This is a genomic window from Sphingomonas sp., from assembly GCF_964263785.1.
Lineage (GTDB): Bacteria > Pseudomonadota > Alphaproteobacteria > Sphingomonadales > Sphingomonadaceae > Sphingomonas.
The window spans coordinates 1-50,858 of sequence record NZ_CAXVWL010000020.1; the positions used below are offsets into that span (position 1 = coordinate 1).

General features: G+C 67.7%; 50 protein-coding genes and 1 tRNA gene. 18 read left to right on the plus strand and 33 right to left on the minus strand.

The genetic code is table 11. The features are described 5' to 3' along the window. Positions 1-34: 34 nt before the first annotated feature. From ACE5C1_RS02850 to ACE5C1_RS02925, 16 genes are all read right to left on the minus strand, one after another. Positions 35-403, minus strand: coding sequence for an HK97 family phage prohead protease (locus tag ACE5C1_RS02850; RefSeq protein ID WP_374942551.1), 369 nt, complete (start codon positions 401-403; stop codon positions 35-37). Then, on the minus strand, positions 400-705 hold the full coding sequence (locus ACE5C1_RS02855) for a DUF6127 family protein (protein ID WP_374942552.1): 306 nt from the start codon (positions 703-705) through the stop codon (positions 400-402). The genes ACE5C1_RS02850 and ACE5C1_RS02855 overlap by 4 nt, the downstream gene beginning before the upstream one ends. Next, positions 702-1,808, minus strand: a complete 1,107-nt coding sequence (locus ACE5C1_RS02860) for a phage portal protein (RefSeq protein WP_374942553.1) — start codon at positions 1,806-1,808, stop codon at positions 702-704. The genes ACE5C1_RS02855 and ACE5C1_RS02860 overlap by 4 nt, the downstream gene beginning before the upstream one ends. A gap of 42 nt (positions 1,809-1,850) precedes the next feature. Further along, a complete protein-coding gene (locus tag ACE5C1_RS02865; RefSeq protein WP_374942554.1) occupies positions 1,851-2,249 on the minus strand; it encodes a DUF2335 domain-containing protein in 399 nt (132 codons plus the stop codon). A gap of 162 nt (positions 2,250-2,411) precedes the next feature. Then, positions 2,412-2,630 carry a hypothetical protein gene (locus ACE5C1_RS02870; RefSeq protein WP_374942555.1) on the minus strand — a complete coding sequence of 73 codons (219 nt, stop codon included), beginning with the start codon at positions 2,628-2,630 and terminating at the stop codon, positions 2,412-2,414. A gap of 95 nt (positions 2,631-2,725) precedes the next feature. Further along, the gene (locus ACE5C1_RS02875) at positions 2,726-4,051 is read right to left on the minus strand and encodes a DNA-packaging protein (protein WP_374942556.1); all 1,326 of its coding nucleotides are present in this window, start codon (positions 4,049-4,051) and stop codon (positions 2,726-2,728) included. Then, complete coding sequence (locus ACE5C1_RS02880; RefSeq protein WP_374942557.1) at positions 4,048-4,584, minus strand: hypothetical protein; 537 nt, start codon at positions 4,582-4,584, stop codon at positions 4,048-4,050. Before ACE5C1_RS02880 ends, ACE5C1_RS02875 begins: the two co-directional genes overlap by 4 nt. A gap of 544 nt (positions 4,585-5,128) precedes the next feature. Then, complete coding sequence (locus ACE5C1_RS02885) at positions 5,129-6,001, minus strand: hypothetical protein (protein ID WP_374942558.1); 873 nt, start codon at positions 5,999-6,001, stop codon at positions 5,129-5,131. Between the two features lie 177 nt (positions 6,002-6,178). After that, complete coding sequence (gene atzF / locus ACE5C1_RS02890; RefSeq protein ID WP_374942559.1) at positions 6,179-7,930, minus strand: allophanate hydrolase; 1,752 nt, start codon at positions 7,928-7,930, stop codon at positions 6,179-6,181. After that, positions 7,927-11,523, minus strand: coding sequence for an urea carboxylase (gene uca / locus ACE5C1_RS02895; RefSeq protein ID WP_374942560.1), 3,597 nt, complete (start codon positions 11,521-11,523; stop codon positions 7,927-7,929). The genes atzF and uca overlap by 4 nt, the downstream gene beginning before the upstream one ends. Then, entirely contained in the window at positions 11,520-12,146 is a 627-nt protein-coding gene (locus ACE5C1_RS02900) for an urea amidolyase associated protein UAAP2 (protein WP_374942561.1), read from the minus strand. Before ACE5C1_RS02900 ends, uca begins: the two co-directional genes overlap by 4 nt. Before the next feature lie 10 nt (positions 12,147-12,156). Beyond that, positions 12,157-12,975, minus strand: coding sequence for an urea amidolyase associated protein UAAP1 (locus ACE5C1_RS02905; protein ID WP_374942562.1), 819 nt, complete (start codon positions 12,973-12,975; stop codon positions 12,157-12,159). Then, positions 12,972-13,415, minus strand: a complete 444-nt coding sequence (locus ACE5C1_RS02910; protein ID WP_374942563.1) for a CopG family ribbon-helix-helix protein — start codon at positions 13,413-13,415, stop codon at positions 12,972-12,974. The genes ACE5C1_RS02905 and ACE5C1_RS02910 overlap by 4 nt, the downstream gene beginning before the upstream one ends. Before the next feature lie 35 nt (positions 13,416-13,450). After that, a complete protein-coding gene (locus ACE5C1_RS02915; protein ID WP_374942564.1) occupies positions 13,451-14,257 on the minus strand; it encodes an ATP-binding cassette domain-containing protein in 807 nt (268 codons plus the stop codon). Beyond that, positions 14,254-15,069 carry an ABC transporter permease gene (locus ACE5C1_RS02920; protein WP_374942565.1) on the minus strand — a complete coding sequence of 272 codons (816 nt, stop codon included), beginning with the start codon at positions 15,067-15,069 and terminating at the stop codon, positions 14,254-14,256. The genes ACE5C1_RS02915 and ACE5C1_RS02920 overlap by 4 nt, the downstream gene beginning before the upstream one ends. A 10-nt stretch (positions 15,070-15,079) precedes the next feature. Beyond that, positions 15,080-16,162 (minus strand): putative urea ABC transporter substrate-binding protein, encoded by a 1,083-nt coding sequence (locus ACE5C1_RS02925; protein ID WP_374942566.1) that lies wholly within the window; start codon positions 16,160-16,162, stop codon positions 15,080-15,082. 209 nt (positions 16,163-16,371) lie between these two features. Between ACE5C1_RS02925 and ACE5C1_RS02930 the strand changes: the two genes are divergently transcribed. The 10 genes from ACE5C1_RS02930 (at position 16,372) to ACE5C1_RS02975 (ending at position 26,237) form a co-directional block, all read left to right on the plus strand. Then, positions 16,372-17,964, plus strand: a complete 1,593-nt coding sequence (locus ACE5C1_RS02930) for an ATP-binding protein (RefSeq protein WP_374942567.1) — start codon at positions 16,372-16,374, stop codon at positions 17,962-17,964. Next, on the plus strand, positions 17,954-18,871 hold the full coding sequence (locus tag ACE5C1_RS02935; RefSeq protein ID WP_374942568.1) for a response regulator: 918 nt from the start codon (positions 17,954-17,956) through the stop codon (positions 18,869-18,871). The genes ACE5C1_RS02930 and ACE5C1_RS02935 overlap by 11 nt, the downstream gene beginning before the upstream one ends. After that, a complete protein-coding gene (locus ACE5C1_RS02940; protein WP_374942569.1) occupies positions 18,868-20,445 on the plus strand; it encodes a sulfotransferase in 1,578 nt (525 codons plus the stop codon). The genes ACE5C1_RS02935 and ACE5C1_RS02940 overlap by 4 nt, the downstream gene beginning before the upstream one ends. Before the next feature lie 75 nt (positions 20,446-20,520). Next, positions 20,521-20,901, plus strand: a complete 381-nt coding sequence (locus ACE5C1_RS02945) for a hypothetical protein (RefSeq protein WP_374942570.1) — start codon at positions 20,521-20,523, stop codon at positions 20,899-20,901. Positions 20,902-21,120: 219 nt separating this feature from the next. Next, on the plus strand, positions 21,121-21,465 hold the full coding sequence (locus ACE5C1_RS02950; RefSeq protein ID WP_374942571.1) for a UrcA family protein: 345 nt from the start codon (positions 21,121-21,123) through the stop codon (positions 21,463-21,465). 318 nt (positions 21,466-21,783) lie between these two features. Then, positions 21,784-22,821 carry a class I SAM-dependent methyltransferase gene (locus tag ACE5C1_RS02955; protein WP_374942572.1) on the plus strand — a complete coding sequence of 346 codons (1,038 nt, stop codon included), beginning with the start codon at positions 21,784-21,786 and terminating at the stop codon, positions 22,819-22,821. Positions 22,822-22,946: 125 nt separating this feature from the next. Then, positions 22,947-23,471 carry a GNAT family N-acetyltransferase gene (locus ACE5C1_RS02960; RefSeq protein WP_374942573.1) on the plus strand — a complete coding sequence of 175 codons (525 nt, stop codon included), beginning with the start codon at positions 22,947-22,949 and terminating at the stop codon, positions 23,469-23,471. Further along, entirely contained in the window at positions 23,468-24,220 is a 753-nt protein-coding gene (gene pgeF, locus ACE5C1_RS02965) for a peptidoglycan editing factor PgeF (RefSeq protein ID WP_374942574.1), read from the plus strand. Before ACE5C1_RS02960 ends, pgeF begins: the two co-directional genes overlap by 4 nt. Before the next feature lie 176 nt (positions 24,221-24,396). Continuing rightward, positions 24,397-25,719, plus strand: a complete 1,323-nt coding sequence (locus ACE5C1_RS02970) for a cystathionine gamma-synthase family protein (RefSeq protein WP_374942575.1) — start codon at positions 24,397-24,399, stop codon at positions 25,717-25,719. Further along, positions 25,719-26,237 (plus strand): phosphoribosyltransferase, encoded by a 519-nt coding sequence (locus tag ACE5C1_RS02975; RefSeq protein WP_374942576.1) that lies wholly within the window; start codon positions 25,719-25,721, stop codon positions 26,235-26,237. Before ACE5C1_RS02970 ends, ACE5C1_RS02975 begins: the two co-directional genes overlap by 1 nt. 1 nt (position 26,238) lies before the next feature. Here ACE5C1_RS02975 and ACE5C1_RS02980 read toward each other — a convergent pair whose 3' ends face one another. The 5 genes from ACE5C1_RS02980 to ACE5C1_RS03000 all read right to left on the minus strand — a co-directional run bounded on the left by ACE5C1_RS02980 (position 26,239) and on the right by ACE5C1_RS03000 (position 31,387). Continuing rightward, entirely contained in the window at positions 26,239-26,904 is a 666-nt protein-coding gene (locus ACE5C1_RS02980; RefSeq protein WP_374942577.1) for a DUF4893 domain-containing protein, read from the minus strand. Between the two features lie 88 nt (positions 26,905-26,992). Continuing rightward, positions 26,993-28,276 (minus strand): UDP-N-acetylglucosamine 1-carboxyvinyltransferase, encoded by a 1,284-nt coding sequence (gene murA, locus ACE5C1_RS02985; protein ID WP_374942578.1) that lies wholly within the window; start codon positions 28,274-28,276, stop codon positions 26,993-26,995. Positions 28,277-28,377: 101 nt separating this feature from the next. Next, a complete protein-coding gene (gene clpS / locus ACE5C1_RS02990; RefSeq protein ID WP_374942599.1) occupies positions 28,378-28,722 on the minus strand; it encodes an ATP-dependent Clp protease adapter ClpS in 345 nt (114 codons plus the stop codon). Positions 28,723-28,882: 160 nt separating this feature from the next. Continuing rightward, positions 28,883-29,677 carry a phasin family protein gene (locus tag ACE5C1_RS02995; RefSeq protein ID WP_374942579.1) on the minus strand — a complete coding sequence of 265 codons (795 nt, stop codon included), beginning with the start codon at positions 29,675-29,677 and terminating at the stop codon, positions 28,883-28,885. Positions 29,678-29,761: 84 nt separating this feature from the next. Further along, complete coding sequence (locus ACE5C1_RS03000; protein WP_374942580.1) at positions 29,762-31,387, minus strand: PHA/PHB synthase family protein; 1,626 nt, start codon at positions 31,385-31,387, stop codon at positions 29,762-29,764. A 245-nt stretch (positions 31,388-31,632) separates the two neighbouring features. Between ACE5C1_RS03000 and ACE5C1_RS03005 the strand changes: the two genes are divergently transcribed. Together ACE5C1_RS03005 and ACE5C1_RS03010 are read left to right on the plus strand one after the other, a co-directional pair. Further along, positions 31,633-32,856 carry an LL-diaminopimelate aminotransferase gene (locus ACE5C1_RS03005; RefSeq protein ID WP_374942581.1) on the plus strand — a complete coding sequence of 408 codons (1,224 nt, stop codon included), beginning with the start codon at positions 31,633-31,635 and terminating at the stop codon, positions 32,854-32,856. Between the two features lie 26 nt (positions 32,857-32,882). Continuing rightward, on the plus strand, positions 32,883-33,146 hold the full coding sequence (locus ACE5C1_RS03010; protein WP_374942582.1) for a DUF2061 domain-containing protein: 264 nt from the start codon (positions 32,883-32,885) through the stop codon (positions 33,144-33,146). A 3-nt stretch (positions 33,147-33,149) separates the two neighbouring features. Here ACE5C1_RS03010 and ACE5C1_RS03015 read toward each other — a convergent pair whose 3' ends face one another. Continuing rightward, positions 33,150-33,626 carry a winged helix-turn-helix transcriptional regulator gene (locus ACE5C1_RS03015; RefSeq protein ID WP_374942583.1) on the minus strand — a complete coding sequence of 159 codons (477 nt, stop codon included), beginning with the start codon at positions 33,624-33,626 and terminating at the stop codon, positions 33,150-33,152. A 138-nt stretch (positions 33,627-33,764) separates the two neighbouring features. Between ACE5C1_RS03015 and ACE5C1_RS03020 the strand changes: the two genes are divergently transcribed. From ACE5C1_RS03020 to ACE5C1_RS03030, 3 genes are all read left to right on the plus strand, one after another. Then, positions 33,765-34,130, plus strand: a complete 366-nt coding sequence (locus tag ACE5C1_RS03020) for a hypothetical protein (RefSeq protein WP_374942584.1) — start codon at positions 33,765-33,767, stop codon at positions 34,128-34,130. 50 nt (positions 34,131-34,180) lie between these two features. After that, positions 34,181-36,283 carry a RelA/SpoT family protein gene (locus ACE5C1_RS03025; protein WP_374942585.1) on the plus strand — a complete coding sequence of 701 codons (2,103 nt, stop codon included), beginning with the start codon at positions 34,181-34,183 and terminating at the stop codon, positions 36,281-36,283. A gap of 402 nt (positions 36,284-36,685) precedes the next feature. Next, positions 36,686-37,303 (plus strand): hypothetical protein, encoded by a 618-nt coding sequence (locus tag ACE5C1_RS03030; protein ID WP_374942586.1) that lies wholly within the window; start codon positions 36,686-36,688, stop codon positions 37,301-37,303. Positions 37,304-37,596: 293 nt separating this feature from the next. Here the strand turns inward: ACE5C1_RS03030 and ACE5C1_RS03035 are convergent, their stop codons facing one another. The 4 genes from ACE5C1_RS03035 to ACE5C1_RS03050 all read right to left on the minus strand — a co-directional run bounded on the left by ACE5C1_RS03035 (position 37,597) and on the right by ACE5C1_RS03050 (position 40,717). Beyond that, a complete protein-coding gene (locus tag ACE5C1_RS03035; protein WP_374942587.1) occupies positions 37,597-38,256 on the minus strand; it encodes an HAD family hydrolase in 660 nt (219 codons plus the stop codon). Beyond that, positions 38,253-39,179: a diaminopimelate epimerase gene (gene dapF, locus ACE5C1_RS03040; protein WP_374942600.1), complete on the minus strand. Its 927-nt coding sequence runs from the start codon at positions 39,177-39,179 to the stop codon at positions 38,253-38,255. The genes ACE5C1_RS03035 and dapF overlap by 4 nt, the downstream gene beginning before the upstream one ends. After that, positions 39,179-39,901 (minus strand): glutathione S-transferase family protein, encoded by a 723-nt coding sequence (locus tag ACE5C1_RS03045; protein ID WP_374942588.1) that lies wholly within the window; start codon positions 39,899-39,901, stop codon positions 39,179-39,181. The genes dapF and ACE5C1_RS03045 overlap by 1 nt, the downstream gene beginning before the upstream one ends. 318 nt (positions 39,902-40,219) lie before the next feature. Next, positions 40,220-40,717: a DUF6456 domain-containing protein gene (locus ACE5C1_RS03050; protein ID WP_374942589.1), complete on the minus strand. Its 498-nt coding sequence runs from the start codon at positions 40,715-40,717 to the stop codon at positions 40,220-40,222. Between the two features lie 85 nt (positions 40,718-40,802). Between ACE5C1_RS03050 and ACE5C1_RS03055 the strand changes: the two genes are divergently transcribed. Beyond that, positions 40,803-41,366, plus strand: coding sequence for a helix-turn-helix domain-containing protein (locus ACE5C1_RS03055; RefSeq protein WP_374942590.1), 564 nt, complete (start codon positions 40,803-40,805; stop codon positions 41,364-41,366). A gap of 318 nt (positions 41,367-41,684) precedes the next feature. On the opposite strand, the gene ACE5C1_RS03060 is transcribed toward ACE5C1_RS03055, so the two are convergent. The 6 genes from ACE5C1_RS03060 to ACE5C1_RS03085 all read right to left on the minus strand — a co-directional run bounded on the left by ACE5C1_RS03060 (position 41,685) and on the right by ACE5C1_RS03085 (position 45,982). Then, a tRNA-Val gene (locus ACE5C1_RS03060) sits at positions 41,685-41,760 on the minus strand. Positions 41,761-41,862: 102 nt separating this feature from the next. Next, positions 41,863-42,843, minus strand: coding sequence for a hypothetical protein (locus ACE5C1_RS03065; RefSeq protein WP_374942591.1), 981 nt, complete (start codon positions 42,841-42,843; stop codon positions 41,863-41,865). Between the two features lie 2 nt (positions 42,844-42,845). Next, on the minus strand, positions 42,846-44,279 hold the full coding sequence (locus ACE5C1_RS03070) for an NAD(P)(+) transhydrogenase (Re/Si-specific) subunit beta (RefSeq protein WP_374942592.1): 1,434 nt from the start codon (positions 44,277-44,279) through the stop codon (positions 42,846-42,848). 22 nt (positions 44,280-44,301) lie between these two features. Beyond that, positions 44,302-44,595 carry an NAD(P) transhydrogenase subunit alpha gene (locus ACE5C1_RS03075; RefSeq protein ID WP_374942593.1) on the minus strand — a complete coding sequence of 98 codons (294 nt, stop codon included), beginning with the start codon at positions 44,593-44,595 and terminating at the stop codon, positions 44,302-44,304. A gap of 120 nt (positions 44,596-44,715) precedes the next feature. Beyond that, a complete protein-coding gene (locus tag ACE5C1_RS03080) occupies positions 44,716-45,840 on the minus strand; it encodes an NAD(P) transhydrogenase subunit alpha (RefSeq protein WP_374942594.1) in 1,125 nt (374 codons plus the stop codon). 4 nt (positions 45,841-45,844) lie between these two features. After that, positions 45,845-45,982, minus strand: coding sequence for an aa3-type cytochrome c oxidase subunit IV (locus ACE5C1_RS03085; RefSeq protein WP_374942595.1), 138 nt, complete (start codon positions 45,980-45,982; stop codon positions 45,845-45,847). Between the two features lie 137 nt (positions 45,983-46,119). On the opposite strand from ACE5C1_RS03085, the gene ACE5C1_RS03090 reads away from it, so the two are divergent. Together ACE5C1_RS03090 and ACE5C1_RS03095 are read left to right on the plus strand one after the other, a co-directional pair. Further along, positions 46,120-47,532 (plus strand): sigma-54-dependent transcriptional regulator, encoded by a 1,413-nt coding sequence (locus ACE5C1_RS03090; RefSeq protein WP_374942596.1) that lies wholly within the window; start codon positions 46,120-46,122, stop codon positions 47,530-47,532. A 246-nt stretch (positions 47,533-47,778) separates the two neighbouring features. Then, entirely contained in the window at positions 47,779-49,047 is a 1,269-nt protein-coding gene (locus ACE5C1_RS03095) for a tyrosine-type recombinase/integrase (protein WP_374942597.1), read from the plus strand. Between the two features lie 355 nt (positions 49,048-49,402). Here the strand turns inward: ACE5C1_RS03095 and ACE5C1_RS03100 are convergent, their stop codons facing one another. Next, entirely contained in the window at positions 49,403-50,515 is a 1,113-nt protein-coding gene (locus ACE5C1_RS03100; protein ID WP_374942598.1) for a DUF4062 domain-containing protein, read from the minus strand. Positions 50,516-50,858 lie beyond the last annotated feature (343 nt).

Genomic DNA, 50,858 nt, shown 5'->3' on the forward strand with positions numbered 1-50,858 from the left:
GGTGGCGGGCCAGCCCCAGGCGAACCGCCCGAGACTACCCCTCCACCACCTCCACGCGCGCCAATCGTTGCATCGGCTGCGCCACCAGACTCACCTCGACCAACCCCACCCGCGTCAGCTCCCGGTGCACCCCCTGCCGCACCGCCTCGGGCCGATACCCCACCGACAACCCGGTCAGCGCGCCCGACCGCACCAGCGCCGCGACCCCCGCGTCCGCGATCTCCCCCGAAACCCGAAGCCCCCGCGCATCCTCGGCGACCGAGATCGCCCCCACCGCCGCCCCCCGGTGCTGCACCAGCAACGGCACGTCCCCCACCCCCGCAAAGGCTCCGGCCCGGAACACGTCCCCCGCCCGGTCCACCGCCCCGAACACCGCCGCATAGCCGGCGAACCGCAGCGTCACCGCACCAGCTCCGCAAACCCCAGCTTCACCGCCAGCGCCGCCAGCACCGCCGCGGACACCCACCCGAACACCGCCTTCCACGCGCCCTTCCACACCTGGCTCTTGGCATCGCGCCACGCCGCCAGCAGGTCGCGCAGCTCGCGCATGTCGCTCCCGGCGCGCGCGTCGGTCAGCCCCAGCCGCTCGAGCGCGCGCGTCGCCCCCACCTCCCCCGCCTCCTCCACGATCGCGCGCAAGGTGACGAGCGAGGCGCCCTCCTCCACCCCGCGCGCGATCAGCTGCGCCAGCACCGCGCCGCTCACGATCCGATCCCAACCATCGCCCGCTTCTCCTCTGCCGAAAGAAAGTCCGCACCCGTCACCGAAGCCCACAGCAGCGCGCGATCCTCGGCCAGCGCGGTCACCTGGTTCAGGTCGACCGCCAGCGCCGCCCCCTCGAACCACCCGTTCAGCCCTTGCGCGATGCCGGTCAGGATCGTCGACGCCAGCGGCAGGATCGCGAGCCGCCACAGCGCCCGGTTCGCCTCCTTGTAATTGGCGTAGGTCGCGTCGCCGGGCATGCCGAGCAGCATCGGCGGCACTCCGAACGCCAGCGCGATCTCGCGCGCCGCCGCGCCCCGCGTGCCCGCAAAGTCCATGTCGGCCGGGCTCAGCCCCAGCGCCTGCCACTTCAGCCCACCCTCCAGCAGCATCGGCCGCCCCGCGTTCGCCGCCCCCGAAAAGCTCGCATCCATCTCCGCGCGCAACCGCCCGAACTGCTCCGGGCTCAGCGTCGACCCATCGCCGGCATCGTAGACCAGCGCCCCCGAAGGCCGCGCCGCATTGTCGAGCAGCGCCTTGTTCCATTCGCCCGACGCAGTGTGGATCGCCACCGCGCCGGCCGCCGCGGCGAGGCACCCCAGCCCATAATGGTCGTCGACCGGGTTGAAGGAGCGCAGGTGCACCACCTCGGGCCGTGCCGCATCGCCGGCGAGCCGCGTCACCCGCTCGCCCACCTTGTAGCGGTACGCCGCGGGCCACCCGCCCGCATCGAGCTCGACGCTCACCCGCTCGGGGCGCAGCGCATACAGCTCGGCCACACCGCCTTCTGCGTCGCGCAGCACCTGGACGTAGGCATTGCCGTGCAGCAGCAGCTGCGCCGCCGCCACCTCGATCAGCATCTGCCCGCCCGATCGCGCCGTCGCCAGCGCGATCAGCCGGGGATGCGACGCCACCAGCGGCGCGCTCCCCAGCCCCTCCACCACCAGCCGCACCGCGCGCTGCACCACCGGATTGCGGCAATAGCCCTCGCGCACCTGCGTCTCGTAGCTCGGCGGCCACACGCTCCCCGAGCCGTACGTCGCCACCCCACGCGACAAAGCCGGCCGCGATTCCTCGCGCCCGGATTTCCACCCGAACAATTTCATGACGATGTCTCCTGATCGGACGGGCTACACCGGCCGGCTCGTCTATTCGGCCGCACCCTCGTCGGCGTCCGGCCTGTCTCGCTCACCGGCGAACGCGTCGATCGCACGCCCGCTCACGAATATTCCCACGATCCCGATCAATGTGCCGATCGCAACCTTGCCCGCCATCTCGCTGTTACCGAGATACGCGAGATAGGCTGCAAACATCAGGATCAGCATCGCCAGCAGCAGTGCATAATGCTGCCCACGCGATTTCAGTTTGTACTCGCGGTCCAGAAACTCGTCGGGAAGCGTATGGCGGCGCTCTTGCTCACGCTCCGCCATGCGGACGATGCGTTCGGCAAAACTTGGATCGACCGCGTTATACGCCGCCAGATCGCTCGCCTGCGGCAACGGTCCATGATGCATCGTAACCTGACTGATCGTCTCGCCGACGATCAAGCCGACCTGCGACACGTCTTCGGCGCCACCAGCGGCGTCAACCGCTCCACGATATCCTTGGCCACGTCCGTAATCGTGTCGTCGACATGCTCGACGGGGCGGTCGGCACGAGACTGTGACGGATCAGCCGAAGGCGAGACCGCACCAGGGCTCCGCGAGCCGTCAGGCAGCTTCGAAATCCCCGCGCTCATGCCGAAGAGCGCAGCGCAGGTCATCGCCCACCGCCTTCCAGTCTCCGGCCAGCGCATCCGCGGTGGACACCGCCTTTGGACGGCCCATATGATGGTCGAACGTCATGCTTCCCGCACCCGCGATGATCAACGTGGCGGCGCTCCGGTTACGGCGGCGACTGGAAAGGGTCATGGCGATCCTGGTCCTCATCTCGCAACGATAAATCGCGCGTCGTGTCGTGAGTGTCAACTCTCGGCCCGCCCGTCCTATCCACTTCGTACGTAAACGAAGGCTGAACGCCCCCCTCAAACCTTGCGCACCGACGCCTCCCCCTTGCGCCCGAACACCAGCTCGCTCACCGCCCACACCAAGGCATCCGCCCGGTCGGGCGATCGCCCCGGCCCCTCGTAGCCGCCGCCCGAGATCAGCCCGCACAGCTCGTCCTCCAGCGCGGGAAAGCGCCCGAGGTGCCGCACCAGGCCGCGTGGATAGAGCGCCGCCACCGGCTCGGCGCGCGCGCTCTTGCCGCGGCTGGCATGGACCTTGGCGACCGGCAACCTCCGGTCGATCGCCCACAGCACGCTGCGCACCATGTCGCCGCCCTGGTTGCTCTCGGCCACCACCTTGTCCGCCCGGTGCCGGTCGGCGCACGCCGCCACCGCGCGCGCCCATTGCTCAGGCGACGCCGCGGCGACGCTCGCATCCTCCAGCACGTACACGATTCCGTCGCCGTCGATCGCCGCCGCGACGATCCCGCACGCGTCCCCGCCCGCACTTGCCGGCGGATCGACGCCGACCACCACGCGCACGGCGTCGCAAACCGTATCGGTTCGGCACGCCTCGATGCCGTCGCGCGTCCACATCGCGCCGGCGACATCGTCGATCATCTCGCCGTCGAGCTCCTGCCGCCCCAGCCGCGTGCCCCCGTACTGCGCGTCCATGTCCCGAACGAAGGTCTGCGGCAGGTACGGATTGTCGCGCGTCGATCCCCTCGACTCCTTCAGCCCTTCCATCTTCAACACCCGCTGCATCAGCGCATTGGGCCTGGGCGTCGTCGTCACCACCACCCGCGCGCAATCGCCCGCGCGCAGGCCCAGCATCAAATTGTCCCACGCCGCCGCTCCGCCTTTGGCGCCGCGCTTCCACTTGGCCAGCTCGTCGCACCACGCCGCATGATGCTCGGGGCCGCGCAAGCTCTCGGGCGCATTGGCCGAATAGACCTGCGCGGTCGTGCCGTTCGCCCAGCGCACCTCGCCGCGCACCCGCGACAATGTCACCTCCTCGCCGGTCCGCGCCACCGCGATCAATCCGCTCGCCCCCTCCACCATCACCTTGACGGCATCGGCCGCGGTGTCGCCGACCAGCGCGATCCGCGCCTCGGCGTGGTCGCGCGCAAATTGCCACACCCATTCCGCGCCTGCGCGCGTCTTGCCGAAACCGCGGCCGGCGCGGATCAGCCACACTCGCCAGTCGCCGCCGGGATCGTATTGTCCGTCATGCGCCCAGGGCGTCCAGCGCGCCTCGAACTCGCGCCGCTGTTCGATGGGCAGGCTGTTGATGACGACGTGCCGCTTGTCCTCGGGCAGCGCGAGCAGTCGCGCCATCAGCGCGACGTCCTCCTCCCGGTTCATGCGGGCGTCTCGCCGGACGGCGCGGGCAGCAGCGCGACGGCGGTTCCTTCCGCGATCGCCCCATCCTGCACCCGCCCATCGTCCTGCCCCCGCTCCTTTTCCCCGATCGTCTCGCCCGCACGCTCCGCCGCCCGGCGCATTCCCGCCTCGACCACGCGCAGCTTCTTGAGGATCGACGCGTTGGTTTCTTCGCGGGTGGCGACCAGCGGCTTGCGCCCGCTCTTGAACGGCTTGCCCAGCATCGCGTTGCGATGGGTGGTCAGCAGGGTCAGTGCCAGGTCGATGTCGATCCCGCCGGTCCGGCCCACGTCGCCATCCGTGATCGTTCGCCTGCCGCCGCCCGACAGCGCGTGGCCGACCACCTGCGTTTCCAGCATCTCGTAACCGAGCGCCAGCGCCTCGCTCCACGCCGAGGCGAAGCCCCGGTCGCGGCGTAGCAGCCCATAGACGGTCGTCAGCTCGACCCCGATCGCCTCCGCGGCGCGCGACACGTGGCAGGTCGCCGCCAGGCAATCGAGGAACGCGTCCTTCATTTTCCTGGTCCAGCGGATGCCCCGCCGCCGGCCGCTGCGCATGACGCCGGCCCCAGCCCCGGTTTCAGCTCCAGCTCCAGCCGCAGCTTGCCTGTCAGCCTCAGCCGCCGCACCGTTCTCCAATATGGCCATGCCGCTCCCCCGTCCCCCAAAAGCAAAAGGGCCGGAAAAGCGCCCCCGCGCCCCGGCCCCGACTCACACTTTCTCAACGTTCCTGTTATGTACTCAAACAGCGTCGCGCTGTCAAGCAAAAAGAACCGGAACGGTTCGCTCTGTTAATTATTGCTGGGGGCGGCGGGAGCAGTGGACGGGATCACGAACACGCGCGGCAACGCGACGCGGAACGGGCCGATCTCCTGCTAGGCGGCGTGATCGGTCGGCGACTCACCTATGAAACGGCTAATCGCGGGGCCTAAGCGCCATGCCAAAGAAGAAGCACACGGATACACAGGCAGAGCAGAGCGCGCGTTTTCGCGCCGGGATCGAGCGCATGATCAACGCTGGCGAACTAAGCCCCACCGAGGCCGATAAAGCATTTGATAACCTAACTAATCGTCTGCTCGGCAAGGCGAGTAGCAAGATGACGCATGAACGAGCGAACGCTATCGAAAATTGCGGTCGCGCGTTCCTGGTCGTAGTGATCCTTGCCATGCTGGGCATGGTTCCGCCAAGCATTCTTCAATACACGGAAATGGGTTGAGGCTTCGGCGTACCATTGTTCATCCGCAGCCCCATATTCAGCTTTGGTCCTACGCTTGATCGCAGCATCAATCTGATCAAGTTTGCCGTTCCAACTTCCTTTGATCACGTCAACTCCGACCGCCTGTTCAAGCACGTCAAGGCCGACTTCAAGTGCGCGCATCATGTGCATTACGCAAGCCGTCCAGCGGGCGACTGCACGGCACTTGCCCGCTTCTTCAATGTCATAGATTGCAGACGGGAACGCTGCCTCTACTTCTTCACCGAATAAGGAGATTTGTTGCTCGTAAAAAACCTGATCAGCGCGAGACAAAGAGAGTAAAAACTTACCTCGTAACTCTGATCCGACGCGGCTTCTTAGTTGAAGGGTCCAAGTTGCCAGCTTGGAGGTGTTTAGAGCAGACCACTCCTTTATGATCATCCCCTTAAACACTCGGCCGTTGTCTTGTACCTCATCACGTAAGATGCCGGCGATTATCTCGGCACATTCAAGAGACATAGTACAGTCAAGCGCCCTGAGTTCACGTCCTGCCGCCTCCGCGTGGCGCAGAAGCTCACGATGATTATCGGTAGGAACACCTAAGCAGTTACCCAATTTGGTTTGGTCGTCGCATGCCATTTCAAAAACGCTGAAAGCGCCCAACGCACGGAATAGCTCACTGGCGTTGAAATGGTGCATGAGGTCCCACAGGCTGAGGGTTCGCAGTTGAGCCAACATGATACTATCTCCCTTTTGGGTACGTCAAATATAATGACGTCCTTGCGGGGGAGGATCGCTACACTTGATCAAGACAGACACCAGCTTCGGACCGCCGACGTTTACCTGCCGTCGGCCAGGAAGACGAGGCCAGGCTCGTCCCTGCCACGTCCCGTCCCGTTGCTTTGGACGGCACCCCTATCGCGCTACATACGCGCGCCAGCCGCCCAGAGCCGTGATGTCCTCCGCCCCGGCCAGCGCACGGGGTTCGGCAACGAAGCCCTTGACTTGACTGCCGTCTGCCAAGGTCACGGTGCCGATGGCGAGCGGCGGCGGGACATCGGCCACGAAACTTCCGAACGCCGCCATATCGAGTTCGTAGATTTCCAGGGCGATGGCGGCACCGTCGGGGCTATGCACCAGTGCCGGTTTGGGCGGCACGCTATCCGCCATGGCGTAGAGGCGATAGGTCGGCGCCGTCGTCGTCGCGCCGACGAAGCGCGCATCGCGCGATGTCAGCTGCCAGTGCAGCGGCATGTCCTTCAGGTGCGCACCCACCACCGCCAGCTTCACGCTCTCCATCCGTCCCTCCAGGTCAAGCGGCGGCGGCAGCGCCGGCGCGGGAAACAATGCGGTCGCGGCATCGATCAGCGCGCGATCGGTGCCGGCCGGTCCCATCAGGGTGACACCGAAGCCGACCCCGCTCGCATAGATACCGGTCGGCACCGCGATCGCCGCCATGTCGAGAAGATTCACGAAATTGGTATAGGCACCCAGTGTCGCGTTGAGCGCGATCGGCGCGGCCAGCATCTCGCGCACGCGGTAGCTGGTCGGCGCCGTCGGCAGGACGATCAGATCGACGTCTGCCCACATCCGTTCTGCGGCGCGTGCGAGTTCGGCGAGGTGGTAATTGCCCCGGAACGCGTCGACCGCGGTATAGCAACGGCCCTGTTCGACGATCTCCCGGACGACGGGATGCACCGCATCGGCATCGCGTTCGAGCAACGGCTGTAGCGCGGCGGTCCGCTCGGCGATCCACGGCCCGTCGTAGAGAAGCCGTGCCGCCGCATTGAGCGGCGCCAGGTCGATTTCGACGAGCTCGGCGTCGATGCCGGCGAGAGCCTGCCGGTACAGGAATGCGGATTCGGTATCGCCGAACCAGCGGCATTGGTCGGCGGGGGGCACGCCGATCCTGCGCCGTCCGCGGGGCGCGTCGGCGAGCGCGCGTGACAGGGCGTCCTCCGAATCGAAACCGGCGGCGACGGCATCGACCAGCGCCGCCTCGTCCGCGGTGCTCGCGAACACGGTGATGCAGTCGAGCGTCCGGCAGGCGGGCACCAGGCCGCGGCTGCTCCAGCGGCCGCGCGTGGGCTTGAATCCGACAAGGTGGTTGAATGCGGCCGGCACGCGGCCCGATCCGGCGGTGTCGGTGCCGAGCGCGAAGGCGACCAGGCCGGCCGCCACCGCGATCGCCGATCCGGAGCTCGAACCACCGCTGATCCAGTCGCGATTATGGGCGTTGCGCGGGATGCCGTACGGGCTGCGCGTCCCGTTGAGGCCGGTCGCGAACTGGTCGAGGTTGGTCTTTCCGACCGGGATCGCGCCTGCGGCGACAAGCCGTTCGACAATTGTCGCCGACCGGTGCGGCCGATAGGCGAAGGCGGGGCAGCCTGCCGTGGTATCCAGCCCTGCGACGTCGATGTTGTCCTTCACCGCGAACGGCACGCCGGCAAGCGCCAGCGCCTCGCCTGCGGCGACTCGCGCGTCGACCTGCGCAGCGGCGGCGCGCAGCGCATCGGCATCGTGGCGTGATATCCATACCGCGGACTGCACCGGATCGTACGCCGCCAGCCGCTCGATCACGTCCGCGATCACCGCGGCGGCGGTGCGGCGTCCCGACCGGACGTCGCGCGCGATGCCGTCGATCGAGAGCCGGTCGAGCGCGATCATGCGGGCATCAGTGCCAGCACCGGTGCGCCCGGCGTGACGGTCTGCTGCTCGGCGACATACAGCGCCGCGACCGTGCCGGCGGCCGGGCTGAGCACCGGGAATTCCATCTTCATCGCTTCCAGCACCGCGATCGTCTCGCCGGCCTCGATCGGGTCGCCGACGCCCTTCAGCAATTTCCACACATTGCCGCCGAACGGTGCCTCGACCAGTTCCGCGCCGTCGGGAACCGTCACCGCGTCGCTCGACACGTCGCCATCGGCGCCCGCCAGGTCGGCCACACGGTCGAACTCTCCGCGCCGTTCCCACTCGGCGCGCTCGTCGGCGAAGGCGGCGTTGCGGCGCGCTTCGAAGGCGGCGATCGACGCCTCGTTCTCGGCGAGGAAGGCGCGATAATCGGCGAGCCGGAACTCCGCGTCCTCGATCCGGATATCGCGCCGCCCCAGCGGGAAGTCGCGGCGCCATTCGGTCAGCTCCTCATGGCTGACCGGGAAGAAGCGGATCTGGTCGAAGAAGCGCAGCAGCCACGGCTTGCCGTCCGCAAAGGCGCCGGTCTGGCGGTACGTGTTCCAGACCTGGATGGTGCGGCCGAACAATTGGTAACCGCCGGGCCCCTCCATGCCATAGATGCACATATAGGCGCCGCCGATGCCGACGACGTTGGGCGGCGTCCACGTCCGCGCCGGGTTGTACTTGGTCGTGACGAGGCGATGCCGCGGGTCGATCGGCGTCGCCACCGGCGCCCCGAGATAGACGTCGCCCAATCCGTAGACGAGGTAACTGGCATCGAAGACGATCCGGTGAACGTCGTCGGCGCTCTCGAGACCGTTGGCGCGGCGGATGAATTCGATATTGTCCGGGCACCACGGCGCATCGTCGCGCACGACGCGCATGTAGCGGTCGATCGTCTCGCGGATCGCCGGATCGTTCCAGCTCAGCGGCAGGTGGACGATGCGCGAGGGGATGACGAAATCGTTGAGGTCGCCGAGGGTCTCCTCGATCGCGCTCAGCCGCGCGATCAGCGCCGCCTCCTTCAGGCGCACGCCGTCGATATGCACCTGGAACGACCGGATGCCGGGAACGATGTCGAGGATGCCGGGCAGCGCCAGCGCCGCCAGCGCGGTGGTCGCGGCATGGACGCGCAGGCGCAGCTCGAGATCGAGCGTGATCGGCCCGTATTCGACCAGCAGGTTGCGGTCGCCTTGCCGCCGGAACAGCACGCGCGGGCGAAGCCCGTCGGCGGGCATGTCGGCGAGGATGGCGTCGTGCCCGCCCGACGCCGTGCCGACGGGTGCGGCGGGGCGATGCTCGATCCAGGCTTCCTCCGCCTGGCTCGCCGCATCCGCCTGGGCAAGGCCGACCTGTTCGAAGCGGACCCGGTCGCCCGGCGCCAGTTGCCCGACCTTCCACAGATCCGCCGCGATGACGACGAACGGGCAGACGAACCCGCCGAGCGACGGGCCGTCGGGGCCCAGGATGATCGGCATGTCGCCGGTGAAATCGAGCGCCCCGATCGCATAGGGATTGTCGTGGATGTTGGATGGGTGCAGCCCCGCCTCGCCGCCGTCCTTGCGTGCCCAGCGCGGCTTGGGACCGACGAGCCGCACGCCGGTGCGGTTGCTGTTATAATGGATGCGCCATTCCGCCGACAGGATCGCGTCGACGTCCTCGGGCGCAAAGAAGTCGGGTGCGCCGTGCGGGCCGTACAGCACGCGGATCGTCCAGTCGGGACCGAGTGGTGGCTGTTCGATCACGCGCGGGCCGGGGATCGCCGCGGGCGCGTGCGACGTCAGGTGCAGCGTGTCGCCGACCCGCAGGCGCCGCCCGCCATGGCCGCCGAACTCGCCGAGATCGAACGTGCTCGCGCTGCCCAGATAGGTCGGCACGTCCAGTCCGCCCGCGAACAGGATATACCCGCGCATGCCCCCGCCACCGACCCGGCCTAGCGCCAGCACCTGGCCCTCGGCGACCGCGACGGGCTTGTCGCGCGGCACCGGCTTGCCGTCGAGCGTTGCCGAGAAGTCGGCGCCGGTCAGGCACAGGCGGGCGGCTGCGTTGAACTGCAAGGTCGGGCCGGTCGCGGTCACCTCCAGCCCCGGCGCATCCGAATCGTTGCCGAGCAGCACGTTGCCCAGCCGGAACGCGCGCGCGTCCATCGGCCCCGACGGCGGCACGCCGATATCCCACAGGCCGACGCGACCGGGATAATCCTGCACCGTCGTCGCCGTGCCCGCCGCCCGGACGACGATGCTGCGCGGGCGATGGACCACCGTGTCGAGCGAGCGCGTCGAGACGTTGCCGCTGGTGAAGTCGTCGCTGCGCGTCACGTCGCGCAGCCAGCGCACGTTGGTTTCGATGCCCGCGAACCGCGTGCGGTCCAGCGCGGCCTGCATCGCCGCCACCGCCGCCGCGCGGTCCTCGGCATGGACGATCAGCTTGGCCAGCATCGGATCGTAGAAGGACGACACCGCCGATCCCGATTCCACCCAAGTCTCGACGCGGACGTCGTCGGGAAAGGCGACCTGGGTCAGCGTGCCCGCCGCCGGGCGGAAATCGACCGCCGGATCCTCGGCATACAGGCGTGCCTGGATCGACCAGCCGCGCGGCGCGGGGACGGGCCGGTCGAGGAAGGCGAAATCGCCGCCCGCGCCGCGCACCATCCATTCGACCAGATCGACGCCCGTCACCGCTTCGGTGACGCCATGCTCGACCTGCAACCGCGTGTTGACCTCGAGGAAGAACCAGTCCTGCCGCGCTGGATCGTACAGGAACTCGACCGTTCCCGCCGAGCGGTAGCGCGCCGCCTCGCCCAGCCGCACCGCAGCCGCGATCAGCGCCGCACGGATCGGTGCCGGCAGGTGCGGCGCGGGGGCCTCCTCGATCACCTTCTGGTTGCGCCGCTGGAGCGAGCAATCGCGTTCGCCGAGCGCGACGACGCGGCCCTGTCCATCGCCGAAGATCTGCACCTCGACATGGCGCGCGCGCGGCACGAAGCGTTCCAGGAACAGCCCGGCGTCGCCGAAATTGCCCGCGCCCAGCCGCGCGACCGCGGCATAGCCGTCGCGCACCGCCTGTTCGTCGGCGCAGACGCGCATGCCGATGCCGCCGCCGCCCGCGGTCGCCTTTAGCATCACCGGATAACCGATCCGCCCCGCCGCCTCGATCGCGGCGCCGACGTCGGCCAGCAACCCCGTGCCCGGCGCGAGCGGCACGTCCTGCGCCGCCGCCAGGGCGCGCGCGCTGTGCTTCAGGCCGAACGCGCGGATGCTGTCCGCGGTCGGCCCGATGAAGGCGACGCCCGCCGCCTCGCAGCGGTCCGCGAACCCCGCGTTTTCCGACAGGAAGCCATAGCCGGGATGGATGGCATCCGCGCCCGTCTCGCGCGCCGCCGCAAGGATGCGCGCGATGTCGAGATAGCTGTCCGCTGCCGGCCCGGCGCCGATCCGCACCGCCACGTCCGCCTCGGCGACGTGGCGCGACGCCTCGTCCGCGTCGGAAAAGACCGCGACCGAACGAACCCCCATCCGCCGCAGCGTCCGGATGATCCGGCAGGCGATCGCACCGCGATTGGCGATCAGGACGGTCTGTATGCTCACGCCGTCACGATCATGCGGACGGGCGTGGGGGTGAAGCCGTTGCAGGGATTGTTGATCTGCGGGCAGTTCGACACGACCACGGTCACGTCCATCTCGGCGCGGACGTCCACCGTCAATCCGGGTGCCGAGATGCCGTCGACGATCCCCAGGGCACCGTCCGGCTCGACCGGAACGTTCATGAAGAAATTGATGTTCGACACGATGTCGCGCTTGCCGCGCCCGTCGCTCAGATTGGCCTGGAGGAAATTGTCGACGCAGGCATGCTGCGCCTTGGTGTGCATGCCGTAACGCAGCGTATTGGATTCGCACGAACAGGCGCCGCCGATCGTGTCGTGATACTCGACCGAGGTCGCGACGATCGTCATCATCGCGCGCCCTTCGTTCGATCGCAGCACGCTGCCGGCGCGCAGGAAGATGTTCCGCTGCGCCGCGATCGTATCCTGCGCGCTGTAGCGTTCGGCATCGTCGTCCGTCGCATAGAGCAGGAAATCGACCGCCTGATTGCCTTCCAGATCGACGATCCGCAGCGTCTGTCCGGCCTTCAGCCGATGCAGCCACGGCGCGCGTGCGGGCACGATCGCATCGTGGACGACCGCTCCGTTCGGGTCCTGCATAGGGGACATGATCTCCATTTCAGCGGCGGTACAGATCGTCGGTGTTGAGGAAGGCGCGCTGGCGCTCGGGCGTCGCGTTGCGGATCGGATCGTCGGTTCGGGTGACCGGCCCACGCCACGCGGTCGCGCGCAGCGGCGTGACGCTCCACGGCCGCGGGTCCAGGACGTGCGGGCAGTTGGCGAGGACGACGATCGCATCCATCTCCGCGCGCAGCACCACCGCGCGCGCCGGCGCGAACGGGCCGATCTGCGCCGCGACGCCGCCGTCGGCACCGATCCGCACGCCCTTGAACAGGTTGATGCACGGATGGACGTCGCGCCGCCCCAGGCCATGTTTCGCGGCGCCGAGCAACAGCCGGTCGCGCGCGTTGGGGGAATCGCCCGCGTTGCCGCCATCGCCGTACCGCAGCGCATTCGACGCCGCGTTGGAGGCGCCGCAGAACGCGTCGTGCGTGCCCGCCTCGTCGGCCTCGATGCTCATCATCGCGCGGCCCATGTCGGACAGCAGCAGGCTGCCGACGCCCAAATAGGCGTTCCACTGCACCTTCACCGTGTCGGCGACGTTGAGACGCTCGGTCGGCATCGCCGCGTTGAACAGCAACAACGACGCGCAGGCATCGCCCTTCAGGTCGATCAACCGCAACCGCGCGCCGCGACGCAGGACGCGGGTCGCATAGCCGCCCGCGGCGATCGTCTCTTCCCACACCAGGTCGTCCGGCGCGATGCCGTCCGGCAGATCGTCGGCGCGCGGCGGCAGGATCGGCATGGCCTCGACGACGGTGCCGCCCATGGCGCGGGCATGCGCGCGCGCGGCGTCGGGATCTGCAAGCGTGCTCATGCCGCTTTCCCTGCGGTTTGCGGCCATGCCTCGTCCTGCTCGTGGAGCGGCGGAAGCAGTGCGGTGGTGGTGAACAGGCGCAGCTGCTGGACGCCGCGCACCTTGCGCAACGCGTCGCACAGGTCGCGCAGCCGCCGGGCCGGTCCCTGCACCAGCAGCACCTCCAGCGATTGGTCGTCCTCCAGGAACACGTGCTGCGAGGAAATGACTTCCTTCAGATACTCGCCCTGCGTCTGGGCAAGCTGGTGGCGCACACGGCCCAGCTCGGCGCGGTAGACCAGCGTGATCGTCCCGGCGAGCATGTCCTCGGGTCGCAATGCGGCGCCATGCTCCGCCAGTTCGTCGCGGATCAGTTCGGAAATCAGCTGCGAGCGGGAGGGCAGGCCGCGGTCGTCCACCATGGCATCGAGCTGGCGAAAGAGTTCGGCGGGCAGGCTCATGCTGAGCCGGGCGAGGCTAGAGGGAGCGGTTTCCTTCACGATGCAGCCCGTGTTCCAGTTATTACCGGTTTTGTCAAACGTAATACTTCTGGCGATGCCTCGCTGGCCACCGCGCGGGTTTTGCGGGTCAGGGGCAGGTCGTAGGTGGCGGTCGCGCCGAACCGGTGCGGTGCGTGCGGATCGACCCGGCGCTTGTCGAATGCCAGCACGCGGGTGCCCAGGCCAAAGGCCTCGCCGATGTCGTGCGTGACCATCAGGACGGTCAGCGCATGTTCGTCCCACAGGCGCAGGATCAGGCGGTGCATGTCCTGCCGGATGCCCGGATCGAGCGCGCCGAACGGCTCGTCGAGCAGCAGCACGCGCGGCCGCGCCATCAGCGCCTGCGCGATGGCCAGGCGTTGCTGCATGCCGCCCGACAATTGCGCGGGGTACAGGTCCAGCGCATCGCTCAGCCCGACCTCGCTCAGCATCGCGGCGGCGGCATCGGCGGCGTCGCGACGGGCACGGCCGAACAGGCGCGCGCTGAACGGTGCCTTTGCGCATTCCGCCCCGAACATCACGTTGCGCAGCGCGGTCAGGTGCGGGAACACCGAATAGCGCTGGAACACCACGCCCCGGTCGGGGCCGCATTCCGCAGGGAGCACCTTGCCGTCCAGCATGATGCGGCCGCGGGTCGGTGCCTCCTGGCCCAGGGCAAGGCGCAGGAAGCTGCTCTTGCCCGCGCCCGACGGGCCGACGATCGATACGAAGCTGCGCTCGGCGATGTCGATGTCGACGCGCTCCAGCACGATCTTGTCGCCATATTCGAGCCAGACGTTGCGAAAGGACAGGATGTCGCTCATCGGCCGGCCTGGTGCGCCCAGGCGAACGCGCGTCGGCTGAGCTGGGCCAGCGCGATGTCCGCCACGATCGCGAGGAAGGATATCCAGGCGACATAGGGGATGATGATGTCCATCGACAGGTAGCGGCGGACCAGGAATATCCGGTATCCCAGCCCGACGTCGGATGCGATCGCTTCTGCGGAGATCAGATAGACCCATGCCGGCCCCAGCGACAGCCGCAGCCCGGCAAGCAATCGGGGCAAGGCCTGGGGCAGTGCGACGCGCAGCGCGAGTTGCCAGCTGCTGGCGCCCAGCGTCTGCGCCTTGATCAGCTGTTCCTGCGGAATGGCGGCGACGTGATCGGCGAGATCGCGGATCAGGAAGGGGGCGACGCCGACGACGATCAGCGCGATCTTCGCGGTGTCGCCGAGCCCGAACACGATGAACAGCACCGGCAGCAGAGCGATCGGCGGGATCACCGCGATCGTCGTCACCAGCCCGCCGAAGGTCGCGCGTGCGGCGGGCAGCACGCCGAGCACCAGCCCGATCAGCAGCGCCGACAGCGCGCAGATGCCGAGCGCGATGCCGAGGCGCTGCAGGCTGGCGAGCGTGTCCGCCCAGAAGAGCAGGCGCCCGGTCAGCGGATCGGCCTCGGCGAGCAGACCATGCATCGCGGCGATCATCGCGCCGAAGGTCGGCAGCACCTTGTCCGACGGGTTGGCCGCATGATGCGCCGCCGACACCGACACGTACACCAGGAGCACCAGCCCCAGCGGCAGCGCGCCGAGCAGGAACGCGGTGCCCCGGCGCGGCCGGGCGTTTACCCAGCGCATGGCAGCCCCCTCAAAGCTTGCCTGCCGCGGCCAGCTCCATGAACGTCGGGTCGAAGCGCAGCTTGACGTTGTTGGTGTCGCCCAGCGTCTTGCCGGGCAAGCCGATGCCGATCGCGTCGGCCGACTTCGCACCCTGCCCGAACAGCCCCTTGGAGAAGCTGAAATCGCGGACCTTGGTCATCGTGCTGCCGAGCGCGGGGGACTTCATCGCGGCCACGGCATCCTGCGGCGTGCCGTAGAGGCGCGTGGTCGATAGCTGCGCGTCGAACGACCGGGGCGTGGAGCCCGCCATCTTCGCCATCGCCGCGCGTGCCGCCACGCCGCCGGCGTCCCGACGCTGCATCAGCGCGATCGTCTCGTACCAGATGCCCGCCAGCGCCTTGCCGAGGTTGGGGTTCGCCTTCAGCGTCGCGGTGTCGACCGCGAGAAGGTCGAGGATCTCCGCGGGGATCTGGCGCGAATCGAACGCCACCGTCGCGCCCGGCAGTTTTGCCACTTCGCCCAGCTGCGGGTTCCAGGTGACGACCGCGGTCGCGGCGGGGCTCGCAAAGGCGCCGACGATGTCCGCATCCGACGTGTTCACCGTCTTCACATCGGACAGTTTGAGCCCGACCGACGACAGCCCGCGCGCCAGCAGGTAGTGCGACACCGACAGCTCGACCAAATAGACGGTGCGGCCCTTGATGTCGGACAGGCTCTTGGCGTTCTTCAGGACGACGCCATCGTTGCCGTTCGAATAATCGCCCAGGATGATCGCGCTGGTGTCCTTGCCGCCGGCGGCTGGGATGGTGAGCGCGTCCATGTTGGTCAGGGTGACGCCGTCGAGCTTGCCGGCGTTGAACTGGTTGACCGATTCGACATAGTCGTTGACCTGCACGAGGTTGATCTTGACCCCGTATTTATCGGCCCACTTCTTCACGATGCCGGCCTGCTGCGCATAGGGCCACGGCATCCACCCGGCATAGATCGACCAGCCGATATTGAATTCGGTTCGCTTGGCCTGCCCGGCACCGCCGCCATCGCTGCACGAACTGGTCACCATCATCGCGACCGCCGCGATCGCCAGTCGCGTTTTCGACACCCAGCTCGCCATGTTCGACCCCCTGTTGCGCAGCGCGGAAAGCGCGAGTTCTATAGCCGCCGGACCTGCTTACGATATTACGTTTGCTCAATCCAGTAATACGACATATAAACTGAGGCCATGGCATCTGTCACCTCGCTTCATGATGCTGCAATGCGTCATTCGACCACTGTCGCGGGCCAATCGATGGTGTCTCGGCGCCGGTCTCGCGGGCCCCGTTCATGCGCGCGCCGCCGATCGCCGGGGCGCGAGCAACGATGACGCACGGGGCGGCGGACATCCTCGGGGCGATCTGCGCGGGACTGGCGCTGGTCGCCGCCTTCGCCTTCGCCCGACTGTTCCGCAACGCCCGCCACGCCCGCGATGACGCTCGTCGCCAGGCGGGCCGCCTGCAGCAGGAGATCGACGCCCATCGCCGCACCGAAGCCGAGCTCACCCGCGCAAAGGATGCAGCGGAGGCGGCCAATCTGGCCAAGACCCGCTACCTCGTCGCGGTGAGCCACGAGATCCGGTCCCCGCTCAATGCGATCTTCGGCTATGCGCAGTTGCTCGAGCGTGGCGACGCGATCCCGCCGGCCGAAGCGGGTGGCGTGATCCGGCGCTCGGCCGAACACCTCACCAACCTGGTCGAGGGATTGCTGGACATCTCGCGCGTCGAAAGCGGCGTGTTGCAGGTGCGGCAGGACATCGTTCGCCTGCCCGCGCTGTTCGATCATGTCGTCGCGATGTTCCGCATGCAGGCGGAAGCGAAAGGGCTGTCGCTCGACTATGTCGTCGAGGGGCGGCTTCCCGCCTTTGTCCGCACCGACGAGAAGCGGTTGCGCCAGATCCTGATCAACCTGCTGTCCAACGCGATCAAATACACGCACACCGGCGGTGCGACGCTGAGCGTCCGCTACCGCAGCCAGACCGCGACGGTCGAGGTGCGCGACACCGGCATCGGCATCGCGCGCGAAGACCTGGAGCGCATCTTCGAGCCGTTCGAGCGCGGCAGCGCGCCCGATGCGGCGATGCAGCCGGGGATCGGCCTGGGTCTCGCGATCACCCGCATGCTGACCCGCATCCTCGGCGGCGAGGTCACCGTCACCAGCGAGACGGGACAGGGCAGCCGCTTCGTGTTGCGCATGATGCTGCCCGAGCCGATCGCCGCGCCGGCCGGCGCGCCGACCGATGCGCGCGTCACCGGCTATCGCGGGTCGCGCAGGACCGTCCTGGTGATCGACGACGATCCGGCGCAGGTCACGATCGTGAACCACCTGCTCCGCCCGCTCGACTTCGCCATGTTCGAGGCCAGCGGCGGCCCGGAGGGGCTGGCGCTTGCCGAAGGTTGCGCGCCCGATCTCGTCCTGCTCGACATCCAGATGCCGGGCTGCAACGGCTGGGCGGTCGCGGCGCAGCTGCGCGAGCGGTTCGGCCGCGCCATCCGGATCGTCATGGTGTCCGCCGACGCGCATGAATTCCGCGCCGGACAGGACGGGCACAGCCTGCACGACGCGTTCCTGACCAAGCCCTTCGATCTCACCGCGCTGCTCGACGCGGTCGCCCGTCAGCTCGGCCTCGACTGGATCCTGGCCGAGGACACGCCGCGCGGGGCCCCCGCATCGCGGCCCGCGGTTTTGCCGGCCGCGGCGATGCCCTATGTCGACAACATCCGCCGATTCACCGAATTGGGCCATGTCCGTGCCATCGAATCCGTCTTGAGCGAACTGGAGGCCGACGTTCCCGACAGCGCCGCCCTGGTCGCCGCGCTGCGGCCGCTCCTCGACGCCTTCGATCTGCGCGCGTTGGCACGGACGCTCGACGATGCGGCCTAGCGGCGCCGGCGCCACGATCCTGGCGGTCGACGACACGCCCGAATCGCTGCGCTTCCTCACCGCGACCCTCGAACAGGCGGGAATAACCGTGCTCATCGCGGGCGACGGGCTCGCCGCGCTCGACCTGCTCGAACATGTCACGCCCGATCTCATCCTGATGGACGCGGTCATGCCCGGGCTCGACGGCTTCGCCACGACCCGGCGGATCAAGCAGGACGGCCGCTTCCGCCACGTCCCCGTCATCTTCATGACCGGGCTTACGGAGACCGAGCATGTCGTGCGCGGGCTGGAGGCCGGCGCGGTCGATTACGTGCACAAGCCGATCGTCGTCGACGAGCTGCTCGCCCGCGTCTCGGTCCACCTTGCCAACGCGCGCATCTCGCAAAGCAGCAAGCTGGCGCTCGACACCGCCGGCCGGCCGTCCTTCGCGGTTGACGATGCGGGCCGGACGAGCTGGCTGACGCCGCTGGCCGCCGTCACGATCGAGCGGCTGTTTCCCGGCTGGACCCCGCGCGATGTCGGCCTGCCCGATGAACTCGCCGCGACGATCCGCCGCTTGCAGGACCCGCACGTTCCCGCCGGCGCACTGGCCTCGCTCCAGATCGGCGACACCGTTGTCCAGTGCACGATGCTTCGCCAGACCAGCCCAAGCGAATGGCTCCTCCGCCTGACGGAGAAGCGCGAAGGCGACGCCGAACGCCTCCTCGCCGAACGCCATGGCCTCACCCCGCGCGAAGCGGAGGTGCTGGTGTGGATCAGCCGCGGCAAGCAGAATCGCGAGATCAGCGAAATTCTGCACATCAGCCCGCGCACCGTGAACAAGCATCTGGAGCAGGTTTTCCAGAAGATGGGTGTTGAAAATCGCGCCTCGGCAACCGCGATCGCGGTGGCGACGCTGGCGCAATGACGACGGACCGCCCCTCCGCCGCTGCGGCTGCACGCGCCGCCCTCGCGCGCGGCGATCTCGCCGGCGCGGCGCGGCTGGCGGCGATCCGCATGTCCGAACCCTCCGGCGCGGCCGAGGGGCGTTTCCTGCTCGGCATCGTCGAGGCGGAACACGGCCGCGTCCGGCCCGCGATTGAGCGGATCGAACAGGCGGTCGCCATCGCCCCCGTCGGCGAACATCGCGCACAGCTCGCCCGGCTCTACATGCTCGTCCGGCGAGAAGGCGATGCCGCCGCGATGCTGCACGCCGCCGAGGACGATCCGCCGCAGGACGCGCTGTCGCGCGATACGATGGGATGCGTCTACGCCCGGCTGGGCCATCACGATGCTGCGCTGCCGCATTTCGCCGTCGCGGTCGATCTCGCGCCCGGCAACGACCAGTTCCTCTACAACAAGGCAGCAACGCTCAGCTTCCTCGGCCGGGCCGACGATGCGGAGGCGGTGCTGGAGACGGTCATCGCGCGCGCCCCCGACGATGCCCGCGCGCATCATCTGCTTGCCGGGCTCCGCAAGCAGACCGCCACCCGCAACCACGTCGCTCGCCTGCAAGCCGCGCACGACCGTGCCGGCGCCGACGGTGACCGGCTGTTGACCGGCTATGCCCTCGCCAAGGAACTGGAGGACCTCGGGCGCGGTGAGGAGGCCCTCGCTCGCCTGACGATCGTCAACACCGCGCACCGCGACGTGCTGGAATACGATTTCGCCCGCGATGCGGCGATCTTTGCCGCCGTTCGGGAGGCTTGGCCGGCGATGGCGCAGGCGCCGATCGGCGATCGGTCGCCAGAGGCGCCGATCCTGGTCATCGGCATGCCGCGGACCGGCACCACGCTGGTCGATCGCATTCTCGCATCGCATCCGGACATCGAGAGCGTCGGAGAGCTTCAGGCGCTGCCGCTCGCGGTCAAGGCGGCGTCCGGCACCCGCAGCCGCAATGTGCTCGATCCGGAGACGATCCGCGCCGTCGCCGGTGCCGATTTCGCCGCGATCGGCCAGGACTATCTGTCCCGCGCCGGGCATTATCGGCGGATGCCGGACCGGCGCCTGGTCGAGAAATTTCCGGGCAACTTCCTTTACGCCGGCATCGCGGCGCGCGCGCTGCCGAATGCGGTGCTGGTCTGCCTGCGCCGCAACCCGATGGACACGGTGCTCGCCAATTTCCGCAACCTCTTCGCGATCGGCTCGCGCTATTACGACTATAGCTACGACCTGCTCGACATCGCAGCCTATTATGCCGAATTCGATCGGCTCATGGCGTTCTGGCATCGCGCGCTGCCCGGCCGCATCCTCGAAGTGCGCTACGAGGCGCTGGTGGCGGATCAGGCGGGGGAGACGCGGCGCTTGCTGGCGCATTGCGGCCTCGACTGGTACGACGGCTGCCTCGATTTCCACACCAACACCAACGCGGTGTCCACGCCGAGCGCCGCGCAGGTGCGTCGCCCGATCTATACCGATTCGGTGGCGCGCTGGCGGCAGCATGCGCCGGCGCTCGAACCCGTCGCCGCCTTCTTCGCCGAACGCGATATCACCATCGACTGACGCTCGGGTTACCCCGGAGCGGCTACGTCGAATGCCTCATGGTCCGCAATGTCGTTGCCCGTCATCCAGACTGGCATGATGGCATCCTTCACCCGGCTCGCACTCGTCGCCTGGCTCGCCGTTGGGGCGACCACCGCCTCGGCAAAACCGCTGGCCACCGCCCGGCTCGTATCGTGCGACGCGGGGGATTGCCTGCTGATCCGTGGCCACCGTGCCTCGCCAGCTTCGCGCATTCGGATCAACGACCGGACCGTCGCGACCTTCGGCGGTCGCGCCTGGTCGGTGCGCGTGCCGGTCTCGACGCTCCGCGGTTGGTCCGCCCCCTTCGCTCGCAGCATCGCTGTGGCCGTGGTCGGCGTGGCGGACAGGGTCGAGGACAGCGGAGCCGTCCGCCTGCCCGTCGGCCTGCTCGGCCACGACGTCGAACTGGCTTTGCTGGTAGTACGCGCGCGATGATCCGTAATAAAGTTCGTAGTTCAACCGGAGAAAAGACGATCTAAGTGAAGTAGAAACTCAAGCAGAGGATTCTGCTGCACCGCAAAAAGACTGCGCAGGATCTATGTCGCGTGCGGTTTTGCTGCTTGTTGCGGTCCGAGTGGTTGCGCGTCGACCATCCTGCGACTATATCACCGGAGCGCCGCACGAAGAGGCGGACCTTGGCTGCAGGAGAGTGTGATGAAGATGGTTTTTGCGGCGGTTGCCGCGCTTTCGCTTGGCTCCGCGGCGCTTGCCAATGACGGTGTCGGTTCGGCCGCCGTCGACAGCCCGTTCGGCAAGCCGTCGACCGCCCTGACGTTGCAGGGCGTCGATCTCGCCACCGCAGACGGGCAGCAGCGCCTTGCCATCCGCGTCGATCAGGCCGCCCGCACGGTTTGCGGCGACAACCTTGCCACGATCCACGCCGATCTGGAAAGCCGCGCCCGCGATTGTCGCGCGGACGTCGCCGAACAAGTCCGCACCCAGATCGAAACGCGGACCGCACAAACGAACGGACCGGTCCTGGTCGCTTCGCTCCGCTAGGGCGGAGCGACATTTAATACCTCCTCCCCTGAAGGAGGAGGAGGTATTTGCGGCTGATGCGCTGAATGTCGACTCAACCTAGACCAACCGCAAAGTCGCACCTCGGCCTCGTGGCGCTCGCCTCAGTCAAGCTGGGGTGTTGATGATTGTCCACGCGACCCGATCCGCCCCGAGCTTGTCTCGGGCAGGAAGGACCGCTCCGCGATCGCCGTGTGGTGGAGGGGACGCGCCCGCACTTCAGTCGCCTGGATCCGGCCCCTCCACCAGCTTCGCCGGTCCCCCTCCCCGAGCAAGCTCGGAGAGGTTAAGAGGGTAAGGATGACCCTTCCCCCCCTCGCCGACCGCCTCGCCCGCGCAATCACCATGGCCGGACCGATGCCTGTGTCGCAGTTCATGGCCGCCGCGAACGCGCACTATTACGCCACCCGCGACCCGCTGGGGACGGCAGGCGATTTCATCACGTCCCCCGAGATCAGCCAGATGTTCGGCGAGCTCATCGGCCTGTGGTGCGCCGACCTTTGGGACCGCGCAGGCCGTCCCGACACGGCCTGGGTCGAGCTAGGCCCCGGCCGTGGCACGCTCGCCGCCGACGCGCGCCGCGCGATGGCAAAGGCGGGGTTCACGCCCGCGGTCCATTTGGTCGAGACCAGTCCCATCCTGCGCCAGGCGCAAGGCGAGCGCGTGGCGGACGCGACCTGGCACGATTCGGTCCACACCCTCCCGCAAGACAGCGCATTGATCGTCGTCGCCAACGAATTCTTCGACGCGCTGCCAATCCGCCAGCTGGTCCGCGGCGCGCAATGGCGCGAGCGGCTGGTCGCTTGCCAGGACACCCTCTTCCTGCCGATCGCCGGCCCCCCGATCCCCGACGACGTGATCCCCACCCCGCTCCGCGACGCCCCGGCGGGCGCGGTGCTCGAAGTGTCGCCCGCCTCGGTCGCGGCGATGCGGACGCTCGCTGATCGCGTGGCGAAGCAAGGCGGTGCCTGCCTCGTCGTCGACTATGGCCACGAAGGCCCGCGCCTCGGCGAAACCCTGCAGGCGGTACGCGGCCACGCCTTTGCCAATCCGTTCGAGACGCCGGGCGAGGTCGACCTGTCCGCCCACGTCGACTTCACCACGCTCGCCGCCGCCGCCCAGGCCTCGGGCGCGGTCGCCTGGGGGCCGGTCGAGCAAGGCGCGCTGCTCACCGCGCTCGGCATCGACGCGCGCGTCGCCGCGCTGTTCAAGGCCGCACCCGAGCGCGGCGAGCAACTCGCGCAGGACCGCGAGCGGCTGGTCGCCGGCATGGGAACCCTCTTCAAGGCGCTGGCTGTCACCGCACCCGCCTGGCCGCACCCCGCGGGTTTTGCCTGAAAGCGGGCGGCGCTGACCCCCTTCTCGTCATCCCGGACTTGACCCGGGGTCCCGCTTCTTCTTCTGCCCCGGGGCAACACGCGGTACTTCGGTTCGAGGCCGGGCAACGAAAGAGGACGGCCAATTTGCAGAACCCGATCACCTACCGCGACGCCCGCCCCGCCGACGGCCCCCTCCTGGACGCCATGGCCCGCCGGATCTGGGTCGAGACCTTCCAGCACAGCTGCTCCGCCGGGGACATGGCGCTCTACCTCGACGGTGCCTACGGCTCTCGCGGAACGCTGCTGCGCGACCTGGCCGACCACGCGCACCGCTTTCACCTCGCGCTCGCAGGCGAGGCCATCGCCGCCTACGCCAAGCTCTCGCCGCTCTGGCTCGACGAAGCGATCGTCGGCGCGCACGCGGTCCAGCTGAGCCAACTCTACGTCGCCACCCCCTGGCACGGCGCGGGCATTGCGCAGGCGCTGATGGCCTGGGTGATCGACACCGCGCGTCGGGCGGACGCGGCCTCGCTCGTCCTGACCGTCTGGGAGGAGAACGCCCGCGCCAGGCGCTTTTACGAACGCTACGGCTTCGTCCAGGTCGGCGATTACGCATTCCAGACGGGCAGGCAGGTCGACCGCGACCTCATCATGCGTCTCGCCCTGTGAACGTGGCGACGATCCGCTCACCCGCGCTCGAAGGCGTGGCGCACGCCTTCCTCGGCCGCCGCGGCGGCGTGTCGACGGGCGCGATGGCGGGGCTCAACGTCGGCCTCGGGTCGGACGACGATCCCGCCGCCGTCGCGGAGAACCGCGCCCGTGCGCTTGCCGCGGTGCTGCCGGGCGGGTGCCTCGTCACCGGCTACCAGGTCCATTCGGCCGACGTCGTCACGATCGCGACCGCGCCCGACGCGCGCCCCCGTGGCGACGCGCTCGTCACCGCCCGCCCGGGGCTCGCGCTCGGCATCCTCACCGCCGATTGCGCGCCCGTCCTCTTCGCCGATCGCGCTGCGGGGGTAGTCGGCGCAGCCCACGCCGGTTGGAAGGGCGCACTGGCAGGGGTCACCGACGCGACCGTCGCCGCGATGGAGGCGCTCGGCGCGGATCGCACCCGCATCGTCGCCGCGATCGGCCCGTGCATCGCACGCGCCAGCTACGAGGTCGACGACGCCTTCCTGCGCCGCTTTGCGGACGCCGACCCGGAAAACGAGCGCTTTTTCGCCCCCGCTCGCGATGGCCATCACCGCTTCGACCTCGAAGCCTACGTCACGCAGCGCCTCGCCGCCGCAGGAGTCCGCCGCGTCGATGCGCTCGGACTCGACACCTATGCCGACGACACCCGCTTCTACAGCTATCGCCGCGCCACCCACCGCGGCGAGCCCCAGTACGGCCGCCAGATCGCGATCATCGGCCTTTGACGACGGGGCTGTCCTACACGCTCGGGTGAGCGTAGCTTTACGCTCGCATAGTGTGTGCCAACGCCTTCTCGCGTCGTCACGACCGTTGCCGAACGGTGTAATAAAGTTTCAGGTACGAGTAACGGAATTGCCGAACGGGCGTGCAATGTGTGAAGCGTCGCCGATTGGAGACTGACATGAACGACACCCCTGACCAGACCGAATCGGACTTGAGCGGCGGCGCGCCGCAGCCCCGGGCGACCACGCCCAAGACGATCGCCGGGCGCACGCTGAAACCCTCGACGATGATGATGGGCCACGGCTACGACCCGGCGCTGTCCGAGGGATCGCTGAAGCCACCCATCTTCCTGACCTCGACCTTCGTGTTTCCCAACGCCGCCGCGGGCAAGCGGCATTTCGAGGGCGTCACCGGCAAGCGCCCCGGCGGTTCGGAGGGCCTCGTCTATTCGCGCTTCAACGGACCGAACCAGGAAATCCTCGAGGACCGGCTCGGCGTCTGGGAAGGCGCTGAGGATGCGCTCGCTTTCTCCAGCGGCATGTCGGCGATCGCCACCCTGTTCCTGGCGATGGTCAAGCCCGGCGACACGATCGTCCATTCCGGCCCGCTCTACGCCGCGACCGAGACGCTGATCGCGCGCGTGCTCGGCAAGTTCGGGGTCAAGTGGCTCGACTTTCCGGCAGGCGCCACCCGCCAGGAGATCGACGCGGTGATGACCGAAGCGGCGACCGGCACCGTCGCGCTGATCTACCTCGAATCGCCCGCCAACCCGACCAACGCGCTGGTCGACGTAGAGGCCGTCGCCGCCAGCCGCGATGCGATCTTTACCGGTCAGAAGCCGCCGATCGCGATCGACAACACCTTCCTGGGGCCGATCTGGCACCGCCCGCTCGATCACGGCGCAGACATCGTGGTCTATTCGCTGACCAAATACGCGGGCGGCCATTCCGACCTCGTCGCGGGCGGCGTGCTCGGGTCGAAGGCGCACATCGACACCATCCGCTCGATGCGCAACACGATCGGCACGATCACCGATCCCAACACCGCGTGGATGCTGCTGCGGTCGCTGGAGACGCTGGAGCTTCGCATGAGCCGGGCGGGCGAGAACGCGGTCAAGGTGTGCGAGTATCTGCGCGATCATCCCAAGGTCGAGCGCGTCGGCTATCTCGGCTTCCTCGCCGACGAGCCCGGCATGGAGCGGCAGGCCGATATCTACCGCCGCCATTGCCTCGGCGCGGGATCGACCTTCTCGCTGTTCCTCAACGGAGGCGAGAAGGAGTCGTTCGCCTTTCTCGACGCGCTGGTCATCGCCAAGCTCGCGGTCAGCCTCGGCGGCACCGAGACGCTGGCGAGCCACCCGGCGTCGATGACGCACCTCTCGGTCGCCGACGCGCGCAAGCAGGCGCTCGGCATCACCGACAATCTGGTCCGAATTTCGATCGGGGTCGAGGACGCCGACGACCTGATCGCGGACTTCGAACAGGCGCTGGCGGCGATCTGATGCCGGTCTTCGCCATCGTCCCCCACGACGACTTCGTCGCCGACATCCGCACGCTGGCGGCGGCGCTTGCGAGCGACGGCGACTGGCAGCCGGCGTTCCTGATCGGCATCGGTCGCGGCGGGCTGGTGCCGGCGGTGTTCCTCAGCCACGCGACCGGCCTGCCGACGCTCAGCTGCGACTTGTCTGCACAGGTCAAGGACTTCGCCGACGACGTCCTCGTCCGGCTGGCGGCGCGGACGCAGGCGGGCGAGCGGCTGCTGTTCGTCGACGACATCAACGATTCGGGCCGGACAATCGGCATGCTCCGCGACACGCTGGCCGAAGCGGGCGCGGTCGATGGCGCGATCCGCTTCGCGACACTGATCGACAACGTCAGCTCGGCGCAGCGCGTCGATTACGCAGCGCGGGCGATCGACCGTCGCGAGACAAAGGACTGGTTCGTCTTCCCCTGGGAAGCGGTCGCCCCCGCCGACGCCATCGCCGAGGATGCCGCAGAGATGCCCGAACGGATCGCCTGAGCTACTTTTCGCCAGGCACCGCCGGTGTCGCCCCCGGAACCTCGGGCGGCACCGGCACCAGCTCGTACACGTCGAGCAGCGCGCCCTTGCCCGCCCGCGTCAGCACCAACCGCCAGCGAAAGGGCGATACCCGCTCAACGACCCCGGCGACATCCTGCGCGGCGTCGTCGCCATAAGCCGCTGCACCGCTCGCCCCGGCGGGCCGCAAGCTGCCGAGAAACACTTGCCGCGTCGCGGTATCGAGGTGGAGCCAGCCGCCGGGCAAGTTGCTGCCGGTCTGCTTGGTGAACGACACCCCCTTCTCGCCGCCGTCGACGTAGCAGAAGTCTGGGGCGAAGGTCGCGATGCCCGCCCGACCGCCGAAGCGCACCAGTCGGCAGCGATACGGGCCGGGCGGCGGCGCGGGCAGCTCCAGCGCGGCGGCGGGTTCGACCAGCTTCGTCTCGGCGCGCAGCTTCGCCTGCGCGCGGCGCGGAACCGCGGCGAGCGCGCGCGCCCAGGTTGCAGGCAAGGCGTCGATCTGCTGCTGGTCGCTCGCCGAGGCGATCGCGCGCCAGCCGGTCGGCTGCGCCACGGTTTCGACGGTGACAACCGGACGCGGCGTCCGCGCTGCGCAACCGGTGAGGGCGCAGGACGTCATGGCGAGCGCGAGCGCAGCGCGAAACATGGATTTCTCCCGAACCTGGATGGTCGCGTCAGGTCACCCCCGCCGCATTAACAATTCCTAAACGGAAAAGGTTAACGAACCGTAAACGTCACCCGTCGCTGACCCGCTCGATGTCCGCGCCGACCGCCGACAATTTCTCCTCGAGCCGCTCGTAGCCGCGATCGAGGTGATAGACGCGGGCGACGGAGGTCTCGCCTTCCGCCGCAAGCCCGGCGAGGATCAGGCTCATCGACGCGCGCAGGTCGGTGGCCATGACGGGCGCGCCGACGAGGGTGGAAACGCCCTTGACCACCGCGGTGCGCCCATGGACCTGGATGTCCGCCCCCATCCGCGCCAGCTCGGGAACGTGCATGTAGCGGTTCTCGAAGATCGTCTCGGTCAGCACGCTTGCACCCTCGGCCCTGCACAGCATCGCCATGAACTGCGCCTGCATATCGGTCGCGAAGCCCGGAAAGGGCGCGGTGGACAGCGTCAGCGGGCCGAGCGGTGCCGACGCCGCGACGCGGATACCGTCCTTGTGCGGGGTCACAGAAACGCCCGCATCGATCAGCGCGTCCAGCGTGGCGCGCATGTCGTCCTCTGCAACCCCGATCAGGTCCAGGTCGCCGCCGGTGATCGCCGCGGCACAGGCATAGCTGCCCGCCTCGATCCGGTCGGGCATCACCGCATAGGTCGCGCCGTGGAGCCGGTCGACGCCCTCGATCTCCAGCGTCTCGGTGCCGACGCCCTCGATCCGCGCGCCCATCGCGATCAGGCAGCGGCACAGGTCGACGATCTCGGGCTCGCGCGCGGCGTTCTCGATCACCGACGAGCCCTTGGCCGTTGCGGCCGCCATGACGACGTTCTCGGTCGCCCCCACCGACACCACCGGAAAGCGGTAGCGCCCGCCGCTCAATCGTCCTCCGGGTGCCGAAGCCTTCACATAACCCGCCGCCAGCTCGATCGTCGCGCCGATCGCCTCCAGCGCTTTCAAGTGCAGGTCGATCGGTCGGTTGCCGATCGCGCAACCGCCGGGCAGCCACACCCGCGCCTCCCCCGCCCGCGCCAGGATCGGCCCGAGCACCAGGATCGAGGCGCGCATCTTGCGGACGATGTCATAGGGCGCCTCGGTCGAGGTCAGCGCACCGGCGCGGATCGTCATCACCCGGCCGAAGTCCTCGGGCCGCGTACCCTGGATCGCGGTCGACGCGCCAAGCTGGTTGAGCAGATGCCCGAAGCCGTCGACATCGGCGAGCCGCGGCAGGTTGCGCAGCGTCACCGGCTCGTCGGTGAGCAGCGCGCACGGCATCAGGGTGAGCGCGGCGTTCTTCGCGCCCGAGATCGGTAGGCGGCCGGACAGGCGATTGCCGCCACGGATGAGGATACGGTCCATGACGCGCCGTCTACCGCGTGCGCCCGATCGACGCAAAGGTTAGGCTAAGGTGAGGCCAACGACACCTGTCCGCTGCGCGCGGTTCAGGGGATTTCAAAGACTTACGCCTTCTCCAACGTGCATTGCAGCGGATGCTGGTTGGCGCGCGCAAAGTCCATTACCTGGCCGACCTTGGTCTCGGCGACCTCGTAGCTGAACGTACCGCAGACGCCGACGCCCTTCTGGTGGACGTGGAGCATAACCCGCGTTGCCGCCTCCATATCCATCCGGAAGAAGCGCTGCAGGCAAAGGACGACGAACTCCATCGGCGTGTAATCGTCGTTGAGCATCAGCACGCGATACGGCGTCGGCTGCTTGGTCTTGGTACGCGTGCGGGTGGCGAGCCCGGTGCCGGTCCCCTCGTCCTCGCGGTCGTCGCTCCGGCCGCCGCCGCGGCGTTCGGCCATGCCGATCGGCCTCTCGGCAATATTCTGAGTTCGCAGATTCATGGTGGTCCGCAAAATAGGACATCGTGCGGGTGTAGGAAAGGGCTCGGGCGCACGCACATACGAAAAGAGCGGCCGCCCCGTCGGGCGACCGCTCCTTCCATTCGGACCGAAGCGTGGCTTACGCCGCGATCTTCATCGTGTCGGCGGCAACCGCGACGCGGTTCGAGATCGGCTGAACGACCTCACCCACGAGCTTCAACATCGTCTCGGTCGAGCGCGAGGTCTCCGCAACCATCGCGTCGAACGCCGAGCGCATGTAGTCGCCCTGGAGCTTCATGAACTCGGTCGGCGACTTGACGGTGGCGAGCGTCTTCATCGCGGCGGTCGCGTCCTCGATCGACTTGCGCGCGAATTCGGCGGCGTCCTGGCCGAGCGTCTCGATGCCCTTGGCGGCGATCTTCGACGATTCGACCAGCGCTTCGACGTTGCCCTTGCCGAACGCGTTCATGTCCTCGAACGCCTTTGCGCTCTTGGCCATCGCGCCCTTGGCGCGGTCATTGACGTCGGCGAACATCGCCTGCGCCTTGGCATTGGTGTCGGTCGTGACGTTCTCGATGGTCGTGGCCATGACGGTTTCCTTCTGGCTGTCCGCCGGAACCGCGGCGGGCGGCGCGGACGCTGGCGCGGCCGCGGGGATTGCTGGGGTAACTTCGGGGGTGATCTCGGGTTCGGGCACAGACGTCGCCGCGATGTCGGCCAGTGCCGTCTCGCTTGAGAGGGCCGCCTCGCTTGCGAGCGCTGCCTCGATCTCGGCTTCTGCCTCGATCAGCGTGGCGAGCGGCGATTCGGCGATGGGCGCGTCGGCCATCGGCTTCGCCTTGATGCGTGGCTTCTTGGCCGAGGGCGTCGCAGCGAGCATCGCCGGAATCGACTGACCGTCGTCCGCGCCCGCGCTGATGAATTCGTCGGCCATGATCCGCTCCTGCTTGCTGCACTGCAACATAATGGAGCTTACGCGAACGTCAAGGTGAATCTTGTGCAGCGCAGCATCTGACGGTCAGCGGGCGCGGACATAGTCTCCCGGTGCGTCGCCCAAGGTCGCGCGCCCATTGCTGCCCGGTATCCGCACCCCGGTTGCCGGAACCTTCGCGCCATCGATGCCCGCCAGCCACGCGATCCAGTCGGGCCACCAGCTGCCCTTGGTCTCGGTTGCCCCCGCGACGAACGACTCCAGCGATGTCACCTTCGTGTCGTTTGTCCAATATTGGTATTTGCCGGCCGCTGGCGGGTTGACGACGCCCGCGATGTGCCCCGATCCAGCCAGCACGAAGCGCACCGGGCCCGACAGCCGGTGGGTCAGGTGCCACACGCTCTCGGCAGGCGCGATATGGTCCTCACGGCCCGCCTGGACATAGGCGGGGGTCTCGACCTTCGACAGATCGAGCGGGGTGCCATCGACCGTCAACCGCCCGGGCTCGACCAGCAGATTGTCGCGGTACAGGTCGCGCAGATAGCTCCCATGCCATTTCGCGGGCAGGTTGGTCGTGTCGCCGTTCCAGTGAAGCAGATCGAACGGCTTGTAGTCCTGACCCAGCAGGTAGTTGTTGGTGACGTAGTTCCAGATCAGGTCGCGCCCGCGCAGCAGGTTGAAGGTGAGCGCCAGGTAGCGCCCATCGAGAAAGCCGTCGGGCGACAGCTTCTCGATCGCGGCGAGTTGATCGTCGTCGACGAAATGCGCCAGCTCGCCCGGCGCGGCGAAATCGACCTGCGCGGTGAAGAAGGTCGCGCTCGCCACCCGGTGCCCCTCCCCTCGTGCCGCCATCAGCGCGAGCGTCGCGGCGAGCGTGGTGCCCGCGACGCAATAACCGATGGTGTGGACCGCGGGCACGTCGAGCAGGTCGCGCACCGCGTCGATCGCGTCACGCTGCGCGGCGACGTAATCGTCCCAGATCACGTCCTTCATCGTCGCATCCGCGGATTTCCACGACACCATGAACACCGACAGCCCCTGCCCCACCGCCCAGCGGATGAAGCTCTTCTCGGGCGTCAGGTCGAGGATGTAGAAGCGGTTGATCCACGGCGGGAAGATGACGAGCGGCACCGCGCCGACCTGTTCTGTGGTCGGCGTGTAGTGGATCAGTTCGTAGAGCGGCGTGCGCTTCACCACCTTGCCCGGCGTCGTCGCCAGGTTGCGCCCGACCTCGAACGCGTCCGCGGCGGTGTGGGTCAGCTGGCCCTTTTCGATGTCCGCGAGCAGATGCTTCAAACCCGCCATCAGGCTCTCGCCCTTGGTCTCGACCGCGCGGGCCAGGACCTGCGGGTTGGTGAGCGGGAAGTTGGCCGGGCTCATCGCGTCGACGAACCTGCGCGCGGCAAAGCGCATCTGTTCCTTCTGCTTGTCGCCGACGCCTTCGACTGCGTCGACGCCGCGAAGCAGGTGATCGGACAGGGTCAGATAACTGCGGCGGACGAAATCGAACCACGGATTGTCGTGCCACTCGGGCGCCTTGAACCGCTTGTCCGTCGCCTGCGCCTCGGGCTCCTCGCCTTTGGGGCTGAGCATCTGCTGCCACAGATTGAGGCCGTCGAGCCAGAATTGGCCCGTGCGCTCGATGGTCGCGGGATCCACGAAGGTGGGCATCTGCGGCGCTGCATCGCTTTCGCGCTCGGACGAGTCGGACATCGGGCACCCTCTTCCTGTTGATTGCGCTGTAACGCTGTCGCAGCAGCGGCGGAAGCGAAGACGTTGCGGTTTGGGCGGAGCGATTCCGGTAAGCCCGCCACCCGGCCATCGAGCATACACGCAATTTCGTCACTCCGGACTTGTTCCGGGGTGACGCAGAGTCAGGTGGAGAGTTCGTAGCGAACCCACAATCGCTTTCGCCAGCGCGCCGCACCCGGTACAGCACCCCCCGAAAGGGCCGAACCATGTCCGACGACTTCTACCGCATCAAGCGCCTGCCACCGTACGTCATCGCCGAGGTCAACGGCATGCGGGCGGCGGCGCGGGCGAGCGGGGAGGACATCGTCGACCTGGGAATGGGCAACCCCGATCTGCCCCCCCCGCCCCACGTGATCGAGAAACTGGTCGAGGTGGTGCGCAAGCCCGACGCGCACGGGTATTCGCAGTCGAAGGGGATTCCTGGGCTGCGTCGCGCGCAGGCGAATTACTACGGGCGGCGCTTCGGTGTCGATCTCGATCCCGAGCGCGAGGTGGTGGTGACGATGGGATCGAAGGAAGGGCTGGCCAGCCTGGCCACCGCGATCACCGCGCCCGGCGACGTCGTGCTCGCGCCCAACCCGAGCTACCCGATCCATACCTTCGGCTTCATCATCGCGGGCGCGACGATCCGCGCGGTGCCGACGACCCCGGACGAGGCGTATTTCGCAAGCCTCGAGCGCGCGATGGCGTTCACCGTGCCACGGCCGTCGATCCTGGTCGTCAACTATCCGTCGAACCCCACCGCCGAAGCCGTCGACTTGGCCTTCTACGAGCGTCTGGTCGCGTGGGCGAAGGCCAACGAGGTCTGGGTCATCTCCGACCTCGCTTATTCGGAGCTCTATTACGACGGCAATCCGACCCCCTCGATCCTGCAGGTCGAGGGCGCCAAGGACGTCGCGGTCGAATTCACCTCGCTCAGCAAGACGTACAGCATGGCCGGGTGGCGGATCGGCTTTGCGGTCGGCAACCCGACGCTCATCGCGGCGATGACGCGGGTGAAGTCGTACCTCGATTACGGCGCGTTCACCCCGATCCAGGCGGCAGCCTGCGCGGCGCTCAACGGGCCGCAGGACATCGTCGAGACCAACCGCCAGCTCTACCACAAGCGCCGCGACGTGCTGGTCGAGAGCTTCGCGCGCGCCGGGTGGGACATCCCGTCCCCGCGCGCAAGCATGTTCGCCTGGGCGCCGCTACCGCCTGCGGTCGCGCATCTGGGCAGCCTGGAATTCTCCAAGCAGCTGCTCAGCCACGCCAAGGTCGCGGTGGCGCCGGGCGTCGGTTACGGCGAGAATGGCGAGGGGTACGTGCGCATCGCGCTGGTCGAGAACGAGCAGCGGCTGCGCCAGGCGGCCCGCAACGTGAAGCGCTACCTGCAATCGATGGGGGTCAACACCCCCGCACCGAATTTCATCGGGCAGGCCGCCGGATGATGCACGATCGCGGGCGCGGCTAAGCCATGTTCCTGTTCCGTGGGCTCGAGAGCCATCCGCGCAGCTTCGTGAAGGCGGTGTCGTGGCGCACCATCGGCAGCATCGACACCTTTATCCTGGGAATGATCTTCTCCGGCAGCGCCAAGACCGCGGGCGCGATCGCGGGGACCGAGGTGTTCACCAAGATCTTCCTGTTCTATTTCCACGAGCGCGGCTGGGCGCTGATCCGCTGGGGGCATCGGCCGGTGCCGGAGCAGCGCGCGGGCGAGGACGAGGTCGAGCGGACCTGAACCCTACGCCGCCGCAACCGCGTCCATATCCGCCGCCACATCGCCCGGCAGCGCCCAGATCAGGTCGTGCTTCCCCAGCACGCGGCCGTCGTGCGACAGCACCGAAACCTGCTGAATCGGCCGCCGGTCGCGGTCGTCGACCAGGATCGGGAAGGCGGGAACGCACGTCTCCCAGCGCTCGCCCCATTGCCGCATCGCGATCATCGTCGGGAGCAGCGCGAAACCCTTGTCGGTCAGCAGGTATTCGATCCTGCGCCGGTCGACCGCCATCGCCTCGCGCTTGAGGATGCCGTGTTCGACCAGCCGCGCGAGCCGGTTGGCCAGGATGTTGCGCGCAATGCCCAGCTCGGACAGGAACTCCTCGAAATGGTGCAGCCCGTTGAACGACGCGCGCAGGATCAGGAACGACCAGCGCTCGCCGACCGCCTCGAGCGCCGCGGGCAGGCTGCATTCCATCAACGGCTCGCGCAATTCGCGCATCGTTCGTCCTCTTGCCCGTTCAACGCGCCAGCCTAACCGAGTTTCGCGAAACCGACCCAGATAAATATACGTTTCCAGTTGCAACTAGCAACCTGTAAGGGTAAGTAGCGTTCAGCAACCTAATTTTAGGAAAAGGCCATGAACACCCGGACGCTCACCGCCGCCGTGCTCTCGTTCGCCGCCGCATTCGTCGCCACCGCTGCCGCGACCGCTGCCGCGACCACGGCCGCGCATGCGCAGGCCGCGGCCTATTACGTCGCCACCCCCGTCGCGGCGCCCGCGCAGACCGCGCTGGTCACGCGCAGCGCGGCGTGGCGCGTGCAGGGCGCGTCGTTCGTCGCGTCGCAAGCGCCCGAGCGGCCCGCGATCCTGTGCCGGTTGGTCGCCGATCGCGCCGGGCCGCTCGCCGGCTTCTCGGTCGCGGGCAAGCCGCTCGACGCCGACGCGCTTGCCAGGTGCAATGCCAAGGTTGCGAACCGGTCGGTTTCGGTCGCCGCGAAGTAAGCTCCAAGATTGTGTTGCAATGCCGCGGCGTCGCACCCCATTGAGGGTCCGTGCTGCGGCAATATGAACTCGTCGATCGAGTATTAGACTACGATCCGGACGCCGACGAGGCGCTACTCAACCGCGCCTACGTCTTCTCGGTCAACGCGCATGGCACCCAGAAGCGCGCGAGCGGCGACCCGTATTTCTCGCACCCGATCGAGGTCGCGGGCATCCTCACCGAGCTCCACCTCGACGACGAGACGATCGCCACCGCGATCCTGCACGACACGGTCGAGGATACCGTCGCGACGTCCGAGGAGATCGAGCGCATCTTCGGCGCGTCGGTCGCGCGCCTCGTCGACGGGGTGACCAAGCTCAGCCGGATCGAGGCGCAGACCGAGACCGCGCGCGCGGCGGAGAACCTGCGCAAGTTCCTGCTGGCGATGTCCGACGACATCCGCGTGCTGCTGGTCAAGCTTGCCGACCGGCTGCACAACATGCGCACGCTGCATCATATCGCCAAGCCCGAGAAGCGCCGCCGCATCGCGCGCGAGACGATGGACATCTACGCGCCGCTCGCCGAGCGGATCGGCATGTACGAATTCATGAAGGAGATGCAGACGCTCGCCTTTGCGCAGATCGAGCCCGACGCCTATGAATCGATCGCCCGCCGCCTGGCGCAGCTGAAGGAGGGCGGCGGCGACAAGATCGCGCGGATCGCGTCGGGGCTGACGCTGCTGCTGTCGCGCGGCGGCATCGCGGGCGCGGACGTCGAGGGGCGTGAGAAGCATCCCTATTCGATCTGGCGCAAGATGGCCGAACGCCACATCAGTTTCGAGCAGCTCTCCGACATCATGGCGTTTCGCGCGATCGTGCCCACGGTCGAGGATTGCTACCGCGCGATGGGGCTGATCCATCGGCGCTGGCCGATGGTGCCGGGGCGGTTCAAGGATTATATATCGACCCCCAAGCGCAACGGCTACCGCTCGCTGCATACCTCGGTGATCCATGCCGACAATGCGCGCATCGAAATCCAGATCCGTACCCCCGAGATGCATGCCGAGGCCGAGTTCGGGGTCGCCGCGCACTGGGCGTACAAGGACAAGGTCAAGGCGGGGAACCAGACCAGCTGGATCCGCGACCTGGTCGAGATCCTTGATACCGCCGCCAGCCCCGAAGAGCTGCTCGAACACACCCGCATGGCGATGTACCAGGATCGCATCTTCGCCTTCACCCCCAAGGGCGAGCTGATCCAGCTGCCCAAGGGCGCGACCCCGGTCGACTTCGCCTACGGCGTCCACACCGACCTGGGCGACCAGGCTGTCGGCGCCAAGATCAACGGCCGGGTGGTGCCGCTGAAGACGATCATCGAGAATGGCGACCAGGTCCAGATTCTGCGCTCCAAGGGACAGACGCCGCAGCCCAATTGGCTCAACTTCGCGATCACCGGCAAGGCGCTGGCCGCGATCCGCCGCCATCTGCGCCACACCGAGCGCGACGAGCAATTGAAGCTCGGGCGCAAGCTCTACGACGACATCGTCCACCGCCTGCCCGCGCAGATCGGCGCGGAGGCGCTCGACCATGCCTTGAAGCGCCTGAAACTGGCGGACGAGCCCGCGCTGCTGATCGCGATCGCGCGCAGGACGCTGTCGGACGCGCAGGTGATGGAGGCGCTGATGCCGGGCGCGGCGGGCGGCGATGCCGGCCACGCGCTGGCGCCGCAGAAGAGCGCGATCTCGATCCGCGGGCTGACCCCGGGGGTCGCCTACGACCTCGCGCAATGCTGCCACCCCGTGCCCGGCGACCGCATTGTTGGCCTCAGGCGCCCCGATGCGGGGATCGAGGTCCATGCGATCGCCTGCGCGGTGCTCACCGAGCTCGCCGACCGCGCCGACGGCGAGACCGACTGGGTCGACGTGTCCTGGGGCGAGACCGAGGGCGCGGTCGCGCGCATCTCGATCGAGGTCAGGAACGAACCCGGTGCGCTCGGCGTGATCGCGACGATCATCGGCGCGCACAAGGCCAACATCATCAACCTGCGCCTCGACAACCGCGACACCGGCTTCCACACCAACACCATCGACGTCGAGGTCCACGACCTGCACCAACTCATGCGACTGATGGCGGCCCTGCGCGCGGCCGATGCGGTCAATGCGGTGGAGCGGGTTTAGCGGGATCCGTCATCTCGATGCGGCCGCTATCCGGTCGAGGAGCCCGACGAACATCCCCGCGTCCTCGCGGTCTGCTACCGCGGCTTCCTAGGCTTCCCCGCCATCGACCGCATGGGTTACGGCGTGAACGACGACTGGCGCGCGGAACTGACGCCGCTCGGCATTATCGGCAAGCGTCTGACCTATCGACGGATTCGTGGTGTTGAAGCCTAAGCACCCACCACTGGACCGCAAACGCAAATTTCAAGGCGGCGCCTGTGACACCCGTTGGGCTAAGAAGCCAAGCGATCAATCACTGATCAGGCGCCCTGCTGGCGGGGTTCGCTTGACACTGGCGGCTTCTCGTGCGGCTTTAGCAAGGTGCTCAGCATTCTGCGGAGTACGTCGTCTTCAGGACTCCACATGGCTTACGCTTTCCCCGTGGTGGTTTTGCATCGTGCAAACCAGCGGCTCCATATGGCCTTAGCCGCCTATCACAATATGCTTCGACCATACGACTTCAACCAATTTAAGATGATTTGGTCGGATTTCATGTCAAACACAGGAGCCGTTATCCACGCGTTAGAAGCGGGATCAAAAGGCTCGCCGCAGCTCAGGCAATGGTATGGTAATTTAAAACGAGAGATGAGAAATGAGCCATTTTTAAAATACATGTATCAAGCGCGAAATGCCAATGCGCACAGCGCAAGTAGAATGCTTGGCGTCAGACTCGGTCAGAGGTCGTTGCCTGGTAGAGTTTTCGTTCTTGAAGAAACAATAAACGTTGACGCAAAGGGGCATACTCTTCCACCCAGCATACTCATGTCCGAAGAAGGAAATCAGGTCGATACTACAGGCGGCGTGGTAGTACTCTGGCGCGTTCTAGGCAAAAGGCATGGTGATATTTACGATGTTCCCATATGTTTTCGGGGAAAAGCGCTTGCTCCCGACAAGCCGCACGTGTTTGCAGCTCTGTATCAGAATTACTTGAGCGATCTCGTTAAAACCGCTGCTGCTCTCGAGCCAGCGCCCCGAAGATAGCTTCCGCTATCCGGGGGATCAACTCCTTAAAGCTAAAGGACTTGATACTAGCCACGCATGCAGCAATTCTCACCTCTGTAGTCTTGATTGTCGGCCTGTAGCCATACGGCGTAGACCGATCATGACGCTTTGTCAGGTACATGATCACCAGCACGCGTGGCGTAAAGCTCGCTTGTCGAGTGAAGCGTCCTTCGCACGCCGCCGAGCGGCTCGACGTGTTGCGACCGGGCGTCAACCGTTCGCGCTACCGATAAAGGCGATCTTCACCAGCCACTCGCAGGCGTTGGCGCGCCTCATCCCGCCAGCACCGACTCCGCATATCCGGCCAGCAACGCCGCCACATCGCGGTACACCGCCGTCGCCCCCGCTTCGCGCAGCACGCCTTCCGAAAACCCGCCCGACAGCACCGCCACCGTCCCCATCCCCGCGCCCGCCGCCGAGGCGACGTCGTACGGCGTGTCCCCCACCGCCACCGCCTGATCCGCGCTCACCCCCGCCTTCTTCAGCGCGGCGGCAAAGATGTCGGGGGCGGGCTTGGACGTCTCGACATCGTCGATGCTGGTCTTGGCCGCGACCAGATCCGCGATCCCGAGCAGGCCCAGATAATGGTCGAGCTCCTCCGCGCTCGCCGACGACGCCAGCACCACCTTGGCGCCGTCGCGGTGGACCCGCTCGACCAGCGCGGTGGCGTCGGGAAACGGCTTGGCGCGGGCGATATAGCGCGCCTTGAACACGCTGCCGTGCGCGTCCGACAGCGCCTTGGCCGCGTCCGTGTCGATCCCGGGCAGCAACGCGGGCACCAGATTGTCGCCGCCCTTGCCGATCTGCCCCGCGATGTCCTCGCGCGAGACCGTATGCCCGGCGTCGGCGAACACCTCCGCCCACGCGTCCACGTGCAGCGGGTTGCTGTCGATCAGCGTCCCGTCGATGTCGAACAATACCGCAGCAATCATCGCACCCGCTCCCATGCCGCGATCTCGTCCGGAAACCGCTCGGTCACGACCAACCCGCTCGCGCATCCCGTCGCCAGGTCGACCGCGACCGAACCGGCATATTCCCACGTCGCATTGCCGACGATCGTCACGCTCGCTTGCCTGCTCGCGGAGGCGCGCACCAGCCCGCCCTTGTTGAACACGACGGTCTCGACGTCCCAGGGCAGCCGCCCCGTCAGGCACGCCGCATAGACCGAAGCCCCCATCGCACTCCCGCAACTGTCGGTGAGCCCGACGCCGCGCTCATGCGTGCGCACGAACAGGTCCGCGCCGCGCACCTCGACGAAGCTGACGTTGGCGCGGTTGGGCAGCCAGTCGAGCGCCGCCTCGCAAACCTCTCCCACCCGCACCAGCTCCGCCTCGTCCACCGCATCGACGAACGCCACCAGATGCGGATTGGGCATCGCCACCGCGGTAAACGCTCGCGGCGATCCGAGCTCGGCGACCGGCGCCTCGATCACCCGCGCATGGCCGCGCATCGGCCACGCCGCCGCATCCAGCGACACCGGCCCCGCCGTCTCGCGCACCCCGTACACTCCCGGCGCCACATCGCCCGCGCGCGCCACCGCCGCCACGCTGGTCTTCAACCGGACCCGCGCGGCATCGACGCCCAACGCCGCAAACCCGGCGCGCGCCACGCACCGCAGCCCGTTCAGGCACGTCTCCGCTTCGCTGCCGTCGGCATTATACATCGCCATTGAAAACGCGGCATCGCCGTTCCCTTCGCGCAGCAGCAGCAACCCGTCGCCGCCGACCGGCCCGCCGCGATCCGCCAGCGCCCGCGCAACGATCGCCCAGTCCGTTGCGGACAGCTTGATCCCGCGCGCGTCGATCAGCGGGAAATCGTTCCCCGAGCCGTGGCAATGGACGAAGTCGAACCGCATCATCCGGCCGCCATCCCGTCTGTCCCGTTCCCCGCCGCGTTCCCCGTCAAGCCCCCCGCCGCGCTCATCGCCGCTATCATCCGCTGCTCGCTCGCGATCATCGGCGCGAACGACGGCCGCGCCAGGATGCCCGTCGCGTAGCCCGCCAGCCGCGGCCAATAGGCGGTGTCGTGCATCCAGCCGATATGATGCAGGTTCACGAACGGCGACGCCACCGCGATGTCCGCCAGCGTCAGCGCGTCGCCGACCAGGAAGCCCTCGTCGGGCACGACGCGCTCCAGGTAATCGAGCAACGGCCGCAGCTCCTCGGCTTCCGCCCTGGACGCTATGCCCAGATCGCCGGGACGCTTCAGGACCATCGGCGCGACGAAGCGATTGAAGAACATCTTGCCCCCCACCGCCGCCAGCATCGTGTCGGCGAACTCATCGAACCACACCACCCGTGCGCGGGCGACCGGCCCGGCCGGGATCAACGGGTGCTCGGGATATTTCGCCTCGATGTAATGGCAGATCGCGGTCGAATCGGAGATCACGAAGTCGCGCCCGCCGTCCGCACCGGGATCGCGCAGCGCGGGCATCTTGGCGAACGGCGACGCCTCGGCAAAGTCGGGCCCGCCCTGCCCCATCCCAGCCCGCACCACCTCGACCGCCACCCCCTTCTCGGCCGCAAACGCCAGCACCTTGCGCACGAACGGCGAAAGCGAGCTCCCATAGACGATCATCGGACGCTCTCCCTCTATGCGACGCGGCTATCCTAGAACCATCTCGCCGAATGCACCAATTCCGGTTCGCTGGATGTCGACCATTCCTCGCCGATTTAAGGAAGGGGACCGCGATGCGGCGGTGGGTAATCAAGAAGAGCAGCGGCAGCGGCTGTCCGCTATAGCGATCACTTCCCCCTACATCCGAATACGCCCCGAACCGGCTCCTCAAGTGCCGAAGCGCCGACTGATCAATTCCTCCTCACCAGAGGACGGGGACCATCGGCGAAGCCGACGGGGAGGGAGCGGCCCCAGGCGAACCGCTCGCCTGGTCGCACCTCACCGCAGCCCGTAATGCCCTGCCACCCGGTCCAAAGCCAGCGTCAGCACCACCCGGCCGGCGCGCGCCGGCCAGCCCAGCGCTTTCTCCGCCACCGGCAATCCCTCGCCTGCGCACACCACCCGCCACAGCACGTCGGCCAGCCCCGGCCCCGCCGCTGCCACCGCAGCATCGAAGCGCCGCTTGGCCGCAATCTGCACCGTGCCCGGATCTGCCCCGGCCCCACCCCCACCAACCCCGCCCCCGTCGACCCGCGGCGCCCAGCGCATCGTCACCCGGGGCCCAAGCATCGCGGTTTCGTAATCGCCGCGCAGCCGCTCACCCGCCTCGAACTGCCGCGCGTCGATCATCCCGCGCGCGCGCAACCATCCCAGCGGCGATTCGGCCACGTTCACGCTCACCCGGCGCCCGCCCGGCCGTGTTGCCGCCCCTGCCGCCGCTGCCGTCGTGCCCACCACACCCTGCGCGTCGATCGTCCGTTCCCTCAATTGCCGCATACGTCCCTCCTGCGACTCGGGTCTTGCCACGACCGCTGGGCTGTAGGACAGCGTTAAAAACCAGATAGGTTCGCCGGAGTGTGCCATGATCACCAACATCCGCGAAGTCCGCCGTGCCCGCGGCCTGACGCTCGAACAGGTCGCGCGCGCCTGCACGCCCCCCACCACCGCGCAGCAGATCGGGCGGCTGGAGGTGGGCACGCGCGCGGTGTCGGTCGCCTGGCTCAACCGCATCGCCGCCGCCTTGGGGGTCACCGCCGCGGACCTGGTCACCCTGCCCGACCGCGTCGACCTGCCCGTCGCCGCGGTCCTCGACGCCCGCGGCGCGCACGCGCCGACCCGCGCCGAGACGATCCTGCCGTTCAAGCCGGCGCCCGGCGCGGTCGCGGTCCGGGTGGCCGCCGGCATCGGCGATTACCGCGCGGGCGATATCCTGTGGTGCGAGGTGCTGGCGCCGGACGGATTTGCGCGCGCGATGAACCGCGACGTCCTCGTCCCCCGCCCGGCCGGCCGCTTCGCCTTCGCCCGCCTCCTCGACCGCGACGACGCCCGCCTCCACCTGCTGCCCCCCGCGCCGGGTGCGCGCCAGCAGATCGTCGCCAACCCCCCCTGGCTCGCCCGCGTGGTCCGCCTCGTCCGGGCCCTGTGAAGCGAGACGCTCTTTTGCCTCTGTCCTGCGGGGTGATCGAGTGCGGCGACGTGGCGTATCGCCAAGGCTCGTACCGCGATACGCTCGGCACGCGATGGCACGTGCTTCAATACGCCATCTCGCTAAGCCTGGGACGGCTGGGCGAGCCCGCCCTTAACGCTCGGTTGCAGCCACCCGAACGCGCTGCTCGGGACGAACGGACATGATCCATCCCACCTCGGCGCACACGCCTTACGGCCTGAAGAGCGCACGCCTCGAGCCCGAAAGGCGGGCGCGCATCTCGCGCCTTGAGAGGCGCACACACCTCGCGGCCCGGAGTGGTGGGCGCTGACGGGCTCGAACCGCCGACATCTTCCGTGTAAAGGAAGCGCTCTACCAACTGAGCTAAGCGCCCCTCGCAGGGTTTCTCACCATGCCAAACCGCCGGACGGAGCGCAAGCTACCCGCCGCCGATATCTCGACGTGCCGCCCATGCGCCGCAACGATCTTGAGACAGCTAGTTTATCCGCAATAGCCCACCCAGTATCGTAGGGTAGCATGCCGGAACATGTCCGTCAAGATGCATTGTACCTCTACCAGCGCATCTACCCGTCACACCAGCGTCAGCCCGGCCCGCCGCGCCGGCATAGGCGCGCATCGCCTCGCTCGCGGGCCGGCTCAGCACCAGGAACGCCCGCCGCCGGTCCTCCGCATCGGGCATACGCACGAACAGGCCCGCCGCGATCATGCGCGTGATCCAGCGCAGCCCGGTTGTCGGCGCCACCGCCGCCGCGATGCACAGGCTCGATACCGATACGTGCCCGCGCTCCAGTTCGGCAGCGAACAGGTCGAGCAGCATGTCCCAGCCGGGATCCTCGATCAGCCGTATGTCGAAAAACTGCGCGCGCAACCGCCGCGCGCGGATCGTCGCACGCACCTCGCCCGCGTCGATCGGCGCGGCTGGGGCGGCGCCGTAGCTGCGGCGTCGGTCCTCGACCGCGCTGCCTCCGTCATGATTCTCGACAAGTCCGGCCAGCATCGCCGCGATCCGCGCCACCTCGCCGTTCAGCCGCCACAGCCGCTCCGCCTCGCCCTCGCGAACCACCCCCGGCAGGTTTGCCGCCCCTCCCGCCACTGCCAACGCCGCAACCCGCTCGGCCAGCGTCGGCGCGCACAAGAGGACCGTGCGCGGGCCCAGCAATTCGGCCGCCACGCGGTCGATCTGCGCGGCCGCGATCGTCGCAACCACGGCCAGATCGCGCGCTTCGGCATACCCGGCAAGCCCTGGCAGGGTGTCCGCCAGCGTCGTGTCGTCGACGCCCTCCGCTTCGATCGCCAGCACAGCCACCGCGTTCACCGGCACTGCGCCCCAGGCGACCCGTTCGCCGATGCGCCCACCTGCCAGCGCCACCGCCCCGGCTATGTCCGCCTCTACGTCCCCGCCGACGCCCGCGCCGACGAGCGCAACGGCAAAGCCGCCCCCGCCGAAGTCCGCCACGCTCAGCCGAGCGCCTTGACGATATCTTCGACCATCTTCTTGGCGTCGGCGAGCAGCATCATCGTGTTGTCCATGTAGAAGACGTTGTTGTCGACCCCCGCATAGCCGACACCGCCCATCGACCGCTTGACGAACAGCACCGTCTTCGCCTTTTCGACGTCCAGGATCGGCATGCCGTAGATCGGCGAGGTCTCGTCGGTCTTGGCCGCCGGATTGGTCACGTCGTTGGCGCCGATCACGAACGCGACATCGGTCTGCGCGAACTCCGAATTGATGTCCTCCAGCTCGAACACCTCGTCGTACGGCACGTTGGCCTCGGCGAGCAGTACGTTCATATGCCCCGGCATGCGGCCCGCGACCGGGTGGATCGCGTATTTCACGCGCACGCCTTCGGCCTTCAGCTTGTCACCCATCTCGCGCAGCACATGCTGCGCCTGCGCCACCGCCATGCCGTAGCCGGGGACGATGACCACCTGCTCGGCCTGGCTCATCAGGAACGCCGCATCTTCCGCCGATCCGCGCTTCCACGGCCGGTCGGTCGCCGCCGCTGCGCCGCCGCCGCCGCTCTCCGCACCGAAGCCGCCCGCGATCACGCTGATGAAGCTGCGGTTCATCGCCCGGCACATGATGTAGCTCAGGATCGCGCCCGAGCTTCCCACCAAAGCGCCCGTGATGATCATCGCGGTGTTGTGCAGCGTGAACCCCATCGCCGCTGCTGCCCAGCCCGAATAGGAGTTGAGCATGCTGACCACGACCGGCATGTCCGCCCCGCCGATCGGTATGATGAGCAGGAAGCCGATCGCGAACGACAGCCCCAGGATCGTCCAGAAGACGAACGGGCTCTGGTCCTGCGTGAAATAGCCGACCAGCCCGACGATCGCGGCCAGCACGGCCAGATTGATGACGTGTCGCCCGGGCAGCATGATCGGCTTGCCGCCCATGTTGCCGTTGAGCTTCAGGAACGCGATGATGCTTCCCGAAAAGGTGATCGCGCCGATCGCGACGCCCAGTCCCAGTTCGATCCGGCTTACCGGCGCGATGATCGCCACCGGCTGGCCGATCATCGGCACCATCAGCATCGCGATCCCGAACGCCTCCGGGTTGAGGTACGCCGCGCACCCGACCAGCACTGCGGCCAGCCCGACCAGCGAATGGAACCCCGCCACCAGCTGCGGCATGTCGGTCATCGCGATGCGTTTGGCGATGAGGAAGCCCATACCCCCACCGATCGCGATCGCACCGACGATCTCGGGCAGGCTCGCGATCTCGTGGGTGATCAGCGTGGTGACGACCGCGACCGTCATGCCCGCCATGCCGAACCGGTTGCCCCGCTGGCTCGACACCGGGCTCGACAACCCGCGCAGCGCCAGGATGAAGCACACCCCCGCGACCAGATACGCCAGCGCTACCCAAGGGTTTACCGCCACATGGTCCATCGCCGTTCCCCCAAACGCCCGGTCACTTGGCAACCGGCCGCTCCTTCTTCTTGTACAACGCCAGCATCCGCGCGGTCACCGCGCAACCCCCGCAGATGTTGACGCTCGCCAGCACCACCGCCAGCAACCCCAGCCACTTGGCGATCGGAGACCCCGCCGCCGCGGACGCGATCAGCGCACCGACGATGATGACGCTGGAGATCGCATTGGTCACCGCCATCAACGGCGTGTGCAAAGCCGGCGTCACCGACCACACGACGAAATAGCCGACGAAACACGCCAGCACGAAGATCGACAGGATCGCGATAAAGTCCATGTCAGCCTCCAAAGGTCACTAACGTCGCGCATAGACGGATAGGATTGCACGCCAAGCCACCGCAGCGCGGGAACGCCCCGCGAGCGGAGCATGACAGCCTTCGAGCCTGTAGGACAGCGCTCACGCGCCGAGCAGCCTGGCGTTCACCACTTGCCCACTCGTGGTCAGCCGCACCGCATCGCCGATCTCCGCATCGAGCACCGGCCGCCCCGCCTCCTTGTCCCAGAAGGCGTTCAGGAAATTGTACAGGTTGCGGCTGAACAGCGCGCTGGCGTCGGCGGGCAAGCGTCCGGCGACGTTCCTGTGCCCCACGATCTTCACGCCGTGCCGCTCGACCACCTCGCCCGCGACCGCGCCCTCGACGTTGCCGCCGCTCTCCACCGCCAGGTCGACGATCACCGATCCGGCACGCATCGTCGCGACCTGCGCGTCGGAGATCAGCCGCGGCGCGGGCCGCCCCGGTATCAGCGCGGTGGTGATGACGATGTCCTGCTTGGCGAGGTGCCCCGACAACAACTCGGCCTGCGCCGCCTGATATTCGGGCGACATCTCGCCCGCATAGCCGCCCGATCCCTCGCCCTCGATGCCGGCGACATTCTCGACGAAGATCGGCTTGGCCCCCAGCGACATGATCTGCTCGCGCGTCGCGCTCCGCACGTCGGTCGCCGATACCTGTGCCCCCAGCCGCCTGGCGGTCGCGATCGCCTGCAGCCCCGCGACGCCCACGCCCATCACGAACGCCTTGGCCGCACTCACCGTCCCCGCCGCGGTCATCATCATCGGAAACGCGCGGCCGTACTCCGCCGCCGCATCGAGCACCGCTTTGTACCCCGCCAGGTTCGACTGCGAACTCAGGATGTCCATCGATTGCGCCCGCGTGATCCGCGGCATGAACTCCATCGCCAGCGCTTCCAAGCCAGCTGCCGCATAGGCATCCACGCGGGCGCGCTCACCAAAAGGATTCAGGCCCGCAACCACCCACGCTCCCGGTGCGACGCCGCTCAGCCCGGCGGGCTCCGCGCCCTGCACCCCCAGCACGATGTCCGCGCCTGCCAGCGTCTGCGCGCGATCGCCGACGCGCGCGCCCGCAGCGGCATAAGCCGCATCCGCGATCGCCGCACCCTCGCCCGCACCGGCCTCGACCGCGACGTCGGCGCCGAGCGCAATGAACTTCTTTACCGTTTCCGGAGTCGCGGACACCCGCGTCTCGCCGTCGGCCTGCTCCTTGGGTACGGCGATCTTCACGCCGTCAGTGCCGCGAGATCAGCCAGATGATCCCTGCGGCAATGACGAAACACGCCACTGCGCCCCACTTCAGCATTCCGATGACGCTGGAATAGGTCGCCACATGGCCCTTCATGTTGCCGCTGCTGGTCTCGTCGGCCATCGTCATCCACCTCGTCGCAGGATCGCGTAAGATGAACGCTTACCCGTGCGCCCCGCCCGCCTCAAGCCCCCGCCCGCTTAAGTCCGCCTTTACCGCCCTACGCTATTGACCGTCCCGAACGGGGACGGGACCACGACATGACGCGCAACGGCCAGCGCCTGCTTCTGCTGATCGACGACGAACCGGCGCAGCGCCGCCTGGTCGCCGCGCTCGCTGCGCGCGCGGGCTGGCGCGCGATCTTCGCCGTCGATGGCGAGATGGCGATCGCGACGCTCGGCACGCAGGACGGGATGCAGCTCGACGCGATCCTGCTCGATCACTGCGCGCCCGACGCGGATGCAACCGATCTCATCGCCGCACTTCGCGAACGCCGGCCCGCGCTTCCCATCCTGATGCTCACCGCCAACGGTTCGGTCGCCTATGCGGTCGCAGCAATGCGGGCGGGCGCGACCGATTTCCTTGTCAAGCCGCTCGCCCCCGAACGCCTGCTCGCCGCACTCGAGACCGCCGTCGGCGGCACGTCGTCTGGCGAGCTGCGCCCCCTGACCGAGAAGATTCCCGCACTTCTCGCCTTCGACGAGATCGTCGGCTCGGCGCCCGATTTCCGTTCCGCGCTCGCCATCGCCGCCAAGGCCGCGCGCGCGCGCATTCCCGTCCTGGTCGAAGGCGAAAGCGGCGTCGGCAAGGAGGTCGTTGCCGAAGCGATCCACGCCGCGTCGCCGCGCGCCAAGAAGCCGATGACCGCAGTCAATTGCGGCGCGCTCCCCCCCAACCTCATCGAAAGCGAGCTGTTCGGCCATGAACGCGGTGCCTTTACCGGCGCGTTCGAGCGCAAGGTCGGTCGCTTCGCCGAGGCGGACGGCGGTACGATTTTCCTGGACGAGGTCGGCGACATGCCGCTCGACGCGCAGGTCAAGCTGCTGCACGTCCTGCAAACGGGTGAGATCCAGCCGCTGGGCGCGCGCCACGCCCGCGAAGTCGACGTCCGCGTGATCGCCGCGACGAACCGCAAGCTGCTCGACGAGGTCGAGGCCGGGAACTTTCGCGAAGACCTCTATTACCGCCTCAACGCCGTTCAGGTGACCATTCCGCCCTTGCGCGAACGCGCCGGGGACATCCCCGCGCTCGCCCGTCACCTGCTCGCCCGCATCGCCACCCAGCCGGGCCTGCGCCCGCTCGGCATTACCGACGATGCGCTGCAGCTGCTCGGCGGCTACGACTGGCCGGGCAACGTCCGCCAGCTCCAGAACGCGCTCTTTCGCGCGGCGGTGCTATGCGAAGGCGCCGCGCTCACCCGCGCCGACTTTCCGCAGATCGCCAGCATGGGCGCCCGCCGCATCGCCCCGCACTCGTCGCCGACCGCGGGCGGAGTCACGCTGTTCAACCCCGACGGCAACATGCGCCAGCTCGAGGACATCGAAGCCGACGTCATCCGCCTTGCCATCGGCCACTACCGCGGCCGCATGACGGAGGTTGCGCGGCGACTGGGGATCGGCCGCTCGACGCTCTACCGCAAACTGGGGGAACTCGGCATCGACAACGCGGCCTGATCGCCCGCGATTCTGCCCGAACAATCGCGATTGTCAGGGGAAATGGTGCTGCCGGTGAGGATTGAACTCACGACCTCAGCCTTACCAAGTCCACGATAAGTGTTTGCTAGCGTTGCCTAATGTTGCCTGACGTGGGTTTCCCTGAGTGCCAGACCGATAGTATCCTAGCCTCGATTGCTCACTGTTGCCTCCCGTTTCCTTCGGGCTGAGTGCCGGATGAGTACCAATCGGAACAGGAGGACTGAGGTGGCAACGGCGAAGGTTTCCAAGAGGACGGTGGACGCGATGGAGGCGCCCGCCGAGGGCAAGCGGACTTGGCTCTGGGACGACCAGGTCAGGGGCTTCGGCGTCGTCATGTCCGCGTCGGGGCGTAAGGTCTACGTCGTCCAGTATCGCGTCGGCGGGAAATCGAACACGGCGAAGCGACTGACGATCGGGACGCACGGGTCGCCCTGGACCCCCGACGCCGCGCGCGAACGGGCGCTGGAAATGCTCAGGGTGGTCGAGACGGGCATCGACCCGGCGATGGCCGAACAACTCGCGGCCGAGACCGAGGAGGCGGCCGCGCGCGCTAGACGCGAGTTCGGGTTCGGCGCCTTCGCCGACCGCTTCATCGAGAAGCACGTCATCGCCGGTCAGCTGCGCAGCCGGAAGGACATCGAGGGCACCTTCGACCGCGACCTGCGGCCTTGGTTCGGCGAGCAGCTCGTGACCGAAATCGACAATAAGGACGTCAAGAAGATGCTGGCCCACGTCGGCGAACGGAGCCGTTCGGCGGGGAACAAAGCCTACAAGTGGCTCAGTCGCATGTACACGTGGGGCATCCAGCACGACCAGCTTGAGAGCCATCCGCTGGTCGGACTCAAGCGTCCGTTCCCGGAGCCGAAGCGGGAGCGCGTGCTCCAGAAGTTCGAGATCAAACTCGTCGTTGGCGTCGCATCGAAGATCACCTGGCAGTTCGGAGCCCTTGTCCTCCTGCTCCTTCTGACGGGACAGCGGCTGCGCGAGGTCGCTGGCATCCGGTGGGACGAGATCGATCTCGCCAAGAAGGAATGGATCATCCCAGGCACCCGCACGAAGAACAAGCGGGTCCACCTCGTGCCGCTGAGCCGACAGGTCATGGCTCTTCTCAAGCACCTGCGGAAGCTGACGTTGGGCGATGGCCTCATCCTGACCACCACGGGCAAGACCCCAATCTCAGGCTTCTCGAAGGCGAAACTCGCCATCGACGAACTTGTCGCTCGCGCGACCAACCGGATCGTTGCGGACTGGGTGATGCACGACCTGCGGCGCACAATGGCCACGGGATGCGCCGAACTTAAGGTTCCGCTCGAGCATTCTGAGGCGGTGCTTAATCACATCTCCGGCACGCAGGGCGGGATCGCCGGTACCTACCACCTATACCGCTATGCTAAGGAGAAGCGGGTAGCGTTGCAGCGTTGGGCGGACCGGGTCGAGGCGATATGCGGCGTCATTCCGCTCATTGGCCCACAAATGAGCGACCCGTGCGAATAATACCCGTCAAGGTCGGCCACAATGTATGGCCTGATGAGCGCGGTGCACGTGGGGCCCTGGCTGAGGCTAATGCCCACGCGCCGCGGCAAGTCGCGAAGCGAGGTTGCACGCACCGTGGCTGGTTGATTAACTTGCGCGGGAAAAATCGTGTCGTCCGGCTGCGCGCCAAGCGATTTCCCAAGACGAGGGGCGTCTAGCTGAAGTGAGCGGTAACCCGGGGACGGCTGCCGCGCGACGATCGTGCTGCTCGACGGGATCCGGACTCTCAGTTGATCGAGAGAAGTCGCGTCGACAGCCCTCGGTCGACTGCGCCCCCGTCAGCGAGCACGTCGACACCCGCTGGCCGAGGGGTGATCTATCTGAACTGCCGCTTCAAAAGCGTCACAAGATCCTCGACCATGCGGGTCCGATCGAACTCCAGCGCGGCACGCGGCCGGTCAGGCGGCTGAAAATGGATCGGCGGGCGCTCGCCCTGACTGAACGCGTTGGACATGGTCATTGAATTCGGGCTCGCCGCGTCCTCGCCACGCGTCCGCCAACCCATCACCCCGTTGCCGGCCAAGGATATCGCGACCACCAACCGCGAGAGGCGCTGTGCATCGTCGATACGGCCCAAGATATCGGCGGCACGGGCCAGACCACGGTCAAGGGCGTCGATGACGTTCTCCTCGATCAGGGCACCCATCATGCCGGTACCCCTTGCGACGGGGACGCTGAGCCGTATCGATCCGCGCTCGTCCAGCAGGATCTCGGCACCGGTGTCCTGGACCAGTCGCAGCATCCCCGCGGGAAGATCCTGCTTCGAGCCGTGTGCGGGATCGAAAACCGGATGCCCCCCATAGGTGGCCTCGCGCAGGAGCATGCGGGCGAGTTCCGGCTTCTCAATCTCTATCGGCCGCAGGATAGTCTGGGCCGGCCCGCCGACGACGGCGATGTGCAGCAACGGGCCGGTCATCCGCACGAAGCCCCGATCCTCGCGCGGAATCAGCGCCTGCGCCCGCGCCAGCATCTCGGTAGCGTCCACCGCGGCCGTGGCGCTCGATAGCTCCAGCCTGTGAATTGTGCGCGTCATCTGATCGCGCAGATCGTCCGCGTCACGGAACCCACCGCGAAACAACCCGCCGGTCCAATCCTGCACCTCCCGGACGAATTCGGCCTGCCGGGCGTCACGGTCGACGCCGTCTTGAACGAAGGCGATCACGGGCCGCCTGTCTTTCGCCTCGCGCCATTCCTCGTGCGTTGCGGAGAGATCGGAGTTGGGCTGCACCGCGCCGTAGGCGCTACCGAGCACCATCACCACGAGGTCCGAATCTCGCACACCTTTCAGACAGGCGATCCTAGGCGACGTCAGGCCGGGATCAAACGTCTCGGCCGTGACGGGCTGATGCCCAAGCGACCGGACGGCCGCGACGGCGGCGGCGCGCATGTCCTCGAAACCGGCGATAAGCGAACTGATGAAGATCTTCATTCGCTCAAGATGGCGATTAGTGTCGTTCCATCAAGCGGTTGCCGGTCTGGGCATCGACCTGTTCCCAAGACTGTCGTCAGGAATGCGCCCAATATCGGTCGTTCAACGAACAGCAGGCCGATCCCGAAAGCTGCCGTTCGCCGATTTAGAGATCGAACGTCCGCTATTGGGTGGGAAGCGGACATCAGTTGAGTTGTTTTAAGGCCGCTGCTGTTTCCTCCGGCGTAGGAGGGCGACTGTCATCGGCGACAAACGCGACGGCCTCAGCCACCGCCTCGTCAGCAAAGTCGAAGTCGTCACTCATCATCAGACCGTCCGCGACGTAATTCGCGGATAGGAACGG

Bases quoted from the DNA above. Each gene is read 5' to 3' on its own strand.
- ACE5C1_RS02955 (WP_374942572.1), top strand. From the start codon at position 21,784: ATGACCCTTCCCCCCCTCGCCGACCGCCTCGCCCGCGCAATCACCATG.
- ACE5C1_RS02905 (WP_374942562.1), bottom strand. From the start codon at position 12,975: ATGAGCACGCTTGCAGATCCCGACGCCGCGCGCGCGCATGCCCGCGCC.
- dapF (WP_374942600.1), bottom strand. From the start codon at position 39,179: ATGCGGTTCGACTTCGTCCATTGCCACGGCTCGGGGAACGATTTCCCG.
- murA (WP_374942578.1), bottom strand. From the start codon at position 28,276: ATGGACCGTATCCTCATCCGTGGCGGCAATCGCCTGTCCGGCCGCCTA.
- ACE5C1_RS02940 (WP_374942569.1), top strand. From the start codon at position 18,868: ATGACGACGGACCGCCCCTCCGCCGCTGCGGCTGCACGCGCCGCCCTC.
- ACE5C1_RS03090 (WP_374942596.1), top strand. From the start codon at position 46,120: ATGACGCGCAACGGCCAGCGCCTGCTTCTGCTGATCGACGACGAACCG.
- ACE5C1_RS03050 (WP_374942589.1), bottom strand. From the start codon at position 40,717: ATGCGGCAATTGAGGGAACGGACGATCGACGCGCAGGGTGTGGTGGGC.
- ACE5C1_RS03005 (WP_374942581.1), top strand. From the start codon at position 31,633: ATGTCCGACGACTTCTACCGCATCAAGCGCCTGCCACCGTACGTCATC.
- ACE5C1_RS03010 (WP_374942582.1), top strand. From the start codon at position 32,883: ATGTTCCTGTTCCGTGGGCTCGAGAGCCATCCGCGCAGCTTCGTGAAG.
- ACE5C1_RS02950 (WP_374942571.1), top strand. From the start codon at position 21,121: ATGAAGATGGTTTTTGCGGCGGTTGCCGCGCTTTCGCTTGGCTCCGCG.
- ACE5C1_RS02930 (WP_374942567.1), top strand. From the start codon at position 16,372: ATGCGCGCGCCGCCGATCGCCGGGGCGCGAGCAACGATGACGCACGGG.
- ACE5C1_RS02860 (WP_374942553.1), bottom strand. From the start codon at position 1,808: ATGAAATTGTTCGGGTGGAAATCCGGGCGCGAGGAATCGCGGCCGGCT.
- atzF (WP_374942559.1), bottom strand. From the start codon at position 7,930: ATGATCGCGCTCGACCGGCTCTCGATCGACGGCATCGCGCGCGACGTC.
- ACE5C1_RS02995 (WP_374942579.1), bottom strand. From the start codon at position 29,677: ATGGCCGACGAATTCATCAGCGCGGGCGCGGACGACGGTCAGTCGATT.
- ACE5C1_RS02920 (WP_374942565.1), bottom strand. From the start codon at position 15,069: ATGCGCTGGGTAAACGCCCGGCCGCGCCGGGGCACCGCGTTCCTGCTC.
- ACE5C1_RS02870 (WP_374942555.1), bottom strand. From the start codon at position 2,630: ATGAGGACCAGGATCGCCATGACCCTTTCCAGTCGCCGCCGTAACCGG.
- ACE5C1_RS03045 (WP_374942588.1), bottom strand. From the start codon at position 39,901: ATGATCGTCTATGGGAGCTCGCTTTCGCCGTTCGTGCGCAAGGTGCTG.
- ACE5C1_RS02900 (WP_374942561.1), bottom strand. From the start codon at position 12,146: ATGTCCCCTATGCAGGACCCGAACGGAGCGGTCGTCCACGATGCGATC.
- ACE5C1_RS03030 (WP_374942586.1), top strand. From the start codon at position 36,686: ATGGCTTACGCTTTCCCCGTGGTGGTTTTGCATCGTGCAAACCAGCGG.
- ACE5C1_RS02925 (WP_374942566.1), bottom strand. From the start codon at position 16,162: ATGGCGAGCTGGGTGTCGAAAACGCGACTGGCGATCGCGGCGGTCGCG.
- ACE5C1_RS02970 (WP_374942575.1), top strand. From the start codon at position 24,397: ATGAACGACACCCCTGACCAGACCGAATCGGACTTGAGCGGCGGCGCG.
- ACE5C1_RS02980 (WP_374942577.1), bottom strand. From the start codon at position 26,904: ATGTTTCGCGCTGCGCTCGCGCTCGCCATGACGTCCTGCGCCCTCACC.
- ACE5C1_RS03075 (WP_374942593.1), bottom strand. From the start codon at position 44,595: ATGGACTTTATCGCGATCCTGTCGATCTTCGTGCTGGCGTGTTTCGTC.
- ACE5C1_RS03100 (WP_374942598.1), bottom strand. From the start codon at position 50,515: ATGAAGATCTTCATCAGTTCGCTTATCGCCGGTTTCGAGGACATGCGC.
- ACE5C1_RS03085 (WP_374942595.1), bottom strand. From the start codon at position 45,982: ATGGCCGACGAGACCAGCAGCGGCAACATGAAGGGCCATGTGGCGACC.
- ACE5C1_RS03055 (WP_374942590.1), top strand. From the start codon at position 40,803: ATGATCACCAACATCCGCGAAGTCCGCCGTGCCCGCGGCCTGACGCTC.
- ACE5C1_RS03035 (WP_374942587.1), bottom strand. From the start codon at position 38,256: ATGATTGCTGCGGTATTGTTCGACATCGACGGGACGCTGATCGACAGC.
- ACE5C1_RS02915 (WP_374942564.1), bottom strand. From the start codon at position 14,257: ATGAGCGACATCCTGTCCTTTCGCAACGTCTGGCTCGAATATGGCGAC.
- ACE5C1_RS02910 (WP_374942563.1), bottom strand. From the start codon at position 13,415: ATGAGCCTGCCCGCCGAACTCTTTCGCCAGCTCGATGCCATGGTGGAC.
- ACE5C1_RS02885 (WP_374942558.1), bottom strand. From the start codon at position 6,001: ATGTTGGCTCAACTGCGAACCCTCAGCCTGTGGGACCTCATGCACCAT.
- clpS (WP_374942599.1), bottom strand. From the start codon at position 28,722: ATGGCCGAACGCCGCGGCGGCGGCCGGAGCGACGACCGCGAGGACGAG.
- ACE5C1_RS02935 (WP_374942568.1), top strand. From the start codon at position 17,954: ATGCGGCCTAGCGGCGCCGGCGCCACGATCCTGGCGGTCGACGACACG.
- ACE5C1_RS02975 (WP_374942576.1), top strand. From the start codon at position 25,719: ATGCCGGTCTTCGCCATCGTCCCCCACGACGACTTCGTCGCCGACATC.
- ACE5C1_RS02880 (WP_374942557.1), bottom strand. From the start codon at position 4,584: ATGAAGGACGCGTTCCTCGATTGCCTGGCGGCGACCTGCCACGTGTCG.
- ACE5C1_RS02945 (WP_374942570.1), top strand. From the start codon at position 20,521: ATGATGGCATCCTTCACCCGGCTCGCACTCGTCGCCTGGCTCGCCGTT.
- ACE5C1_RS03020 (WP_374942584.1), top strand. From the start codon at position 33,765: ATGAACACCCGGACGCTCACCGCCGCCGTGCTCTCGTTCGCCGCCGCA.
- ACE5C1_RS03015 (WP_374942583.1), bottom strand. From the start codon at position 33,626: ATGCGCGAATTGCGCGAGCCGTTGATGGAATGCAGCCTGCCCGCGGCG.
- ACE5C1_RS03000 (WP_374942580.1), bottom strand. From the start codon at position 31,387: ATGTCCGACTCGTCCGAGCGCGAAAGCGATGCAGCGCCGCAGATGCCC.
- ACE5C1_RS03070 (WP_374942592.1), bottom strand. From the start codon at position 44,279: ATGGACCATGTGGCGGTAAACCCTTGGGTAGCGCTGGCGTATCTGGTC.
- ACE5C1_RS02875 (WP_374942556.1), bottom strand. From the start codon at position 4,051: ATGAACCGGGAGGAGGACGTCGCGCTGATGGCGCGACTGCTCGCGCTG.